The sequence below is a fragment of the Ferroacidibacillus organovorans genome (assembly GCF_001642725.1).
Lineage (GTDB): Bacteria > Bacillota > Bacilli > Alicyclobacillales > SLC66 > Ferroacidibacillus > Ferroacidibacillus organovorans.
In genome coordinates this window covers 1-57671 of the sequence record NZ_LSUQ01000007.1, presented here as the reverse complement: position 1 = coordinate 57671, position 57671 = coordinate 1, and the positions used below count along the sequence as shown (strand labels likewise).

Sequence of the window (57671 nt, the reverse complement as noted above, 5' to 3'; positions counted from 1 at the left end):
GTGCTCTTTCCTGCTCCGGCGGGACCATCAAGCGCGATTTTCACGATTTCTTCCCCCGGCCTTCCAATTGCTTTCGATAGACAAATTGAAGAATCTGGCGCTGTTCTTTATCCTTTAAATCGACGAGGCGAACCGCATAGAGCGGAATCGCGCGTCCTATTTGCTCAATCCGCACCAGATCTCCCTGCGCGTCGATCATCTGTAACCCATCTCGCGTTCGCAAGAAGAGTTTGAGCGAAACAGACGTTCCGAGGGTAAGACAAGGTTCATCCTCAAGATAAAAAGAAAGACCACCTGCACTTAAATCGTGCGTAATCGCTTTTATCGTGCGCAAACCTTCATTCTCATTCATAAGGCATGTGCATTGGATCTCCACGGAGACCCCTACGCGAACATATTCGCGCTGTTGAATTTTTTGGATCGCCTCTTCATGTGGTCTTTCAATCACAATCACGTCGTCCGCGCCATCCTCTTCGATCGCTGCGATGCGCGAAGACGCGATACAAAGTGCACCGCTTGAGGAGCGAAACTGGATCTGTAGCACCTCACCAAGACGAGTCTCCCAATCGAACTCATCTTTACTTGTTCGCGAACGAAGATAAAGCTGTGTTTCACTCTCATTAATCACCGTTGCCTGTAACCCTTTTGTACCATAAAGTTCACAATCTACAATTTGCCCAATAGACGGGTACGCCATGCCGCCCCTCCCTCACTCCACTCTATTATAGCGATTGAGAGGCATACACAAAAGAGGAGGATTGGAATTCCCCCTCCTTTTGCAAAAAATCGCGTTCTCGATTGAGCTTTCGGTTGTGAATCTACAATTTTGTCTGCTTTGCGATCGCAAGTACACGCCCATTCTGTGCATCGACATCAACGATATACGTGTTCGTGCCGCGCATTGCAAAAAAACGATACGCTAATCGCGGATCATCGCCGTGCGGCGCACAAACCACAAGTTGCGCATGGGCCGTTTTAACTCCTGCAGAAAACGCCTTTACGGCATCTTGGGCAGTGATCTTAGGCGTGAACGTACCGCGATAAGGTTCTGCCTCGAAATAAGCAGATGCGTCATAGTGGGTCACACGGCGCGCACCCTGCGCAACCGTGACGAGAATGGTCTGATTCTCCAGTGGAACCCCTTGTCGCAGTGGCGCAAACTTCGTGAAGATTTGACCGTGATATGCATCGCTCTCAACAAGTGTCACAGATGGGAACCCATGCTGCCAAAGAAACTGCTTTGCAATGGAACGACCGTCCGCGACGGAGGTGCCTGTCCCTCCTGAGAATCCTTCACGCGCCATTTCAAAAACGTAGCCGCCATGTTGGAAAACGGATACGTAAAGCGGTGAACTCTGCGGGCCACTCGGATGAAATGTCACGAGATAAAACGGATGCGCACTCCCCGTTCCATACGCCGCAACATAGGGATTCTTACCAACAGTTCCTCCGACAAATGAGGTCGCGCGTGCGATTGCCTGCTGACTCGATATGACGGAACCAACCGACGCGAGAGAAGGTTCATCGTGAACAGGATCGCGATCTGCTGCAAACGACTTGAGATAGACCGCTTGATGGGTAGCGCGCAGCGAGAATACGGTTTGGTTCATCTTCGTAAACTGCTTTGCAAGCGGAGATGCGTTCACTGCGCTCGCGCCGAATTTAACAAAGTTCGTCAACGGATAACTTCCTCTAAAACCAGAACGTTGAATCGTCCGCAGCTGCTGCTCGACGCGCGTCGCGTCTGATGCCATGGTAGATAGATCGGATCGTTCAGACGGTGTGAGCGGTGTGGCTGCTGCATGGAGATCCATCAACTGTGTGCAGCGCGTCTCAACATCGTGGAAAAATGCTGTCAACGGATGAGACTGGACACTGATTGGCAAACTGCCGCTCGCCCGCGCTGCGAGTGCAGCATGCTGTGCGGCACTGCGCAGTTCGCGATTGATCGTCAGTGTCTGCGTTGTGACTTCTGCGCGTCTTAACGCATCTTGCATCTCATCAGCGTCATAGGATACGTTGTGATAGATGGTTTGGTATCCCAGTTCCACTTGCGATACGGCCGCTGACCGCTTTGTGTGTTCATTGTATCCATACAGCGACACCGCAAATAATCCGACTGCCAAGGCCGGAATAAGCGCCCACGCATAACCGCGATGATCCATGTCGACTTCCTCCTTTCAATCAATCATTTTGCAAAGACGTGATTGCCGATACGAAGCATGATCGGTTGTGACCAAACCCACGGAGATGTGGCGGTCGCTGGATTCCAATAATAGAGAGCGCCGTGCGTTGGGTCGTAGCCGTGGATGGCGTCGAGCACCGCAGCCGTCGCCTCTGGATCTGTACCGAGTGAAGCCTGCCCGTTTGATACGGCGGTAAACGCACCTGGCTGATACAAGATGGCCGGGATGCTGTGCGGGAAAAGGCTAGAGTGTAATCGATTCATCATGACTGCCGCAACGGCAACTTGTCCGATAAACGGTTGCCCGCGCGCTTCTCCATAGACGACTTGTGACATCATTTGAATGTCGTTGGCCGAAATCCCGTTGACCCCACTGCTTGGAATCGTCACATTGGTCCCGGCGGACGGCGGTGTCAATGCTGCCGTAGAAGATGGTGCAGGTGCGGTCTGAGCCACTGTGTTGGTTGGCACAATGTGTGTGGGTGGTGGTGACGTCATGGGGGTTGGAGAAGGTGTTCCTCCTTGAATTTGAGTCGATGTCGTCCCAAAATTGGCGCGTAGGGCTGAGTGAAGCATGTTCAGCGTTTGCGCCCCGGCTAGTCCATCGATTGGCAATCCAAATTTGTTCTGAAAATCGCGAACCGCCCAATAGGTCTGCCACGTATAAATTCCATCGATCGGCCCGTTATAGTAACCGAGTCGCTTAAGATTGGCCTGAACTTCCACGACGGATGTACCACGTTCACCGGGCATGAGTGCCCATGTTTCTGCGTGGGTGTGCGCCGATGGCAGGATGCCCGCAACCATTGTAAAAACCGTCAGTGACACAACAGCGAGCCATGAACGCCTCACTCTCATCACTCCTCACAGGCGAATTGAGACTAGTGTCTGTGAAGAACGGAAAATTTATGTGGCAAATCCACAACAAAAGCCACCTCACATGAAGAAGGTGGCTTTTGTTGTGGAATTTTCATTTACTTGACTCTTACCGGAGACTTTTTAAAAGCTCCTTATACCAAGGTTTCAATGTCAAATTCTCGATCATTGTCACAAAGACAACGACGAAACCCCGTTTCCACGTGACCTCTGCCGTCTTTAACACCGCGGAGGATAAAGACTTCTCCACATTTTCTGCAGCGTATATGAATTTTCACCCTACCGCTTGAACCCATCATCTCGCTTGCATTTTCGTGCAGAGAAAGAGTATCGCTACGCATAGTGACATGCCCCCCTACAAAACCAATCCGTTCCAGTATGCGCCAGTTGGGTGGTAAATCATACCCATCCGCGCAGTTCCACCGCCTCTGCCATTCGTCGTACGCCTACCATATAGGCCGCGAGTCGCATGTCAATTTTCCGCGCAGTGGCTGTTGCATAAACCGTCTCAAAAGATCGCATCATGACTTCTTCCAAACGAGTCATGACATCCTCTTCTGTCCAATAATACCCTTGGTTATTTTGTACCCACTCAAAGTAAGAAACGATTACACCGCCTGAATTGCCGAGCACATCCGGTACTAACAGGATTCCGCGTTCCGTCAAGATTCGCGTAGCTTCATTGGTCGTCGGGCCATTCGCCGCCTCGACGACAATTTGCGCCTGAATCTTATCCGCATTTTCCTGCGTGATCTGATTCTCAATCGCTGCCGGTACAAGAATATCACAGGGTTGTTCCAAAAGTTCCTTGTTGGAAATTGTGTTTTTGAACAGCTTCGTCACAGTCCCAAATGAGTCGCGTCGCTCAAGAAGTGAAGGAATATCAAGGCCGCGTTCGTCGTACAGTGCGCCGTATGCATCTGAGATACCGATCACTTTTGCGCCTTCATCATGCATGAATTTCGCCAAATAACTTCCGGCGTTTCCAAACCCCTGCACGATTACGCGCGCGTCTTTTAAAACGAGGCCGCGAACGCGAGCCGCTTCTCGTATGCAGATCGCAACGCCACGCGCAGTCGATGTGTCCCGTCCTTGTGAACCGCCGAGAACGATCGGCTTTCCAGTAATAAATCCAGGCGAGTCAAACTCTTTAATTCGGCTGTACTCGTCCATCATCCATGCCATGACCTGAGAATTCGTCATCACATCTGGAGCCGGGATATCTTTTGAAGGCCCGACGATTTGGCTGATTGCGCGAACATAGCCGCGCGCCAGGCGTTCCTGTTCACGGAATGACATTTCACGTGGATCACAGATTACGCCGCCCTTGCCGCCACCGTAAGGTAGGTTGGCAATTCCACATTTTACGCTCATCCAAACAGATAATGCCTTGACCTCATCTTCCGTCACGTCCGGGTGAAAGCGAATACCGCCTTTTGTGGGACCCACCGAATCGTTATGTTGCGCACGATATCCAGTAAACACCTTAACTTGTCCATCATCCATGCGCACAGGAAAACGAACGGTCAGAACGCGCATCGGCTCTTTTAATAACTCATACATATCATTTCCATAGCCTAGCTTTGACAACGCATCTTTAATGACCATTTGGGTGCTCGTTAATACATTGAGATTCTCGGACAACTCTTGATGATCCACGAAAATGCCACCTCTTTTTTTCGCGAACAGGCCAATTTACATAGCGACAGTATAACAGGGTTGCGGAAAATTGGTCAAATGCTCCTACAACCCTGCCGACTCAAAGCGATTGTAAACGGCACAGTCGACGTTATGGATGTGCTCGTTGATAGGCTTGCGAAACGAGTTGATCGATCAGGGCTTCAAAAGACAGTCCGGCTGCGCGTGCAGCATCAGGCACAAGGCTCGTCGCAGTCATGCCTGGCAATGTATTCACTTCTAACAGTACAGGGCCATTTTCGCCCACCATAAAATCCACCCGTCCATAATCGCGACAGCCAAGTTCTGTGTATGCTGTCAATGCATACGTTTCAACTTGTGAAAGCAATTCTTCAGGGAGCCGAGCAGGAATGATATGCTCACTCCCATTCATACCATATTTTGATTCATAGTCATAGACTTCAGCTTTTGGAATAATTTCAATGGTGCCAAGCACGCGTGGAGGGTTCTGCGCGTCGCGCGCCGTGCCGACGACAACTACCGTCACTTCCATTCCGCGTATATAAGATTCCACGAGAATGCTATCATCGTGCGCAAACGCTTGTCTGATTCCTTGCTTCAGAAGCGATTCCGTAGTGGCAAGTGTCAGACCAAACGTGCTGCCTTCCCGATTCGGCTTCACAATCACTGGGAGTGTCAGGTGACTCAGGATATCATCCATCATGCGCTCCACTTGATCTTCCTCAGGCGCCCTGTGGGAAACATAAACACGATCATCAGCCAGTGGAATACCGAGGGGACGTAAAATGCGTTTTGTCATCACCTTGTCCATTGCGAGCGCACTGCTGAGCACTGCTGAACCGACGTATGGGATGCCAAGAATCTCGAGCGCGCCTTGGATCGCCCCATCTTCCCCCAATCTTCCATGTAAGCCTAGAAAAACCAAATCCGGTTGGTACCGTTTCAATTCGTCAAACAATGTTTGGTCGACGTCCATTCCGCATACTTCATAACCGTAAGAAGATAGCGCTTGAAGAATTGCGCGGCCGGAGTTTAGAGAAACCTCTCGCTCAGCAGACGTTCCACCGTAAATCACTGCAATTTTCATAGGGTGCATGCCTCATTTCTTCATGTGTTGCACCATCTCTATGATCGATGCGTGAGTGTGGTTACCGAATCAAAGAATCATTTTACAATTCAAAGAAAGTGCGAAGCATATCAAGCGCATGCTCTGAGACCAGTGTTCCATACTCATCTAGCATTGCGCGCGTAACATTCACCAATTCCCCGTACTCGTGAAGAATAGACCAAACCGTGTCATAAACACGTTCCGATAGCGAATCATCTGGAAAAAATACATGGTACGTTTTGCGATAGACATACAATCTGCAGTCGAGATCCTCAATTTGCGCCAATGCCTTTCCAACACGGACGACATCCTCGAAATCCGCGAACGAAAAGACAAAGGAATCGTATGGGTCGCGCTCCATCTCAGGTTCATCCGTGAGTTCAGAGAGTGATCCCGGCACAGGGAGTGATGGAACTTGTGTCACGATGATGACCACACCTTCCGAAGGCATTGTAAACGCCTCTACGGCAATCGGGCCAATCATTTCAAAACCCACTTCTGCATACGCAACTTCCATCATATCCCAAAATAATTCCTGTACCTTCTTGCCGTTTTGGAACATCTCATCCCGTTCAATGCCCCGCGACGCGAGATCTTCGTAACTGACAAAGATCCGGATCTTATTTTTTGCAATCTTTTCAACCCGCATCTCGTCTTCATCTCCTTCGCTGTCCTTGCATTCTACTGAAACGCTGTAGGGAGCAACGCAACGTCACGCGAGCATATAGACATGATACTCAACCGATCGAAAAGTTGCCACCTCAATCGTTGCGTGTTTCTGGTCGATTCATGAAAATCCAGACATCAAGGATGCCTTACACGTCTGCCGAGGAAGCGTGTTCCAGAATTTGATGAGGCAACACGACGCGAAAGGTTGAAATCGGTTCATCTAGCAATAATTTTGTCATAAAGCGCATTGCGACTGCACCATAATCGTACATCGGTTGAGCAATCGTGGTCAATTCAGGTCGCGCCATCATCGATAATTTGGTGTTGTCAAAACCGACGACCGCGATATCTTTTGGGACACTCTTTTTCTCGTCGAGGATCGCGTGGATTGCCGCGATGGCCATTTCGTCATTCGCCGCGAGTATCGCGTCGATCGGCTCCATCGTGACGTGCGTGCGCACCGCCAAAAGCGCGTCCTGATACTCTTCGCGCGCCGTGTCAATAAAGATTGGGGTAAGTTTGCGGTTTTCCATTTCCGCAACATACCCGCGCCGGCGTTCACTCGTAAGCGTCCCTTCATGATGGATCGACCCTAAAAAGGCGATCTTGTTACGTCCCTTTTTGTGAAGGTATCTCACTGCGTCAATGGATGCGCCAGAATTGTCAATGTTGACAGACGGAATGCGACCCTCAGGGTCATCTGTGCGACAAAGGACGATTGGAATTTGCGCCTCTTCAAATGTATTCACATGCTCCGTCAGCAGCGCAGGGGACATAAAAATGATTCCGTCAACCTGTTTTTCCCACATCGTTCCGATCAAATCGACTTCGCGCGCGAGAAGTCCATCCGAATTGCAAAGAATAATGTGGTAATGATACATGCGCGCCACGTCTTCAATCCCGCGTACGAGCTCTGCCATAAATGCAGCCGACACATCCGGCACGATGACACCGATGGTTTTGGTCCGTTTGCTGGCAAGCCCCCTTGCTACAGCGTTCGGACGATATGAAAGTTTTGCGATTGCATCGAGCACGCGTTTTTTTGTCTCATCTTTTACGACAGCCGTCTCATTGAGCACTCGAGAAACGGTAGCCATCGATACTCCAGCTTCGCGCGCCACGTCATAGATGGTTGCGCTCATGTAGAAATCGCCACACTCTCACTAAGGTTTTCGTACATGTCCTTCAGAAAGCGCCACTTCCCAAAATAAATGGCGAACATCGCTTTCCTTAAACTGAATGGCAACTTTGTGACCATTCGGAAAAGGATCAATCGAGAGAACAACGCCTTCTCCAAAGACTTCGTGATGGATCGGTTCTCCGCGCTTTGGCAATTGATCAGCGGTTACTGGAATTGGCGTATGAAACGCAGCCTTTCTCACGACCGTCGATCGTTTGTCATGCCGCGTCACAATCTGGCGGTCGCTCTTTACGCGCACCTGTTTCTCGCGATCCTTTGTGTGAATTGATTTTCGATTCTCATCTTTTCTCGAAAGTAATCCTGCATCGAACAAAAAAGGGGATGGCTCACGATCCGCATTTGCCGTTGACGCAGGATACACGACAAACAAGCGATCGCGTGCGCGGGTAAGCGCCACATAGAAGAGTCGACGTTCTTCTTCTAAAAGCACGCGTCTTGCTTTGCGTTCGCCTGTCAGCGCACGCGCGTGTGGAACGGCGCCGTCATAAACCCCCGCCAAGATAACATCGTCAAACTCCAACCCCTTCGCACCGTGAAATGTCATCACACGTACTTGCGCCTTAGACAACCCCTGCTCGTCCTTCTGCGAGAATCGGTCTACTTCAAGGATAAACGTTTTCAGGTCAGGTAAACCTGCAACGCGATCTTCCAACAATTGTAACGCTTGACGCGCTTCCTGAGAAGGGGTTCTCCGCGCATGCTCCAAACGTACTGTATAGGCTTCATAATGCTTTGTAAGTAAGCGAACCGCATCAAGTGGCGTTTGGACGGCCATATTTTTTACAAACGCATCAAATGCAAGCGTAGTTGGAGTTCCTGCCATATGCTGGTACAGCGCAGCCCGTCCGCCCAAAAGTCCTGCCTGTTCGCGCGCGACACGTGGTTCTAACAGTTTTAAGTAAAAGCGAAATGCTTCCTCACGAACGCGAAAATCACCACACGAGACACGAAAAAGCGCCAAATAGGACGCGACCACAGATTCTGTATACAGGTTTTTTCCTAAATCCTCAACCAGTGCGATTCCCTGTGTTCTTAGCTGCTCAGATACAAGATACAGATGGTGATGGGAACGCGCAAGGATGCCTACGGTACGCAGTGGGTCGCGTGCGTGGATTTTGGCAATCGCCGTCGCGATTACCCTGCCCTCTTCCATTGCGTTTTTTGCGCGCAATACACGCACACGTTCTCCAGTACCGCGAACCCCGCGCATCAACTTCGGTTTTCGATCTTCATTCATTTGAATCAAACGACTCGCCGTGCGAATGATCGGATCAAGTGAGCGGAAATTTTCGGAGAGCACGAGTTCACGCACATGGGGGCGTGCGTGAACGAACGTTTTCATGAGTCCTGGCTCCGCTCCACGAAATGCATAAATCGACTGGTCGTCATCCCCTACCACCATAAAACTGACCGTTTTAGACGCCAATTTTAAAAGTGAATTCCATTGAATGCGGCTCGTATCCTGAAACTCATCCACCATGATATGACGAATGCTGTCCGTACACGATGTGTAAAAAGAAGGCTGTGAATGCAGACGCTCATTCATCACCATGAGAATATCGTCAAAATCCCACACGTTATTTTCCTTTTTGTAAGATTCATACTGCTGATACACAGTTGCCGTACTCGCAGGGACGTCTCGTGTATCCAGGTGATCCTTGGCGTTTACAGGTTCAACCATTTGATTTTTCAAAACGGTGATCGCTTGCAAAATTGCAGTGACTTGATCATCGTGAAAAGGTTCGCGAAGGGATTGCAGAATAGATCGCACGACACCGCGCTGCGCATACCCTGTAAGAAGTTCGCGTCGCTCTTTCGCTTCACGCAAAAGCCATTTCAAATACAGTGCGTGAAACGTCCCAGTCTGCACGCTTTTAAGCGTCGGATGAATCTGTTGGAGACGTCGTGTGAGTTCGTCAGCGCTCTTTTTTGTAAACGTGAAAATAGAGATGGAATTTGGATCTTCGTTAAGCACGCGGACAAGATAAGCTGCGCGCAGCGTAATCACAGTCGTTTTTCCACTGCCAGGACCCGCAAAGAGAGCGAGAGCACCTGAAGGGTGTCTTATCGCCGACTTTTGCGTTTCGGTGATATCAATTCCCTTGCCCTTGAGTTCCGCAAAAAACGATTCGTCACTCACTTCGCCACGCCTCGATAAACGCTTGCACGCGCTCAATTCGTCGCTCAAGCGTTCGTTTCTCCTCAACTAAACGTCCGATCTTCTCCAAATCCTGTGCGCGAAAATGTTCGACTGCAGATCCTTCCAAGAGCTGAAGCTGGTCGTTCCATGCGCCGACAATGCGCGAGACGCGCTCCATCCGAAGGGTCATGCATGGAGCGCCTCCAGTCGATTGGACCACCGCATGACAAACGCCTGAAGTTCATCGACAAATTGACGCTCCACCTTTTTCATCTGCATCAATCGCTCAAGCCCTTCCATATCCTCATTTCTAAAAAGTCGCATGACCATCTCTGACAGTTGTGTATCGGAAACGGTGACAGCCGTTTCTTTTTCACATTCACGAAGTAAATCCAGCGATGATTGAATTCCTTTTATCAATTGTTCTTCCATCCTAAAAACATCCTCCTTACGTATTTTTTATCGCAATCATTTCTAATTTTCCGCGGCAACTTCCACACGCATAGCGCGATGTATCCAGTTTTCGCTTGCGTACGTAATTGGCGCCACACGCCGTACAGCGATATGCGTACCGCGTTGTAAGTGGTGTAACGCGGTGCGCTCTGGCATAGCGCGCACCGTCAACGCGGGAGAGTAACTCTTTAAAATCCCGATCTTGGTGTCGATATCCGCGACCAGCCAAATGAAGATGATAGTGAACCAACTCGTGGCGAATCACACGAATCAATTCTTCGATTCCAAAGCGATGTGCGTAGCTCGGATTGATCTCCACGTTGTGGGTGGAAAGGATGTATCTTCCACCTGTACTGCGCAGTCGTGCGTTAAAGCGACAATCGTGCGAAAACGGAAGATGAAAATCGCGCATGGATATCATACACACCATGGATTTCAATTCGGCGTCAGTGCGTGGAAGTCCTTCCATCAGCAATAACTCCTCAGCAATTCAATAAAAACATGGTACAATCTCAAGAAAAAGGAGGCAAGGGCTTATTTCACTCTTTGCCATTGCCGATCTCCATTTATCGTTTGGCACCAACAAACCGATGGATGTTTTTGGGGCTACGTGGGAACGGCATGCAGAACGCATTGAACGCGCATGGCGCGAACAAATCGCTGACGAGGATGTCGTTTTGATCCCCGGAGATATCTCATGGGCCATGCGTGAAAATGAGGCGCTACCCGATTTTGCATTTCTCACGTCACTCCCGGGGCGAAAAATCCTGCTCCGCGGAAACCATGACTATTGGTGGAGTACGAAACGAAAAGTAGAAAAATTAGCCGGATCTGATTTTTCTGTCTTGCAAAACAATGCAATTCCTCTTGCTTATGTCACCATCGTTGGAACGCGTGGTTGGGATTTGCCCCACTCTAAAATGACGGCAGAGGATCACACCATCTACAGACGTGAAGTGGAGCGATTGCGACTCTCTTTGGAAGCGGGGAAAAAAATGGACAAACCGCTTATCGCGATGATGCATTATCCGCCAATCACTCGTCACGTGCGCGAATCAGAGTTTAGCAAGCTGCTTGAAGCATACAATGTGAAACTCTGCGTATATGGTCATTTACACGGTAACGCCCACCAAACGCGCGTTGAAGGCATCGTCCGCAATGTCGATTACCATTTGGTCGCCGCAGACTTTTTAAAATTTTCCCCACTGCAACTCGCATTTCACTCTCCATGACAAAAGGCGCAGACGTTATTCTGCGCCTTTTGGCTTCACGCTTTGATGTGTGAATTCATCGACCCATTCCCTACTGTCTCATCATTTGAAACACTTCTGCGCGCCGATGCGAATCTTCCAAGAATGCGCCGCGGACAGCTGTCGTAAGTGTTTTTGTGCCCGGTTTGTTTACGCCGCGCATGGCCATACACATGTGCTCAGCCTCCACCATGACGGCAACGCCCAGTGGATCAAGCTGATCGACAAGTGAATCTGCTACCGTCGCAGTCAAACGTTCTTGGAGTTGTGGACGTCGCGCAGCACTTTCAACCAGTCGCGCAAGCTTTGAGAGTCCTGTAATCTTGGCACCTTGTGGGATGTAGGCAACGTGCGCTTTACCGAAAAAGGGAACAAGGTGATGCTCACACATGCTGTAAAACGTGATGTCTTTGACAAGTACAAGTTCGTTGTGATCCTCATTAAAAATCGTTTGAAGTTGTTCGCGCGGGTCTTGGTGAAGACCTGCAAATACTTCTGCGTAAAGCCTTCCAACGCGAGCGGGTGTCTCGAGCAAACCTTCACGATCTGGATTTTCGCCAACGGCCTCAAGGATCATGCGAACAGCGGCCTGAATTTTTTCCTGATCTACATGCGCCATAGTAAAATTCCTTTCTACGTCTGAATCTACTCGCCTTGCGGAGGCGGTTTGAGTGATGCGGCTGGCGGTGCTACGGGTGTCGAAGTCCCTGGAATCACCGTGCTTGTAGGGCCCGAGCTGGATGTCGTCGTACCTGAACCGGGTGTCGTCGTACCTGAACCGGGTGTCGTCGTACCTGAACCGGGTGTCGTCGTACCTGAACCGGGTGTCGTCGTGCCTGAACCGGATGTCGTCGTGCCTGAACCGGGCGTCGTCGTGCCCGAACCCGCGAATGAGGACGGAGTAATTTGCACCTCGATCTCTGGCGAAACGGCAATCTCGTGATCTGTCAACGCATTAAATGCGACCACCTGATAGGTGTGGCCCCCGAGAACGTGAATCGGATCGACATAACTCGGCGACGTCGTTTTTCCAATTGAACGATTATAATACAAATTCCGATCGCTTGGGCCGCCACGGAACACGAGATAGTATACGGAGCCGTTAAGCGGATTCCACGAAAGTGAAATTCCGTTTTGAGTTGCACTGTACGACCCTGTAAGTCCAGTCAACGTCATGAGCGGTGCTGTGCTTGACGTGTTTACCGGAGTGGTAAACGAACCTGCTGGCGTACCAGAGAGCCCCTGCGTCATGATCGCGCTAAAAAGTTCCGCCGGCAAAGCGCTTCCGCCAACCCAGTTTGGAATGTATGCTTGAAGTGAGGTATTAGGAAAGCCTTCCCAAATGGATCCCACGACATTCGGTGTAAATCCACAGAACCACAGGTCACTATCACCTGGTGAATAGGTGTATCCCGGAGGCAAGAATGCAACCGAACCCGTTTTTCCTGCCACGTGACGTCCGGCAACGCCTGCAAGGTGAGCGATTCCATTGACAACGTTATTCTGTAAAAGTCCTACGATCTGTGATGCAGTCGACGGCTTCATCACCTGAATCGGTACACTTTGCGCTTGATAAACGGTCAACCCTTGCGCGTTGACGATGCGTTCAATCGCATGTGCGGGAATTCTCTGACCATTGTTGTCAAATGATGTATAGGCTTCCGCCATCTGTAATGGGTTCGTCCCTGGATGAATATCACCGAGCGCAACATCGAGATGCAAAAAATCTTGCGGTTGAAAATGCAGTCCTGCCCGCTCAGCGAATGTCAAACCTGTTGAGATTCCGATCTGTTGCAAAAGCCAAACGGCAGGGATGTTCCATGACATCGCAAGCGCGTCGCGCATCGTCACATGTTGATTAATGGTAGGATGCGACTCCCAATCTTGCGGCTGATACCCACCGATATTGAGCGGACCGTCATACAGGAGCGAATTTGCATTGTATTTACCAGTATCGATCGCCGGGCCATACACGACCAATGGTTTGATCGACGATCCGGGTGACCGCTGTGTCTGCGTCGCGTAGTCAAAGCCTTCGTACTGATACGTTGACGGTCTGCTACTCATAATCGCGAGGAGTCCACCCGTTTTTGGATCGAGAAAGGCAGCCCCGCCCTGTGCAACATTTCCATTCATGTTTGGCGGAAAATACGCGTTGTTATTAAACTGCTGATAGGCAGCCATCTGTAACTGTGGGGAGAGATTGGTGTAGATCTTATACCCACCTTGTTGAAGCGCACGCGCACCAATGCCAATTTTATTGGCTTCTTCATACAAATAATCACGATACGACGCGTATTGTGGAGGAACGCCGTCCGCAACAGCGCCTGGATTTTTCGCCAAATCAAGCGGAGATTGAATCGCCTTGGCGTACGTCGCTTGCGAAATGAAGTGGTACTTTAGCAACTGTCCCAAAACGATGTTCCGGCGCGCCATCGCAGCATGCGGGTGTAAAAACGGATCATACTGTGTAGGCGCTTGTGGCAATCCGGCTAAGAGCGCACACTGTGGAAGATTGAGTTGCCACACATTTTTTTGAAAATAAATCTGTGCCGCATTTTCAATTCCCGGTGTCGCTCCGTTGAAATTAGCCGTGTTGAAATACATGTCGAGAATTTGATTCTTGGTGTAGTAGCGACTAAGCTCAACGCCAAGAATAATCTCTTGAATCTTGTATTTAATCGACTGGTTATCTGTGAGATAGACCATTTTCGCGAGTTGCTCCGTAATCGTGCTCGCACCCTGAAGAGACCCGCGATGAAGGATATCCTGTACAAGTGAGCGGAACGTAGAGCGCAAATCGAATCCGTGATTTTGATAGAAACGGATGTCTTCGGTTGCGATCAGCGCATCTTGTAACATTTTAGGAATCTGTGATAAATTGACGCGTCGCGTACCCGATGGATTAATCGTAAAGGCGACGTGGCCAAATCGATCGTATACGATCGTTGGGCTTGTTGCACCTTGATCAACCTTTGCAGGATTAAAGTTTGCCGTAGTCAAAACAAAGACAATTCCACCCGTCGCCAGGGCAGTAAAACCGACAGCGATGGAAGCGCTGATCAGAATTTTTTTTCTCAATGACATGCGACGTTTTTTCTTTTTTACAGGTGGGCCGGCAGGTTTGGTCGGCTTCCCATTGGATCGCAAAATCGATCACCTCGCATGTATTGTACATGTTTCTGGCGAAATTTGCGATCTTTATCCGCGCTCACGCATCGTGTAAGAGTTTAATCGCGTGCGAGAATCATAGCGTACGACAACCATCGATCGTAGGTCATCATCACCTTTTGATTTTCTTGAACGATGGCCATGATTTCTTTTGTGTAGGTTGTCGGTGTAAGCGTCGTTACGTTAGGAATTGCAAGAGGAGCGTGTAACCCGCGGATCGCGCCAGAGCGCACCATCTGAACATCGGTAAAACCTACGGTTTCGTATGCTTCTTTCCACCCTTTTAGGGTGGGGACTTGAACGGCTCCGTACAATCGCTGGAATGCGCGCCGGGCATCATCAGGAAGCGTGAAACTTGCAGCCATCTCGAGATCAATGAGCGAACCGTGCGGTGCAAGAACCCGACGCCACTCCCTTAGAAGTGGCAACAGCGGATTAAAGACGGCGACTGATTCAGCCAAAACAAGATCAAAAGAATGATCAGAAAATGGTAATAGGCCAGGTTTTATCTGATAAAAACGAACAGATACCCCTTCTCGTTTAGCGCGTTCCTGCGCACGCTCGATCATCGGTTTTCGCAAGTCTACTCCGGTAACTTGGCATCCAAAACGACGTGCCATTTCACACGAAGTTTGCCCTGTTCCACAGCCCGCCTCAAGCACACGAGAAGATGGATGAAGGGGCACTCCGCGTTTTTCAAGCTCATGAAACACGACTTCCGTCATTTGATAGCCGCCTGGGTGTGCGCTTGAAATTCCCAGATGCGCTAGAGCATCATGATAGTCCAAAGATAACACGCCTTTCACATGGTTCACTTTCATCGCATCCCTTGCGATGGATATCCTAGAGACGGTATAGTCTGTCTGACCGTAGTGCCATGCAGAAAGAAGGACACCGATCGATGCGTAAACCAACAAATGGAATCCAAGTACCTTTTCAACTTTATCTGATATGGGTTGAGCCAGCTGGCGATCTCTTCTTCTCGCCGGAAGGAATATGCATGATTGATGAAGAGCGACACTACCGCATCTACAGCGAAGCTGCACGCCACAATGTACTGCGCGCCGCAGCACTGAAATACTCGATTGATGAGTTGCTAAACGGTGTGGAATTCCGCGGTTCCATCTATCGTTTCGAAGATTTATCAAACCTTCGCGAAGCGCTCTCCTTGCGTGATGCATCGGTCGCAGCGACACTCCGAGCATTATATGAAAAACACCCTCAAAGGTTTCACTTTCTGGGGTCCAGCGTCTATACGATGTAATCTTTTTTTCGTACATCAAAAAAAGGATTGCCACGAAATTTCGGCAATCCTTTTTTCATTGCTATGGTTTTACAATGATTGGTTATTCCGTCGCAATATCCTGGTCTGTAAGTTCCGCGCCGGGACGAATCACCATGAAATGATCGTCAGGGCTTTGCATCAGCGGTTGCAGTTTTTCGGCTGCATCCTGTTGACCAGAGCGAATCAGTTCTTTTTGATAGTGACCGAGCAATTCCTGTACATCAAGAATTCCCCCAGGATGCAAATGCGTTAAGGATACTTTTGCACCTTTTGCAATCCGGCGACGAATGACTTCAGGCGTCAATCCCATTTCGAAATCGATGCGTAAATAAACAAAACCACCGGTCATTCCAGAACAAATCCACGGTCCCGGATCCCCCATGACAAGCGCCCTTCCGCCAGTCATGTATTCAAAAGCAAAACCTTTTACGTTTGCGCGGCTCGCAAGATAACCCTTACTATCATCAATTGGAGTCTCAACCTCGCCACCGATAATAAGGTCTGCGCCTGACAAGCGAATGCCGGCGCGCGCATCCGCATTTCCCTGAACGATAAACAATCCGCGTTGAGCGCCATACGCCAATCCTTTGCCGACACTTCCATTTACCCGTCGTCCGCGCTCGTTAAGCCCTTTTAAAATGATGACCTTGCCGCCAAGTGCGCCTTTACCAACGCCGTCTTGTGCACCACCTTCAACACGCAGATGAATGCCCGTGGCGTTATACGCGGCAAATCCATTGCCGGCAACCGACCCGGCGAGCAGACCTACGGATGCACGTGTCAGACCTTGCTTTCGCTCGCGAATCTCTGTGCGCACAACGGATCCAGAGAGCATGCCGCCAATGATCCGTTCGCCAGAGTTCACGTGATCCGCGCCGAATTGTAATGACTCACTTCCTGCCGCCATGGCAGTCAACGCTTGTTGTCCGAGCTGAGCCGTAATGGATTGACGGCTCACGCTACTCGGTCGAACGGCGATTTTCTTATATTGATACGTTACGGCGACATGGTGTTGAATCAAATCGTGCAGATCTACGCGGTCGTGGCATCTCGCTTGCTGCAGGTATTCTGATTTACCAACCAGAGCTTGAAGCGACGTCGCGCCAAGCTGCGCGGCAACGTGCCGCACTTCTTGAGCCAACCCGCCGAAGAAACGCTCAAGATTTGCCACAGCCAGATCGAATTCGCGCGGGACAAAAGCTTTCAATCCGTGTGCAGTTGCTTGTTCAACCGTTTCAATTTGCGTGGCGATTCCCACGTGACACGTATCTTTGTGACATGCGCGACAACTGGTGCACCCGACGGCCACCATCGCCATCGTTCCGAATCCTACTCGATTTGCGCCAAGCAACACCATTTTCACAACATCGTACCCGTTTTTCATCCCGCCGTCTGCCCAGAGTTCAACGAGCTCGCGCAATCCCGCATCCAAAAGCGCCTCGTGCGCCAACTTCACACCGATTTCAACTGGCAAACCTACATGTTTCAATGCGTGCGCGCGCGCAGCTCCTGTTCCACCGTCAAAACCACTCAGCGTAATGATGTCAGCGCCAGCTTTTGCAATGCCTACCGCAATGGTTCCAATTCCTGGAACAACAGGCACTTTGACAGATACTTTTGCGCGCGAATTTACCGTCTTTAACTCATCGATCATTTGAGCGAGATCTTCAATCGAATAAATATCGTGATTGTTCGAAGGTGAAATGAGGTCGGTTCCTTGGCGCGCATTTCTTGCGGCAGCAACCTTTACCGAGACCTTTGAACCAGGCAAATGACCGCCTTCACCAGGCTTTGCTCCCTGTCCGATTTTAATCTCCAGGAGATCCACTGAATTACACAACTCCGCGTTGACGCCGAATCGTCCAGATGCAATCTGATGTCCCCGATGTTTTGCGTATTTGCCGAGCATGTCCTTGATCTCCCCACCTTCGCCATTCAGTGAGAGCATATCAAGTCGCTTTGCCGCCTCGGCGTAGGAGCGAAATGCAATCTCGCTCTGTGAACCAAACGACATCGAACTGATCAAAAAAGGAAGAGAGTGATCGCCTACAGATAGATCGACGGTATCAGGAGATGGTTTATTCGACTGTGGAACGATGTCGAGCACATGGCGAAGAGAGATTGGCTGCTTTATCTCGAGTTCACGTAGTTTGGCCGAATATTCTTCAAACGAGAGCGTACCGCCTGCGACGTCCCCAGCCGATTTCCAGATGCGCGGCCACAATTGATAGGGACGAGCAACGGAAGCTTTGGGTTGCTTTAGCAGCAATGCGCGTTCGCGCGCAACATCCGCAAAGAAGATCAAATCTGCACCTGAGCCCGCACCAAAAAAAGTGCGAATTTCCAGAAGGTCGGCGATTGTCTCAGAAAGGCCGATTGCGCTGAACAACCGATCATACCCGCGCAATTCGTGAATGCCAAGCGTTGACAACACCTTTTCTACACCTTTGGTAAGTGCAGCGTATACGTTCTCGATCCCCTTCCACCCATCCACCTCATAGGCTGTCTCCATATAGAGGTAGGGACAGATCGCATCGGCGCCAAGTCCGGCCAGAACCATCACATCGTGCAAGTTTCGCACAGCGCCTGTGCGAACAATCACACTGGCACTCCGCCTTGCACTCAGCCCTTCAACGACGAGTTCACGCAGCACGCGATGCGTCTTAGCGACAGCAAGTGCCGGATCGATAAACGTGCCACCGTCATCAAAAGAGAATCGATCATCAAGCACAAAGAGACGAGCGCCGCGCAGCACACCTTGCTCGACTTCTTCTGCGATTCTCACAAGAGCATCTTCGATTGTTTCAGACGGCAATAGCTGCGGATAAATTTCGCACAGTGCATCATCATCCCTCATGAAGTAGCGAATGACATCTTCATAGAGTTGGGTGCCGACTTTCGTTGCGAGCGCGCGATAGCGGTCTGCTTCAGGCAAACTGTGTCCGCCCAACAACAGCGGGCTCTGCAGTTCCAGGTGCAGTAAATGTTTCGATGAACCATCGATATGTGGCCGACCGCCGAGCACGACACGCGTTGAAAAATGTTCAATCTCTCGCTCGCGATCAACAGCTGGATTGGTCACCACCGCGACGGTTTCTTTCAAATAGTCGCTCAGATTCTGACGTTCCGCTGACAAAGCGGCGAGCGGTCCATCAAATCCGAGCGAGCGAATCGGCTCCGCCCCATTCGCCGTCTGCGCCTCTAAATTGCGCACATCTTCCTGATCCCAGCCGAACACAGCCATTCGCGCTTCACGCGTTCCGTCCGTAGCGCGGTTTGGCGTCAAGTGCGTATCACCCCAAACCAGTGGTCCGTGAAACGACACGCCTTGGCCGTAGCCCTTTATCTCATGACGTTCACGCATACGGGCATGCACCAAATGCTGAGCATCTGGATACGCGTGCACAATCGTCGGTTCCCCAGGCGGCAATTCGAGATAAATCTTCTCTCCTGGCGAGAGGGGGCGCGGATCGTGAATCATTTCAGAAAGTGAAACAACGCCCTGTTCACTTGAAAAAATTAAGCTTGCGTCTGTCTCGACCATCCAAAGCGGGCGTAGTCCCATCGCATCCACAGAGAACACGGCTTCTCTCCCGTGGCGCGATACGATTCCTGCAGGTCCTTGAGCAAACGGACCGAACAGCGATCGAATATACATGTAGAGATCCTGAAGTGGTAGGCTCATTTGCTTGATTTCATGAATGATCGGCGGGAACGCAATTTCCATGGCTTCGATGAGTGAATACGAATAGTTGTGAATCAGACCTTCAAGAAAACGGTCGAGATCCTGTGAATCACTACCTCCAGAGACCGTCTCAATGTTGACCATGCGCGACTCCTCACGCAAGCGATGAATCGTGTTCAATTCACCATTGTGACCGAGCAGTGTGAAAGGTTGAACGCGCTCGCTAGACGTCGTTGTATTCGTTGAATAGCGATTGTGTCCAATCGTAATGCGACTCACAAAAGACTCGTCATTTAAATCCGTGTAATAAGCGCGAAGTGTGTCGCTATCTCCGCGAATTTTATACACCGTGGATTGAGACGATAGAGAAGCCACATGGACTCTCAGTTGCGTTTCAATCTCCTTTAATAATCGATAACAGGCAGCGTCTACTCGTTCCGCTGTAGCGGTTGCGTCGTTGTATAAAAATGCAAATTGGAGAAAGTGAATTCCTTCTTTACGCCCGCCCGGACCTAGCGCCTCTGCGTGGACGGGGTCAATGACCACCTTACAAAGTGAAAAGCCCGCAGCCTCCGCCATGAGCGGCACGTTTTGCGCGACAGTCTCAACATCAACTGCTGTACCTTCGCTCGATTTCATTTCATCCGTAAGTAAAACGTGCGCGACGGCGAATAAAGGATTTGCGACAAGCTGACGCGCGACAACGTCCCCGCCTAATTTTTTTACCCAGATCGCGCGCGGTAAATCCACCAAAATGCCTGAGCCATCGCCTTCTTCTTCCACAAAACCGGCTCTGTGCTTCATTTGATCAAGTGCGCGTAATACTCGTTCAACATTCGCGCGCGTCGGTTGTGCTCCTTTTTCTACCCAAGCGACAATCCCACACGCGTCGTGCTCTTCTCTCTCTAGAAAGGCCATGGTATCGACTCCTTTACTTGAATCTGACGAACTCCATTTGAACCATCTGATTTAGATATACAAAAGGCGAAGAAACGCCCTTTTCAGGGAACCTCTCCGCCGAGTCTTTTATACTCACGGTGTAGCATTAGCACGCTTGCACCGCTTGGTCCTGTCCCGAAACATGCATCAGGCCGGATCCCTAGGTGCACTTCCTCTGTAATTTTACTATAGCGTGCATTGCATAGGAATGCAATCCACTTTATGTTCATAACGCTACCCCGAAAGCGATTGCGCGTTCAAATTTGTCTTAAATGTGATCAATCCGAAAATCGGTCTATCCAAATTGGACTTATTATGTGACAATCCAATTTGGAAATAGAACCGATTGTTTTCACGCGAGGACTCAAACACTCTGGCGGTATCTCTTCCCCATCATTTCAGGAAGCGCATCGCGTACGACATCAATCGCGATGGCAAAACCGATTCCCTGTGAACTCTGACTTACAGCCGTGTTAATGCCAATCACTTCACCGCGCAGGCTGATCAGAGGTCCGCCAGAATTGCCGCGGTTGATTGCCGCGTCTGTCTGCAAAAGGTGTGGGTAGGAGCGATCACCAATCTGCATAGGCCTTTCTTTGGCGCTAATAATGCCAACTGTAACAGAGTGATCAAGCCCCAACGGATTGCCGACTGCCATTACCCACTCGCCAACTTGCACATCCTTTGACTTTCCAAGACGCAAAATGCGAATCGTTTTTGGAAGATCGACTTTAAGAACAGCCAAATCATGTTCATAATTTGTTCCAACAACTTGAGCGATCAGCTTTCGATCTTGATTTCGCATTTTGACGTGAACTCGTGAAGCCCCGTGAATGACGTGTTCGTTTGTTAAAATGTAGCCGCGTTCATCAAAAATAAAACCCGTACCGATGTTCATCGCACGCGGTTCTTGTTCGATAAACATGTCGAACGGCAATCCAAATGGACTGCGAATTTGCCGATTGCGCGTGCGTTCATGAGCAACTTCAATATTGACAACTGCATCCTTACACTGATCGACGATGGATACAAAATCGGGCATCCGCAGGTTGCGCGGTGTTCGTGCCCGCAGTCCTTTGGCCGCGCTTGACGCTGATCCTTTTTTTCGCTGCAAAGAAACCACCTCGAACGTTTGACTAACGTCATCCTATTCGAGGTGGATGTTTCGGTGTGGGATATATGCCTGTGTCACCAGTAAAATCGCGGAATGTCTACAGTGTGAAGGTCACTTTACTTCAACATATCCTGCTGTCCCAGGGAGTTTATCTTCGGATAAAAATCTCATTCCGCGCTCTAATTTTTTGTATAGATCACGCGGATCTCTTCCACCAATGAGTGCGCCATTGCGGAGTGCAAATGGAATGTCGGTGCACGTGCCACAAACATCTGCGCAGTCCTTCAATTCGATCTCCACGTCCGGATAATCGTGTGAAATCGCTTCAAGCACACTCTGGCTATAAAGCGCGAGGTTTTTTTTACAAAATGTGAGTTGAACCGCGAATGCCATAGACGCTATTCTCTCCTCTTACGACAGGATCGATCGCCTCTATTGTACTCTATGAAACGAGTCAGAGAAAGTCAGGCACTGACGTTTCCTTCAAGCCAGAGGTTGGTAGCGAACACCAAAGTTCCCCTTTCTCGTCCGATAAATTTGCACTAAAGGTTTGCGATATCCTCGTAAAACCTGATCATCACGCACGCACATCGCCACGTAATTCGCCACGGATCGCGAATCATAAAGCCGTGCCTCATATACCCACGTCATGCGCACCCTCCTCACACGATCCATTTTACTCTTAGGGATAGCGTACCCTTAAGGTGTGAGCTCATGTATCACAGAGTAAAAAATGCTCTTTGCCGCTTTATTTGGAGAATCACTTTATAGTGGCGTTATGATACATCAAGCGCTACGTGGTAACCGGCGAATTTTTTGACATTCAAAACACCGTCACTAAAAAGAAGGTATTGCCCACGTACGCCGATGAGATCGGATGTTACCTCTTCTTTTTCAATGTTCTTAGAGACCGCCTTGATGGTTACATCAGGTAAGACAGGGTAGTTAAACCGCTTTAATACATGTTGATCTAAGAGATAAGACTGAAACGATTCCGACACATTCCCTGCTACCTTCTCTGCCAATTGCAAAAGATCAACCTCTTCATGAACCCCTCTGACCATTTTTCTCCAGTCTGTCTTGTCAGGCATATTCTGTGCAATTTCGACTTCCATTTCTCCTGAACGCATTCGCGTCGGTGTTCGCGCAATCGCAACCGCCTGAACAGCGCCCTGATCAACCCATCTCTGCAGTTCGCGTCCCATTCGCGTGATTCCTACTTTTGCTTGGCTGCTCAAGGAGAGATACACCGTGTGCGGAATCATACAATGCGTCTGCGCGAATGACTCATCTCGGCACGTCCCCTGAGCAAAATGGCATTGATGCGGTTTTACAATGCACAAATCCGTTTCAGCAAGTGTAGTGACACATGGGAAGCAATACCCGTTTTGAAACAGTTTCTTTACGGCGCGCCCACACGCAATACAGTGCCGCTCTCCCAAAAATCGAATGTGGATGCGGCGACCAATCCAAGCGTTGACCGACGCAGTCTCTTCTCCTAATTGCAAGGAATACTGAACCTCATCGTCGTTTACGCTGTGGTTCAGTTGTTTGATGTAACCATTCATTTAAACCGCCCCTTCACAAATTTTATGAGCTACGAAATGGTCAGCCGTGAATGAAGCATACTACGTCAAAGGAGTGATCCACGTTGTTGGTCATCGCAGGATTATTGCCAGCGCTCGCATTTCTCTTTATTCTTTATCGCTTGGATCGACACCGCGAACCGCCGGGGCTTGTCTTTCGATTTTTTCTTGTCGGTGCGGTCGTCGTCTTGCCTGCCGGAATCGCAGAACGCACCCTTCTCGATCTGTACAGTCTGACGCCTGATCCACAACAAGGGTTCATTTATACAATGATCTCCGCTTTTTTTGTGGCCGGAGTCGTCGAAGAAGGACTAAAAGCGCTCTGTTTTTTGCGCCTTGTCGACCGCAAACCCTTTTTTGAGGAACCGTATGACGGAATTGTGTATGCAGGTGCGATTGGCCTCGGCTTCGCTGCCGTTGAAAACGTGCTCTATGTCACGAGTTCTGGAATTGACACCGCGTTTGTCCGCGCTTTTACGGCAGTCCCCGCGCACGCAGTGTTTGCAGTCATCATGGGCTCACGTTTTGCGCGCGCACGTTTCTTTGGCGCAAGTCGCTGGCCTGCTTTTGCCATCCCCGCGCTTTTGCATGGATTTTACGATGCGTTCGCCATGTCGCAGGGCTACGTTTGGAACCTAGCGCTCGCTTTTTACCTCATGGTCATTGTGGCGTACGCGATGCACGAACTGCGGATTGAGAAACAACGCGAGCTTCACTATCGAAGATCGTGACCGTGCGCGCCAAAAGGTTGAGGTACATCTGGCAAACCTTCAAAAAGGAAAAGCGTTCCATCTGTTGTGCGATAAATGTTCATGGCAATCGACTCATCCATCATCAGAAGCTGAAAGAGGTTCATATCCGTTTTGAAGTATGGACTCATATGTTCATCCTGCAAAGCGAGCGAAAGAACGCGATTGCGCTCAAGCAATGGAATCTCAAAGCCTGCGATGACAGGGAAATCCATGACGACGACGTCTTTTAACTGCGATTCGGGATTGAGTTTTTTTACCCACTCAAAGAGTTGTTTGGCTGGCTTTGCTTTTCGACTCGGGTCAAGAATCAGACCGTATTTCATCGCTCTCTCCTCTTTCAACGCAAAATTCCTACGCGAAACGGACATGCCGTAAGGTCATGTCCGTTTCGCGTTCCGAACCACGAGGATACGTTTCCTTGGTAAACCAACCGGATTTGAAAACGTAAACTCATGCAAAGCACTGTTGTTTCGCGCTCTCTGATCAGTATACAAGATATCACGACTCTTGGGGCACGTAAATCATCGCTCTGGGAATTATTTCTCAGAAGAAACGATTCTTGGATGTCTGACGCTTCGAGACACGTGTTTTAAGCATGCCCAACTCGCTTTAACACGTACTCTGCAAGCAATCTGGCGCCATAGCCTGTCGCTCCATGTGGACGATATCCGGCTGTTTTTTCTGACTCCATCGGGCCCGCCATGTCGATATGTGCCCACGCTTGATCGTCTGCGACAAATTGCTTTAGAAACAGTGCCGCGACAATCGCTCCACCCTGCCCTTTACCAATGTTCGAAAGATCTGCATAAACGCTCTTCAATTGCTCGCGATAACTCTCCGGGAGAGGCATTTGCCAAACATAATCGCCAGACCGAAGCCCTGCCTCTTTTACGCCTGAAACGATGTCGTCGCCGCCAAAGACTGCCGCATAGCGCGAGCCCAGCGCAGCCGCCGCAGATCCTGTGAGCGTTGCAATATCGAGCACTTCACTCGCATGTAATTCTTGTGCACGGATGAGCGCGTCCGCCAAAATAAGTCGCCCCTCTGCATCCGTATTTGCGACTTGAACAGATGTGCCGTTTCGATATTGAATCAATTCACCCGGAAGCATCGAGCCCGCGTCAGGTATGTTTTCCGTCGCCGCGATCAATCCGACAACATTGCACGGTAGATCAAGCTGGATGAGAATATCAAGCGCGCCAATCACGGCGCCTGCCCCGCCCATATCCATTCGCATATTGGAGATGTCTCGCCCCCCTTTGAGCGAAATTCCTCCTGTATCAAAGGTCACGCCTTTTCCTACGAGCGCAATCAGCGGTCGCGTGGGGTCGGTTGCATAGGTGACTTGAATAAATCGCGGGGGGTATTCACTCCCTTTTCCGACTGCGATCAGACCGTTCATCTGCTGATCGATCAGTTGCTGGCCAGCTAGTACTGTGACTTCCGCTTTGCTTCCTCTGAAATGATGTGTGACAAACTCGGCTAAGGTAGCCGGTCGCAGGCGATTGGGTGGTTCATTGACCAAATCGCGCGCAAGCATCGTTCCCCGCACAAAGGCGAGCGCGCGCGCAAGCGTTGCAACATGACGTTCATCCGCCATTAGCGTCACTGTTTTTACGAGGTGCGTGTCTTTCTTGGATTGGTAACGGTCAAAACGATACGCGCCAAGCGCCACCCCTTCGACCAGACAATGGATCTCCCGCTCTGCCTCCAAGAGATGGGGTAGTCCGATCGACACATCTTCCCACTCTTCTTTGGCAGCCGCGCGAATCGCCAGTCCTGCGGCATCGCGCAGCGTTTCTTCATCCACCGTTGAAGGATCGCCAAGCCCAACGGTGATCAGCGATGCATCACGTTCGTGAAATAAGGAGATGTTGTGGCGTGTGCTGTGACGTTTCGCGACGCCGCGAGCTGATAAAGATGAAAAGGAATTTGTATGAATCAGTTCGATATGGCAGGCCGCTGGCTGTGCGCTGTGCCCCGATAGGTGAATATTCAACTTGGCTGACTCCCTCTCGCGTTTCCCGCGCTGTACATGCCCTAGGTATAGTATACTTCAAGGTGTGGAGAAATGAGCAATTCATTTCCACTTCATTACAAAAGTCAAACTCCGGAGTGAACGACTGTGAGAAATGCCCGCACCCTCCTTGAACGCACGGTACTTTCAAAATCGATTGAAGGCGAGTTAAGAACATTTGACATTGACCTTCACGAAACTGATGCAGGATATGTGATGTATGTGTACGACCCCGAGGAAGCCTTTGAGACTGGCACATTCACATTTACCGGGTATGAATCCGCCAAAGCAGCGTTTGACGGATGTGTCGAAATTTTGATGCGAGAAGAGGTCCGAGACACCGATACGCCTTTTGACTTTGCAGAAAGAGTGCTTGAAAAAATCACACTGCAAACAGGTGTTACACCAACGTAACGCACTCATCGTCCAATTCTCTCGCCTGAAAAAGGATAGGCACGAGCTGTTCTGCCGTTTCGTTGATCTGCCAAATCGGAACGTGTCGACTGCGTAGAATGGCCAGCAGTTTGACGAGGGGAGACATTTCCAGTCGTGTTCCAACGACTAATGCAGCACTGCACGTCGAAGCGAGGCAAACCGCTTTCCAAAGATCGTAAACGGCTTCCCCCTCGAGAACGACATCTGGCCACAATGCGCCGTGACATCGCATGCACTGCCAAGTACTTGCTGTCATTTGAAAGACAGGCAAACGGTATCCGCACGTTCTGCAACGGACCGCGTGAAGGTTGCCGTGCAGTTCGATGACGTTTTTGTTTCCTGCGCGACGATCGAGTCCATCAATGTTCTGCGTGATGACATGAACACCGTGGCGGGCAAGTGTGCGATGTGCCGCGTTAGGTTCTGCGTGTAAAAATTCTGTTGTCATTTTACGATAATATCGTTCAAACTCATTTTGGTGACGTTGGGCGTGCTCAAGGCTAAACAAATGTTCGAGTCGGATGCCATAAAACTCACTCGACATCACAGGCAGTCCGCTCGCGCGACTGATGCCGGCTCCTGTAATGGCAAGAATTCGCGTTGCTTTTTTAAGGAAATCCTGAACGTGGCGAACGTTGTATTCCATTGGAGTGACTCCTTTTGCGCCTCCGTAGAGAGCCTCTAAATTGTGTCAATTTTACCGGGAATTCTTCGAAGGCTTGACGTTTCATCCCAAGGTGTAGTATTCTCACAAAAATCACAAACCTAAAACGTCGATGGAAATGAATCCACGGTTTTGTTCTCAGAGAGCTGACGGCTGGTGCAAGTCAGTGAACGTCCGTGGAGGTAGCCCTCCGGAGTGACCAGGTAAGGATGCCCCGTGTATCCAAACTGGTTCCGCACACCGCGTTATCGGTGGTACGACACACGTCGTAACAAGCCATGAATTTCATGGGAATCAGGGTGGCACCGCGGGTTGAAACTCGCCCCTCGCAATTGCGCAGGGGCGAGTTTTGCTTTGTTTTGAGATTCTTTTACGCCTTTATCATCAGAAAGAAAGGGGATTTTCAGATGTCGTTTCGCATTCTCGTAACTGACCCACTCTCCGAACAGGGGCTGGCGCAATTGTATGCCGCAAGCGATCTAGAGATTGTTCAAGAAATTGGTGTCAGCAAAGAAAAACTGGTGGAGATCATCGGTGACTTTGACGCATTACTGGTGCGCAGCCAGACAAAGGTTACAGAAGAGATCATCAAGGCAGGAAGCAACCTCCAGGTCATCGGACGGGCAGGTGTTGGCGTCGATAACATTGATGTGCGCGCTGCTACCAAAGCGGGCGTCCTTGTCATTAACGCGCCGGATGGAAACACCATTACGACGGCAGAGTTTACATTTGCGATGATGCTCGCCCTTGCTCGCCACATTCCGCAAGCGCACGCTAAATTAAAGGATGGCGTCTGGGATCGCAATCGTTTTGTCGGTGTCGAACTTCGCGGAAAGCATCTCTCGATACTTGGACTCGGCAGAATCGGAGCGGAAGTTGCAAAACGCGCACAAGCTTTCGGGATGCACGTCACTGCGTATGATCCATACCTCACACCAACGCGCGCTGAGAAATTGGGCATTAAAGCGGCCACATTAGAAGAAGCGATACGTACAGCTGATTTTCTAACGGTGCACACTCCACTGAGCAAAGAGACTCACCATTTGATCAGCGACGAACAATTTCACATGATGAAACCTGGTGTGCGAATTCTGAATTGCGCGAGAGGTGGCATCATCGACGAGGGAGCGCTCGCGCGTGCGCTTGAACAAGGCATTGTGGCGGGTGCCGCACTTGATGTCTACGAACAAGAACCAGCGGTGGGCCAACCCCTCTTGGCATTTCCGCAAGTGATATCAACGCCCCACCTCGGTGCATCGACGGAAGAGGCGCAAGTGAATGTCGCCGTGGATGTCGCGCAAGGTGTTGTCGACCTCCTTCACGGGCGCTCCTATCCGCACACGGTCAACCTACCCAGTTTAGCGCCAGAACAGCGTGCAATCCTTGAGCCCTTTTCGAATTTAGGAGAAGTGCTTGGAAGTTTTGCGGCACAGTTGTTTCGTGGCGGGGTACACCGCGTAACGATTCAATACGAAGGAGAACCAACGCAACACGCGACCGATCCGATCTCGCGTTCCACCCTTCGCGGCATTCTCAGCCGCTATTACCGAGAGGAAGTACATCTCATCAGTGTGGCACTCATCGCAGAAGAGATGGGTATTGAAGTGACGGAAACGAAGCTTCCACCCCACGGAGGTTACACCAATGTCATCCGTGTCACGCTGACAGGCGCGAATGAAGAAGTAACCGTTGCTGGTACTGTGCTCAAAGGTCACGGTATGCGGATCATCCAGATCGATCATTATCCCGTAGATATCACGCCGAGTTCTGCCATGCTTATGACCTGGCATCGCGATCGTCCTGGAATCATCGGTCGCGTGGGAAGTGTTCTCGGACTCGCCGGGATTAACATTGCATCGATGCAAGTCGGGCGTGCGATCGAAGGCGGAGAAGCGCTCATGTTGATGGCCGTCGACCGCTCTGTCTCTGATGAGAGTGTACAGGCGATACGCGACGCGGCAGACATGGAGCGGGTCGCCTATATCGAACTGCCAATTGCCTGATGAATTGAACAGAGGATGGTTTACACATTAACACTAGAATGACGTGCTGTGTCTATGCGCGTCATTCTTTTGCGAATGCGTGATGCTCATCAGGCGCATCACGGAGTGTGTTCAATTGCAATGCGTTTTGCGAACTCATAAAAGTACTGAAGGGAATTTGGATTCGCCATGGAATCCGGATTTGCTGCGCTCGTGCCATTCATACCCAATAGAATTTTTCGAATAGGCACCTCCATTTTTTTACCGCTGAGCGTGCGAGGCACGTCATGAATCACGTACATTTCATCAGGTACGTGACGCGGCGACACATCGCGTTTTAATTTTTCACGTATCTGAAGTTTTAGTTGATCCGTCAATGCACTACCTTGACGCAAGACAAGAAAGAGCGCTAAAAAGGACGGTCGTCCTAACATTTCTAGATCAATGACCAAACTATCGACCACTTCGTCGAACGCTTCGATGACTTGGTAAAGTTCACTTGTTCCCATGCGAATTCCGTTGCGGTTGATCGTTGAGTCAGAGCGCCCATAGATAACGCAGCTTCCGCGCTCTGTGATCTTTATCCAGTCTCCATGTCGCCACACGCCTGGATATTGATCAAAATAGCTCTCTTTATAGCGTTTGAACTCAGGGTCTTTAAAAAATGAAATCGGCATCGATGGCATTGGCGAAGTAATGACCAACTCCCCGACCTCATTGATGATCGATTCTCCCATTTCATTGAAGGCGTGAATATCGGCGCCAAGCGCGCGACAACTGATCTCCCCTGCGCAGATCGGCAAAAGGACCGAACCTGTGACAAACGCTGTGCACACATCCGTTCCGCCACTCGTAGAAACCACCATCACATCTTTTTTGACAGCGTCATACACGTAAACGAACAGATCAGGCGTGAGCGGTGAGCCCGTCGATCCGATCATTCGCAATGAGGATAAATCATAATGCTCGCTTGGGCGTAACCCTTGTTTTTTACACGTTGCGAGATAGGCGGCGCTCGCGCCAAAAACTGTCACTAAAGTATTCTGAGCCAATTCCCATAATGTATAGGGGTGCGGATGAACCGGGCTGCCGTCATAGAGAATGATTTCAGCGCCAACCAGCAATCCGCCGATCAAGTAGTTCCACATCATCCAGCCTGTCGTTGAATACCAAAAAAAACGATTCCCGGGATGCAGATCGACGTGGAGCTTCATTGATTTGACGTGCTCAAGGACGATCCCACCGTGACTCTGGACAATCGGTTTCGGCAATCCGGTCGTGCCCGAGGTGTAAAGAATCCACAGCGGGTGATTGAAGGGTACCTGCAGAGGTTCTAGTGCCGCGGCGCGACGAATCGCTTCACGATAAGAAACAGTATTTTTTTGGAAGTGATCGACTGAAACCGTTTCTGATCGATACGGAATAAGAATGGTGAGTTTTAACGATGGCAGTTGCTCTTGCAAAGAAGACACCATTTGCAGGCGGTCATAGTCCCTCCCCTGATAACGATACCCGTCGACTGCAATCAAAACAACCGGTTCAATTTGTGAAAACCGATCCATCACGCTTGCTGTTCCAAAGTCAGGGGAGCAACTCGACCAAATCGCTCCAAGGCTGGCCGTCGCCAAGAAGGCCACGAGCGTTTCCGCGATGTTTGGCGCGTAAGCGGCAACGCGATCTCCCTCTTTGACACCCCATTGCTTCAGATAAGATGCAAATGCGCCCACCTGCATTTTTAAATCACCGTAGGTCAAGGAATTCAGCGGTCGATTTTCGGATTGATGCCATACGGCGATTGAAGATTCATCTCGTTGATGAAAAACCTGATTCACATAATTGATCGTCGCATCTGGATAAAATTGCGCTCCTGGCATCTCTTTTGACTTCAAACAAGGCGACAGCGATTTTCGCTTCATTTGGATTTCTGCATAGTCAACGATAGAATCCCAAAACGCTTCCAGAGATTGAACTGACCATTCATGAAGTGAAACGTAATCTGAGAAATGAAGTCCGCGCGTATGCTGCAACCATTGCATATAATTAGAGATTAAAGATTGATCTTTCTCATACTGACTCGCTTCATACATTGGCGTACCTTCTATTACCTTTTCCACCCGTGTCGCCCCCCGCGATGCCACATCTTCTCAAGTGAAATTGTAAAGCGTTTTCAATGGAATGCCAAGGGCATTTTCATATCTGATCAAATTCTAAAGTAAATATAGATTCATTAAGATTCTATGCATGCTTATACTCTATATTATAATATTTTTAACTAACTTTATGTTGCAACTTACACATATGTGGAATATAGTTTACTCATGAACATACATCCTCTAGGATTAGGAGTGATAGATTTGGAAAAATTGGGGTACAAAATTCGCTTGCTGCGCCATAAGCGAGCACTCACGCAACAAGAAATTGCTTACCGTACTGGAATCTCAACACCGCATATCTCTTCCATTGAACGTGGCGAGAGACAACCTTCTCTCGAGTATGCGATCCGCATTGCCGAAGCACTCGGTGTTCCCGTCGGTTATTTTGCAGATAACGCAGAAGTTTCAACACTACCTGACGCCGAGAGTTATCAGGGTATCGTCGATATGCCAGGCTATTTGCAATCGTTCATTACACGTGAGAGTGCACAACCGTATCTTGCCATGGCCCATCGCGTCAGCCGACTCGACGAAACCGATTATAATATGATTTGTGCGATGATCGAAATTATGGCCCAAAGAAAGCGTCTCAAGAATTTTACAGATATTGAAATTTAAGATAGAGAAAGGCAGACCAATCTTTGCGAAAGGTCTGCCCTCTTGTTAAAAAACATTACCCTAATGTGGCCATGGTTCTCTGTCTCTTTGAAAACGTCACCAGCTCTTGATAACCCGTCTGTCTTGCAAATGCGATGGCCCGATCATAGTCGGCGCCTACATCCTCCGGTCTGTGGGCGTCTGAATTGATTAAAATAGGTACATTCGCCTGAAAACATGCGTGGAGCAAACCCGGAGCGGGATATAGTTTACCGACTGGTTTGCGCAATCCTGCCGTTGAAATCTCCACCACTGCATGATGTTTTGAAAATGTTTCAGCCAAACGTTTATACCAGTCATCCAAAAATGCGATGTCGTCAGGTTCGTAACCGAACACCTTAATGACGTCTGCGTGTCCTACAAAATCAAACAACTCGGTTTTGACCATACGCGTCAAGATATTGAAATACGTATTATAGGTTTCTTTCAGATCGCAGTTTTCCCAACGTTGTTTCATTTCAAGCAGATCAAAACCAAAATCGTCGAGCCAATGCACAGAACCAATCACATAGTCAAATGGATATGATTGAATAAATGCAGCGAGTGCATCTTCAGTGCCAGGAATATAATCCAGTTCTAATCCAAACTTTACCTGATGCCCGGCTCTTCGCGCCGCCATCACCATCTCCATGTACTCGTCCAAATCTTCCGTTCGCCGCTCACGCGTCCAGGGATTGTCAAACAAATGCGCCGTTTGATGAAAACGATAACCGTGTTCAGATACACCATACTCTTGAATACCACGTGTTTTGGCTACATCAAGAAACTTTTCCAGCCAGGAAACTGTATAAGGCCCGCGTTCTGTATGGGTATGATAATCCGTTAACATGATGCATACTCTCCACTCTTTTTGAGTTCTCTAGTCTACTTTCAGCGGTTTAAGCAAAAGGTGATGAATGCATCATACGATGATGTTCAATTTTAATGCAATGATCAGAAATGATTTCGACGCCATGCGCACGCGCATACGCTTCTGCTACTTGATGCACGACACCCAGTTGGAGCCATATCCGTGTAACTCCTATCGCAATCGCTTCATGTACGATCGCGGGAACTGCGTCTGCCCGACGAAAAACATCCACGAGATCAATTTTTTTAGGGATATCGCTCAATGACGCGTATGCTTTACGAGACAGAACGGAAGAAACGGTAGGATTAACAGGGAATATCTCGTACCCCTGCTGAAGTAGGTATGACGCCACCCGATAGCTGTCGCGATCTGGATTGTCGGATAGACCAACCACTGCAATGGTTCGAATCGTCGAAAAATGTGATTTCCATTTCACATCATCCATTCTAGCGCCTCCCTTACCACTGAAATTTCACACCATATTTACCGCGCTTGGTTTTGTACACATACACGTAGCGCGGCATTCGTTTTGCGTAGTGAAATCCTTCTTCACGTATTCGTGTCGCGAGGCAACCCGCCTGAAACTCAGAGGTGTAGAGTTTCCCTGTGTAGACCCAAGACACTTCACCGCCTCCTTTTCACTAAAAGTCTTTTATTCATGATTCACGAACCACTCTATGCTATTTCTAATCCGTTTCTTTTTGACACAGCGAAAAACTGATTGGTATTACGACAGAAAACGTTGTCCCTATGCCCACTTGACTCTCCACTCCGATTTCCCCGCCGTGAGCGCGAATGAGATTCTGAGTGATCGCCAGACCCAACCCTGTTCCGCCGCGTGAGCGCGTGCGCGCCTTATCTGCTTTATAAAAACGCTCAAACACAAAAGGGACATCTTCTTGTGGTATTCCTTCTCCAGTATCTCGCACACGTAAAATGAGGTGTGATTCATTCCGCGTAACTTGTAGAGAAACCCCCCCTTCTCTCGTATGGCGCAGCGCGTTATCAACGAGATTGGTCAAGACTTGCTCAATGCGATCTACATCTGCACAAACGATGATCGAGTTCAACTCGGTTTCAAGTTTAAGCGACAATCCGCGTTCAGCGTAGATGTTAAAATATTTGCGAGCCACCCTGCGCAAAACGACGAGCATATCCATGCGTTCAAAGCGCATGGAAAAGTTCCCCGATTCCAATTGCGCCAAGTCAAGTAGTTCATTCACTAAACGTCGCATGCGAAGCGACTCATCGTAGATGATTTGAGTGATCTCAGTCCGCTGATCAGGGTCATCTCCAAAGTCATCCAGAAGTGCTTCCGCATATCCTTGAAAAAGTGCAAGCGGCGTTCTCAGTTCATGTGAAACGTTTGCGATAAAATCTTTGCGCAAGCGATCGAGCCTTCGCTCTTCCGTTACATCGCGCAAGACAGTCACAGTTCCTCGCAAGACGCTCTTTCGATCTGACTGATAAAGCGGTGTCATACTGCCAATAAAGTGTCTACCGTGCCAGAAAAATTCCCGCGTCATGCGTGATCGCGATTCAAGTGTATCACGTTGCATTTGAATTAATTCTTCAGGCAGAGCGAATGGGCGTTCTTCCGCGGAGAGTGAGCGAAGATTCCTAAGCCATTGTTCCGCTGAAGGATTCAACAATGTCAATCGTCCGTCTACATCCGCCGCCACCACGGCGTCCGTCATCGCGCCAAGAATTCCACCGATCTCTTCCTTTTCTTCTGTCAGCGCGCGAACGGTTCGCTCTAATTCTCCAGCCACATGATTGAACGTATAGCCTAGTCTTCCCACTTCGTCCTGTGTCACAACACGAACGCGCGTATCAAATTTCCCACGCGCCATTTCTTCTGCAGCGTCAATCATTTCAATGAGAGGGCGCGATAAATTCTTCGATACGACAAACGCCAACCCTGTCGTAAGAACGGTGCCCAAAATAACTGCAAACATGATGAGATCTGAAATGACCTTTGCGGGATCATCCTTTGGATCCATCATTTCAGTAATGACAAGGAATGCTTCCAGCCCATGTTGTTGATTATGAATCGGCATAACGGCATAAACCACCGTATTGGGAGATGCGTGAGGCAGCAACGCAGGTACACCAGAGTCTACATAAGGGTGCCCAGTCAGAAAATCATTTCGTTCCGTTGGCGTCAAGGCGGTCAAAAAAGCGCGCGAGCGCGCGCTTTTTTGCGGCGGCGGAACTAGATCATACTGTCCGTGCAGCGCAGTCATGATGCGCGACCCAATTTCATAGGCGAGTGTTTGATTGGGTTCGCGCTTTAACAACTCACTGATTACCATGGCTTGACTTGTCAGATCGCGGCGCTGCATCGTCATGACATAGGAGTTTAAAAATTGCTCCAGATACAAAGAAAGTATGGCTAAAACCATCAAAACAAGAACAATGATGGTTAACCATAACTTTAAAACCACACTTTGACGAATCACTACTCTGACACCTCAAATTTGTATCCTACACCCCACACCGTGTGAATATGCTGAGGCACTCGCTCAGATGCCCTCCCAAGTTTTTCGCGAAGTCGTTTGACATGCGTGTCAACAGTTCGCTGATCGCCAAAAAATTGGTAATTCCACACATCTTTAAGCAATTCTTCGCGGCTAAACACTTTTTCTGGCCGCTGTGCAAGGTAAAGGAGTAATTCAAATTCCTTTGGCGTCAATTGAATCTCCTGATTTTCAACCAACACCTTGCGCGCATCAATGTTAATAACAAGTCCTGGAAACGTGAGTAGGTGTCCTGCTGCCGCTGTCGATTCGACAAGTTGCCCACCCGTCCTCCTTAGAAGCGCCTTGACGCGCATCATCAACTCGCGCGGACTAAACGGTTTTACGACATAGTCATCCGCTCCTAGCTCAAAACCGTGCACACGATTGCTTTCATCACCCGCAGCAGTCAACATGATGATCGGCGTATCTTTATATTGACGGATTTCCGAACAAACATCGCGTCCATCCATTCCGGGTAACATGAGATCAAGAATAATCAATGAATAATCCGTTTCCAGAGCTTTGGCAAGCGCTTCCGTCCCATCTTCAGCTTCATCCACAAAAAAGAAATTTCGTTCAAGGTACATCCTCACCAATCGACGGATCCGTTCTTCATCGTCCACTACAAGAATTCGCTCTTGTCCTGTGTCCACGGCCTATCCTCCCAGAAGTTCAGCCTATAAACATTAGAGTGCCTCAACACAAACGCTGCGATATACGCGTTTTATCGTGCCTATGTATAGCTTACTCTAGGAAACATATGGCTGCAAATCAAATCAGGTTAAACGCTATTTTCAAGACGTGATTGCGAAATCACTGAGAAGTGGCAAGATGGCAAAGTCGGTACAACTGTTTGACCTCGGCATCCGTCAGTTTACGCCATGTACCTGGGCGCAACGCATTTAGTGAAAGATTTCCGTAATGAGTTCTTGTCAGATCGAGCACGGGATGCCCAACCGCTTCAAACATGCGACGCACTTGTCGGTTGCGACCTTCATGAAGAGCAAGTTCAACGACGCTTGTCTTTCCATCCGTTCCGATAAGGCGCACAACAGCAGGCGCAGTCACCTTGCCGTCAAGGTCTACACCTTCGGTCAGTTGAAGAAGATCGCGCTCTGCTAGTTCACCCGCTACCGTTGCGCGATAAACCTTCTCAATCTCGTAGGAAGGATGCATTAAACGGTGCGTGAGCGCCCCGTCGTCGGTCAACAAAAGCGCGCCTTTTGTATCATAGTCAAGGCGTCCCACGGGATAGATGCGATTCGGAATCCCTGTGATTAAATCAAGCACCGTCTTGCGTCCCTGCGGATCAGACGATGTCGTGACGACACCGCGCGGTTTATAGAGTAATACATAGACAGGCAACGTATCGCGGTGAATGGATGCGCCATCTACTTCAATCGCTTGATTCGGACGCACCTGCACGCCCAATTCTGTGACGATGACACCGTCAACGCGAACGCGACCTTGGCGAATAAGATCTTCAGCCGCTCTGCGCGAAGCAACGCCCGCGTGAGCCAGCACTTTTTGTAGACGCTGCGTTTCTCTTTGCGCATCCTGCTTTACAGCGCGAGGATTTTGAGCGCCGTGACGTGTCGAAGAATGGTTCATTCGTTATGCATGCCTCCCAACTCACTTCTGAAGTAAGTATACCGCAAGAACGGAGGCAAAGGCGCTGACCAAATCAGACAACAATCCGACTTTTACGGCGTATCTCGCATTGCGTATCCCCACACTTCCAAAATAGACGGTCAAAACATAAAGCGTTGTGTCAGAACTTCCTTGCATGACGGATGCCATGCGCCCAATCAAAGAGTCCGGACCATGCGTCTTAAAAAGGTCTGTGACAACCGCAAGAGACCCGGCACCTGAGATTGGACGAAGAAGCGCCAGCGGTAGAAGCTCACTCGGGAAATGAAGGCGTACGAGCAGCGGCTGCACAGCGTGGATGAGCAGCGTAAGCGCGCCTGATGAACGGAAAATGCTCACAGCCACCATCATAGCAATCAGTTGGGGGATTAAATTGATGGATGTCCCAAATCCCTCTTTAGCGCCTTCAATGAACGTGTCAAAAAGCGGCACACGTCGCATGATTCCAATAACGAGAATCAATGCGAGCGTACTTGGCAGCATCAGGTTTGAGAGAAAGGTGAGTACATTCATGCTGCGATATCCATGGTTCTTTGCCTTTTTCGCCGCGCCCGTCTACGGTAAAAACGATCAAGAAATATGGCGGCAGACGTAGCAATCAGTGTGGCAAGCATCGTATCAACCACAATTCCTGACGGGTTTTTACTGTGAAACTCAAGCCGCAACCCAATCATCGTCGCTGGAATCAAAGTTAGACTGGCCGTGTTTAGCGCAAGCAGTGTACACATCGCATCCGATGCCGTATCCTTCTCTTGATTCAGCGATTGCAATTCGTCCATCGCCTTGAGCCCGAGTGGCGTCGCCGCATTGCCGAGTCCGAGAATGTTTGCGCTCATATTGGCGATCAGAGAACCCATTGCAGGATGGTCGACCGGAACCGATGGATAAAGCCACTTCGCAAAAGGTCGAACGACCCGCGCGACGGCTCGGATCAACCCAGACCGCTCTGCAATCTGCATCATGCCTAGCCAGAAACTAATGATGCTAATCAAACCAAACGAGACGACGACCGCATCTTTGGCTCCGTTAAAAAGTCCTTGCGTAAGTGTGTCCATGCGCCCTGTCGCTGCTGCAACGGCGATGCCAGATAGCATTAAAAAACCCCAGATAACATTCATCACGACGGATTCTCCCCTCCCAAGGACACCCGAAAACGTGAAGCGGTTTGGAATTATGAGCGATGAAACAGGCCGCGAAGCCACCCGATGAATCCAGAACCTTTCACATCATTGTCAGTCTTAAGCACGGCAGACCCAATTCGTTTGCCGTGAAACACATAATCGACCGTTCCCGCAACCTGATTTTTTAGGATAGGTGCACTGAGCGAGCGTACAGCATGCACAACGACGCGCACGTCACGCTGTTCATCCTGTTTTAATGGATAGATGGCATGACCAACCGCGCGTGCCCCAACGGTTGCGGTTACGCCGTATCGGACAGGAATCTTCACCGTTTGTGCAAAACGTTCCACAAGTGGTTTGCGCTCGAATGCTGTGAGTCCGTATCGCAAGAGACGCATTGAATCAACCCAGTCATTTCCGTCGCGCAAAACAATGAGTGCAACTTGATGACCATCTTTTGTCATGGAGGAGGCTAGACAGCGACCAGCCTTTTTCGTGTACCCCGTCTTGACACCATCCGCTTCAGACATGAATAGAAGTTTATTTTTGTTCTTCATTTTTCGATCCCATGGTTGGTTGGGCCATGGCATCGAATAATATTTCGTTCTCACAATCTCGCGAAACATAGGATTGTGAAGTGCGGCAGCCGTCAATAAAGCCATGTCATTTGCGGTTGAGTAGTGTTCAGGGTGATCTAACCCGTTGGGATTGACAAAATGACTGTGTTGCGCCCCTACCTTTCGTGCGTCCGCATTCATCATCGACGCAAACCGAGCAACCGATCCGGCAACGCCTTCTGCGATTGCAACAGCAGAGTCATTTCCGCTTCGCAACATCAAAGCGTACGTGAGATTGCGGATCGTCTGCTTTTCTCCTTCGGCGAGATAGACGGATGAACCTTCTTGACGCACTGCGTTTCGCGAAACGGTTACCGTTTGATTGAATTTTGGTGAACGCACCGCAATCCAGGCCGTAATGATTTTTGTTAAACTGGCGATTCTCATTCTGCGATCGCCTAATTTCTCGTAAAGAATTCGTCCGGAATCTACATCGATCAAGGCGGCCGTCTCAGCGCTGTTTTCCGTCCCCGGTTGAACTTGCTGCATGCGTTGAACATGCCTTTTCATCCGTTTTGCATCCGCGTGCTGATCAAATGGTGCGTTTGTAAAGACAGACGCTGACGTGCAAACAAGGATGACAAGCAGCGCAACCCGTTTACACATTACTCTATGAGTTGACTTGTCCAAGTAGACACACCTCTAACGGAAATCAACTTATCCCGAGCGCTTTGCATCATCCTTCAGTCTCCTTTACAGCGCGACTCTCGCGACGCGAAACCGCGTACGCTTCAAGCCGATCCAGCATTTGCGGCGCAAGATCGATCAACCGATCATACAACTGATTGCCAGGTTCCGCAGAAAGTAGTTTGACCTGACCATTGCCAACGATCAAAAAACCCATCGGCTGAATCGAGACGCCACCACCTGCACCGCCCCCAAACGGCTGCTGGGCGTCACTCACGACAGCCGATTCCCTTCGCGTGCGTATTTGGCTGCCTCCAGCGGCAAAGCCAAATCCGACGCGACTGACAGGAAGAATCACACTGCCGTCAGGAGTTTCTACTGGATCCCCGATGATTGTATTCACATCAACCATGGTTTTTAAGTTTTCCATTGCCGTTTGCATGAGGGATTGAATCGGATGTTCGGACACGTGAGATCCCTTCTTTCACCAGAGAGACTAAACGAACAACTACCACGATAGCTTGACCGAGTGTCACACCGACTATACAAGTGATCTCACTCTCAAGCGTTAACTGTTCATACAGAGGCGTGATTTCCAGGGTGATTTCGTTTGTGAAGCAAATCATTCTTGAAAGAATTCCTAAAATTCCACTCTTTAAAATCCAAAACCCGCCGACTGCGGTGGCCGTCTCTGCAGCGTTTGGTAGACCGACAGCCGATTCCCACGTAAAGTATGTAACGCAAAGCGGCCGTATCGCCTTTTTTAGACGAGGCAAAGTATCTTCCAGAATATCAATCATTTCTGTAACATCATGAAGTTTATCGAGAATCTCTTCATAGCCAATCGGTTTGTGCTCTTTAAAAGGAAACTTATCCGCGGGCGAGGTGGATGCCGGAACCCTGCGCTTTGATTTGCGGCGCTTGAAGGGTGGCAGTTTCAGACGGATGCCCGCAAGGACGACGCTGACACGCACATGCGTGTGACGCATTTGGAGCGCCGCGCTCACCTCAATACGAACAGGTAAAAGGAGAAGTAAAAGAATGAGTAGCAACGTAAAAAAGAACCAAAGCAAAATGGGGTCACCTACCACTGAACGGAATCTAATCTCATCCCGTCCAAAAACATCCGCGATGTTCAGGTAAGTTTGTCCAGAACGCTTGGTCCCTATTCTTCTTTCGCTATTGCTGTTTCGTCAAGTAACCCGTCCGCAATCTCTAAAGGAGGAAGTTGATCAGGTGAAGAAATCCCAAAATGATCAAGGAAAAGGCGGGTTGTCCCATACAAATAGGGTCGTCCAGGTCCCTCCGCTCTTCCCATTTCTTCGATCAGCCCGCGCGCGAGTAGCGTTCCGATTGCGCGCTCACTCTTGACACCGCGAAGCGCTTCAATCATGGTGCGCGTAAGCGGCTGACGATAAGCAATGATGGCGAGCGTTTCTAGTGCAGCCTGCGACAGACCCGGATGCGACGGTGTCTCGGCAAGGCGGGTCAGATAAGGAGAAACCGCTTTGTGTGTGACAAGTTGCCACGTATCTGCCGTCTTTATACAGGTCAGCATGCGCATGGATTGCTCTTGTAAAACAGTGAGACGATGACACAATTCAGGCACAAGCGACTCAGAAACAAGAAGTCCTTTGGCTATCGCTTTTGCGGTCAGTCCTTCCGTTCCAGCGGCAAATAGCAAACCTTCCAAAAGGTTTAACAAGCGTACTTCCTCTTCTTTTGCGAGTTCATCCCACTGCTCTTGGGTACCGATGAATAGTCCCTGTGCAAACGATTCTTCATCATTTATTTCGTCAAAAGCGTAATCCGTTCGATCCATATCTCGGAAAAGAGTCCCTCCTGTCGACAGATAACCTGCTGATTTCGAATCAATTCGAGCAACGCTAGAAAAGACGTCACGATTTCCCGGGGATGATCGATCAGCAAAAGCGACGAAAAGGTCGCAGGCGCATCCCGCAACATGCGTAAAATTCGCTTCATACGCTCCGGAATGGTTTCCCGTTCACGAACGACGCGGACATCTCGCTCCTTTGGCATGCGCGCCATCGCCTTTTCAAATGCTGTCATCAACTGCTCGGCAGATACGCCAAGGAGCGGCGGATCACTGCGCTCCGTTCGATACGCATCCAGATTCATCGGCATCCGCCCAACGGACTGTGCTCGCTCACCTTCCATTTCTTTGAGCACGCGCGCGACTTCCTTAAACGCCCTGTATTCAAGAAGTCGCTCCGTGAGTGCGCGCTCTGACGCGATCAAATCGATCTCGTCATCTTCTTCGATCAGCACCTCTTGGCGTGGCAAAAGCGCACGCGCTTTGAGAGCGACGAGAGATGCAGCCATCACCAAGAATTCACTCGCCACTTCTAGCTGTGCGTCGAGTCGATCTTTTAACACGCGTATATACTGATCTGTGATAAGCGCAATCGGAATTTGGTAAATGTCAATCTCGTGCTTTTCAATCAGATGCCAGAGCAGATCAAGAGGCCCTTCAAACGAATCGAGCGTCACATGAATGGGGTGCTGTTCCATCAGAAATTCCTGAACCACGCATTCAAAACATACTGCGTGGTCGTGCCAATCACGGATGATCCGAGCGGACTGATCAGAAAAATGAGCAGGATAATCATCCCGAATCGTTCAAAGGACGCCGTCTTTAAATACATTTTTCGCGGCATGAGGTGATGGAGAATTTGCCATCCGTCAAGCGGCGGAATCGGAATCAGATTGAAGATGGCAAGCGCGACATTCAACTGCATCATATAGAGAAAGAGATAGAACACAAACTGACCTAATCCTGTCATATAGGCAGAACTCGTCAGCATATTGAAACTGACCAAAACAATTCCGCTAATCACGGCAAGAAAAAGGTTCATGAGTGGACCTGCGAGCGCGATAAAAATGATGCCGACTCGGACATTTCCGCGAATCCTCCGCGGATCAAAAACGACAGGGCGCGCCCATCCAAATCCGGCAAAAATGACGACGATAAACCCGATGAGATCGAGGTGAACCAGTGGGTTAAGCGTCAACCGCCCTTGCCGTTTGGCCGTATCATCCCCAACGAGAAACGCAGCCAGCGCATGTCCAAACTCGTGAAAAGAGAGTCCCACGACAAACGCAATTAGAATAAAGATCATGTTGTGACTCAAGAACAACAAGCGATTCCCTCCTCTTTCCGAATCAACCGAGCGATCTGTTCGGGGCACTATCGATCGCTTTGATTCGCGCTGGCAACATCTCCCGAAACGGGCCATAGACGCTCGAGTTCTGCGCGATTTCGGCGCGGGCACGCGCGCGAAGACGCTCAATCGATGGGATGAATGTAGGCTTTTTGACGGAATAGAGCAGAAGGTTATGCTCTGAAAAAGGAAGTATGCCAACATCAATGCGAAAGGTCGGACCAACCGCACGTAAGAGTTCGTTGCAAAGCCGGCGATAGCGTGATGCGCCTGGACCAAATGTCGTCATAATCGCGTTGATGGCAAGTACGCCACCAGGGATCAGCAGATCAGCCAACCGCTTTAAAAAGGGTTCACACAGCATCCCGCTCGGCGTATCTTCTTGATAGTAGGCGTCGAGAAAGATGAGATCATAGGACGGATACAGTCGATCAAGGCAGGCGCGCGCGTCCGCTTCGATAAGTTGTACCGCGTCGCGTGACAGGCCAAAATACTGTTCTGCAACGTGAAGGACCATTCCGTCAAGCTCAATGCCCGTCATTCTTGCCTCGGGGTGCCTCCAGTGAATATGAGTGAGTGCGGTTCCTGTGCCAACACCAATCGAGAGAAAATTTTCTACTGTGGGCACCCACGCCGTATGCAAAGAGAACGCTTGTTGGTACGGGAAATAAAGACGTTTCGGTTGATTGAGTACACACGCTCCCTGCCAGCCGGCAGATGCGTCTCCAAAACGCAAAAAACGAACATTTTGCTGTTCTCCAACACACACCGTCTGATAGGATGACTCTTGACGAAACAGGATTTTCGTCAAATCAAGCGAAACTCCTCAATAAATTTGCCATCTCAATGGCGGCGACAGCCGCATCCCAGCCTTTATTGCCCGCTTTTGTTCCTGCGCGCTCAATCGCTTGCTCAATTGTGTCGGTCGTAAGCACGCCAAAGATGATGGGCACGCCTGTCGCGAGTGAAGACGATGCGACGCCTTTTGCCGTTTCTGATGCAACATAGTCAAAATGCGGTGTAGAACCGCGAATCACCGCTCCAAGCGTCACGATCGCATCATAGCGTCCTGTTTCAGCCAGCCGTTTTGCCACGAGCGAGATTTCAAACGCGCCTGGTACAAACGCCAGGTCTACATCTGCCTCCGCAACCCCGTGTCGCGTAAACGCGTCCTGAGCGCCCGCCAGTAAGCGCAGTGAGATCAAATCATTAAAGCGTCCAACCACCACCGCCATTCGCAAACCCTGTCCAACCAGGTGACCTTCAAATTGACGTCCCATTCGTAAACCTCCGTCATTACATATTAAGTAAATGGCCTAATTTTGATTTTTTCGTCGCTAAATACTGAGCGTTATGCTGACTTGCGTCCATTTGAATGGGAACGCGTTCGACAACGCTCAACCCATATCCTGAGAGTCCGCTTATTTTACGCGGATTGTTTGTGAGCAAGCGCATCTCTCGTACGCCTAAATCCTCAAGGATCTGCGCCCCAATCCCATAATCGCGCAGATCAGGCGCAAATCCAAGCTTTTGGTTTGCCTCGACCGTATCAAACCCTTGCTCTTGAAGTTCGTACGCGCGAATTTTATTGATCAGTCCAATGCCCCTACCTTCTTGTCGCATATAGAGTAGCACGCCTGAACCTTCCTGTGCGATGGTTTCAAGCGCTGCGTGTAATTGTGGCCCACAATCACACCGATGTGATCCGAAGACATCACCCGTCAAGCACTCCGAATGCACGCGCACTAGTGTCGGATGAGTGGGGGTAACATCCCCCATCACAAGGGCGACGTGCTCCTTTTGATCCAGAGCGTTTGCATACACGTAGATTTTAAAGTCGCCATACGTTGTCGGCAACAGTGCTTCCGCCTCGCGTGTGACAAGTTTTTCTACGCGCTTTCGATACGCGATGAGATCTGCGATTGTAATCATGTGCAGACTGAATTCATTTGCGAGTTGCAACAAGTCAGGAACGCGCGCCATTGTTCCATCCTGTTTTAAAACTTCGCAGATCACGCCAGCCGGCTTTGCACCACAAAGTTGTGCGAGGTCAACCGCAGCCTCTGTGTGACCTGCCCTGCGCAAAACGCCACCTTCTTTTGCAACGAGCGGAAACAGGTGACCAGGACGGCGAAAATCTTCCGGTTTGCTCCCATCCGTGAGTAGCGCTTGAACCGTTTGCGCGCGTTCAAACGCGGAAATTCCGGTGGTCGTGCTCACATGATCCACCGAGATGGTGAAGGCTGTGCCGTGCAGATCACTATTTTTCTCTACCATGGGGTGAAGGTGAAGCGCTTTTGCGTGTGACATCTCTATCGGTATACAGACGAGACCGCGGCCGTGGGTAATCATAAAATTGATGACTTCTGGCGTCGCATACTCCGCGAGCGCGACAAAATCCCCCTCATTTTCGCGATCCTCATCGTCAACCACAATAATGATTTCCCCGCGTCTAAGTGCCGCGAGCGCAGTTTCAATTGGAGAAAACATGGATCCTCCACTCCCTTGGGCTTGGCTCTTACCCGGCCACATTTTAAACGATCATCTCTAATAACCGTATTGTTGCAATTTCGCAAACGTTAAACCCGATTGTGCTTCACCTTTTTGCCCAGATAACAGCCGCTCTACATATTTTCCAAGTATGTCAACTTCAAGATTAACCGATTGACCGATCATAAAATCTTGTGCAGTCGATTCCCCTGCAGTGTGTGGAATCAAAGAGACGCGAAACGCTTCATTTGAAACATCCATGACCGTCAGACTGATCCCATCCACTGCAATCGAGCCTTTCTCAACAATATACCTCATGGTGTCTGATTCCGCTTGAATTGTGACGATGCGCGCATTCTCATCAGGTTGAATCTGGCGTATTTGAGCGACCGTGTCAACGTGTCCAGCCACAATGTGACCGCCAAATCGTCCATCCGCGCGCATGGCGCGCTCCAGATTGACGCGCGAACCAGGCTGTAGACGCTTAAGTGTCGAGCGATCTACCGTTTCAGGTACGACATCCACTGTGAAGCGATCGTCGAAGCATTTCGTAACCGTTAAACAGACGCCACTCACTGCGATGCTATCACCGATCTTCGCATCTTCAAGGACGCGCTTCGCAGTGATTGTGAGCAGGAGTGAGCGACCTTTTCGCTCGATCTGGTGAATACGCCCTACCTCTTCCACAAGTCCTGTGAACATCGTATACCTCCGTGAGCACCATGCTCATCTGTTAACACAATAAACATTATGTATACTTAAGCGCGCCTTTCGTCAACACATCGCTTCCAAAGACCTCAATCCTGGGGTTCTCAAGTGTGAACGCTGAGTGTAAGGATTGGATCGCGAGTGCTCCCAGTCCCGAAATGCCCTGTCCAAGAATGAGAGGGGCATGAAACCACCAGAGCTCTGTCGCGAGACGCTCACTTAAAAGCGCTGTCGCAATCGTAGATCCGCCTTCAATAAGGAGATGTATAAATCCTATTTCTACCAGTTTGTGAAGCGCGGTTTTCATTGTAAACGTCTCGTGAGGTCCGATGACAATCACATTGACACCGTGCGCTCGCAACTCGTGAACACGATCCATGGATGCATCCTCACTACAAAGCACATACGTTTCTGCCGCGCGATCCGAAACAAGGCGCGCATCCAGAGGTAGGCGCGCCTTGCGATCAAAGACGATGCGCGCAGGCTGCCTGAACTCTCCTCCAAGCCGCACCGTGAGCTTTGGGTCATCTGCAAGTACCGTTCCGATCCCTACACCGACGGCGTCCACCTGCGCGCGCAGGCGATGGACTGCCGCACGTGCCGCATCGCCTGTCATATATAAACTCTCACCTGATGCAGTCGCCAAAAATCCATCGAGCGTCGTCGCCAATTTCAGCGTAACATATGGAAGTCCTGTAGCTTTGACATGAAGATAGGGGCGAAGCAACTCCTCTGTTTGTTCACGCATGCATCCTACTTCAACCGAGATACCCGCTTCTCTCATGCGAGAAATACCTCGCCCAGCAACGCGCGGATCAGGGTCCTCAAGCGCGACGACAACGCGCGTAATCCCCGCTTGAATGACCGCGTCAGCACACGGAGGGGTTCTACCGACGTGCGCGCACGGTTCCAGCGTAACATAGAGTGTGGCGCCGCGCGCATGCTCCCCCGCCATTCGCAACGCGTGAACTTCGGCGTGAGGATCGCCCGCCTTGAGATGGGTCCCTAAACCGATCACTCGCCCAGCAGCGACAAGGACTGCTCCAACCTGTGGGTTGGGATGGGTTTGTCCGCGTGTCGCACGCGCGAGCATGAGTGCCAGATCCATCCAGTGGCGATCTATAGTGCTCCATTCGATCACGATGATCCTCCTGCACAGCAAACGATTTTCTCTAGTTTCCAAAGTATACAGATGAGCTTTCCCTGTTGTAAAGCGAGATCGGAATTCCCTCGCAGCAGGAATTTCGATCACAAGAAGGCGCCCACACCAAGTCGCATGGTGTTTTGGGCGCCCTTTTTAATAAGGAATGAATGGACAACTAGTAGGCTTGTGCAATCGCGCGCGGTTGACGGACGCGTCGCACAAAAGATGACACATAGGGCCACATCGGTGTAACAAAACCCACAACACCTCGAAACATCCCGAAAAAACGTGCGATGCGAGGTACCCACGCGAGGATTGTCAGCACAACATCCCCTCCTCATCACACAGTGTATGTCAAAGAGTGATCGCGTGGAGCGACGAACGCCTACAGATCAAGACTGCACACATCGCTGTATGTTTCACGGCGAATGACAAGGCGCGCCTCGCCGCGTTCAACAAACACGACAGCTGGGCGAGGGAGTCGATTGTAGTTACTTGCCATTGAGTAATTATACGCACCCGTGCATGAAACGGCGAGTAGATCTCCTGGGTGCGGTTCCGGAAGCAGCGCATCCCACAATATCATGTCTCCGCTCTCACAGCACTTTCCCGCCACAGAGACAGTCTGTTTCGATTCATCGAACATGCGATTGGCGATGCACGCCTCGTAAACCGCCCCGTACAGTGCGAGGCGCGGATTGTCTGTCATTCCTCCGTCAATCGCAATATAGTCGCGCACATTAGGGACAGATTTGCGACTGCCAACTCGGTAGATCGTAGTGCCCGCTTCTGCGACAATGCTTCGGCCTGGTTCAATCATGAGCTTGGGGAGTACAAGACCGACTCGTTCGAACGCACGTTTAGCACCTTCAATAAGCCCTTTGACAGCTTGTTCTAAAGGTGGCAAACGATCTTCTTTGGTATAGCGAATTCCGAGTCCGCCACCCATATTGAACCATTCCAGTGTGTCACAATTCACTTTTATGCGCGAATAGAGTTGAGCCATACGTTCGCTCGCGATGTGAAATCCGTCTGCCTCAAAAATTTGTGAACCGATATGCATATGAAGGCCAATGAGGATGAGATGTTCCTGTTTGAGCACAAGACTTGCCGCCTCATCTGCTTGTCCACTAAACAAATCAAATCCGAACTTGGAATCCTGCGTACCTGTCGTTATAAATTCATGCGTGTGCGCATCGACGCCCGGCGTGATTCGCAATACAACACGCATAGAAGTGTTTCGTTTGCGTAGAATCTCAACCATACGATCGATCTCGTCGAAGTTGTCAATGACAATATGGTGAATGCCAGACATAATGGCATATTCGAGTTCGTCAGATGATTTATTATTTCCGTGCATATAGATTCGTTCTGGAGGAAAATCAGCTGCCAGCGCGGTGTGCAGTTCGCCGCCAGAAACCACGTCGAGCCACATCGCTTCCTCATTTGCAAGTCGGCACATCGCTTTGCAAGAAAATGCCTTGCTGGCGTAGGCAAGAACGTACGGCACCTGAAAGGATAGTAACGACTTCCAATATGCGCGAATGCGCTCTCTAATCTGCTCTACATCATAAAGAATAAGAGGTGTTCCGTAGGTTGCTGCGAGATCATCGACGGTGCATCCGCCAATCTCAAGAACGCCTCGTTCATTGACACTGCTCGTCCCATGCAACTCCATCGTCTGTCTCTCCCGCCTGTATTTTTATGCATAAAAATCGCATCTGACCAACAATGATATCATTGCTGACCTTGATTCACAAGGTGGTGGGAACACGTACGCACGGACGCGTGCGATCGAGTTCAATGATGATTCTCAGTGCTTCCTTCGTAACCGGATAGCCTCTTCGGAAATGATCGGCACCTCGCATTTTTCCAATGTCCCCGATGCCGATGAGAATGGGCGAATGAATTTTCCGGAGAATATCAACCGTGTCGCCGAACAACACTTTTCTCTTACTGCGCAAACGATACCCATTTTTATTAACGGCCGCATCCACGATCCTGCCGTTTCGATCCACAGAAAAATCGATTTTAACACCGCGAACATAACGTGTGTCACTGGCGACTGCCAGAATCCCAATGACCACGATTCGATGATCAAAGCAAAGATCTTTTAAAACATGTTCACCCGGCCCCTGTCCGCGTGATCCGTTATCATCCACCATGACAATCACCGGATCATGCGGAGTCATAAGAATACAACGTAAAACATCTTCACCAGACAGCGGCGTTGGATGACCACCCGAACGAGAAATTACTCTTGCACCGAGTTCTTTTGCCACATATTCTAGTGTCCGCTGTGCAACGATATCCCCGTCCGTTACCAGAATGACTCTTTTTTTGTTCATCAGCTACGCCTCATTAACCGCGCGCGCGAAAAACCAGCGTTGACAAAAATCCAAAGAGGATAGCAGCTGAAATCCCTGCACTCGTCACCTCAAAAATACCCGTCACAAGACCTAGCCAACCGTAATGGCGTGTCTCTTCGATCGCTCCATGAACCAGTGAACTGCCAAAGGATGTAATAGGCACGGTCGCACCCGCCCCGGCAAAGCGAATCAGTGGATCATACCACCCAAGCCCTTCAAGAATCGCACCGGCGACGACAAAAATGACCATAACGTGCGCAGGCGTTAATTTGGTCAAATCAAACAACAACTGACCTATGGCACAAATGAGTCCACCAACGAAAAAGGCCGCTAGAAAAATTGCAAGGGTTCCCATCGAATAAACCTCCTTTGTTACCCTTCAAATGTAACCGCGTGCGCAATACACGGTATCGTGTCACCTTGCAAAACAGTGAGCGGAGAAAGCAAAGCGCCTGTTGCAATCACCAAAATTCGTTTATTCTTACCTTCTTTTAACTTTTTAAGCAAGTACGAAAGCGTCACCACTGTACAGCATCCTGGTCCACTACCGCCTGAAAACACTTCCGGTTGATTTTCGTTGTAGAGAAGAATGCCGCAGTCTGTGAATTGATGACCAGGATCAATACCTTGTTCGAGCAGCATTTGACGCGCCAGCGGATGGCCCACACGGCCGAGGTCACCTGTCGCGATCAAATCATAATCAAGAACGGAACGACCCGTAGCTTGAAGGTGGACGCGCAGTGTATCTACGGCCGCAGGCGCCATGGCAGCGCCCATCTCCCAAGGATTGGTGATTCCGAAATCAATGACGCGACCGATGGTCGCCTCTGTCAACGCCGGGCCGTCTCCCTTTGCTTCAAGTATTGCGGCGCCGGCAGCCGTTGCTGTACAATGTGCCGTCTGCGGCTTTTGACCGCCGTACTCTGTTGGATAACGAAAGGTGCGCTCCGCTGTACTGTTATGGCTGCTCGCCCCTACAAGAACCTTTTCGCTGTTTAAAGAGTCGATCAGCAGTCCACCCAGTGCAAACGACTCCATAATGGTTGCGCATGCGCTAAATACGCCTAAATGTGGTCTACTGTGCGTTCGGGCAGAAAAACTGGCGCTGATGTTTTGTGCCAAAAGATCTCCCGCGATGACATGCGACACATCCTCCATAGAATGATTCGCCTTTTTTGCAGCGAGTCGTTGCGCTCGTTCAAACATGATTCGCTCTGCTTTTTCAAAACTGTTTTCTCCAAAATACGCGTCGCGCTCCACCTCATCAAACCAAGATCCAAGTGGCCCCTCTCCCTCTTTAGCACCGACAACGGTAGCGGAGCCAGTAATGCGGGGGCGTGATGGAAATCGCCACGTTTGTTTACCTACCTGCATCGACGATGCCCTCCTCTTTGCGTTATCCGTGCAATCTGATGTACGCATATACGACAAACGAGACGACAAACGCTGCTACCACACCAAAAACGATGACGGGGCCAGCAATTTTAAACATGTTCGTCCCAACACCGACAACATATCCTTCCGTTTTGTGTTCAAGCGCCGCAGAAGCAATTGAGTTTGCAAATCCAGTGACCGGCACCGCAGTGCCCGCTCCCGCATACTGGGAGATTTTATCGTAGACACCGAATCCAGTTAAAATGACCGCCAGCAAAATCATGATTGCGACCGTTGGATTACCTGCCGTTTTTTCGGAGAAATGAAATGCGTGCACAAAAAATTCCTCGACACATTCACCAATGAAACAAACCACACCACCAACCCAGAATGCGCGTAGCACATTGCGGAGAACTGGTTTTGCAGGACGCATGGTATCGACGAGCGCTGTGTACGATTTTCTAGAAGAACCTGACGAAACACTCATGCAAGCACCCCTTACCCCTCTTTTTACATCCCGTTCATTATCGTGTCCCAAATGATCCTGATCTAGTGACGATTTATTACGTACCCTTTTCACTTTGCAATCCACGTCAAAAAACCCCACACGGCGAGTGTGAGGTACTCATGATTCGATCAGGTGAGACTCAGAATGGTTCATCCAGACTGTCTTTAATCGACTGCAATATTCTTTTCTCGAGACGCGATACTTGAACTTGCGAGATCCTTAACATGTCAGCCACTTCTGACTGTGTCTTATCGCGAAAAAAGCGCATGTAGACAATGAGCCGCTCACGTTCAGGAAGACGGGTAAGCGCGTCGTGAAGCGCCAATCGGTCAAACCACTTGTCTTGCTCCATATCTGCGATCTGATCCATCAGATAGATCGGATCTCCATCGTTTTCAAATACAGTTTCATGGATCGACGCTGGCACGCGAATGGCTTCTTGCGCCAGCACAACCTCTGCTGGAGTTAGTCCCATCGCTTCTGCCACTTCGTTGATCTGGGGCTGTCTTCCATACTGTTTCATGAGATCTTCGCGAACACGCCGAATGTGTCGAGCTGTTTCTTTGACTGAACGACTCACTTTTAACGAACTGTCATCGCGAAGAAAACGCTGAATCTCTCCAATAATCATAGGGACGGCATACGTTGAAAATTTCACGTCATACTGAAGGTCAAATTTATCGATCGCTTTGAGCAGCCCAATGCACCCGATTTGAAACAAATCGTCAGGATCATAACCACGCCCTAAAAAGCGTTGGACAACCGACCAGACAAGGCGTTGATTATTCACCACAAGCTCATCGCGCGCTGCCTCATTGCCAGCATGACTTTCCTCAATGAGCCATCGTACACGCTCATCGGACAGTTTCGGGAATTCCCGTGCCAGTCCGTGCTCCATGGATTACACCTCAAAGCGAGCCGCACCGTGAGGGGCCCGTATGATTTTTTTCATGTGCACGAGTGTTCCGCGATTGGGGGCGGACTCAATCGTCATCTCATCCATGAACGATTCCATGATCGTAAATCCCATCCCTGATCGCTCCAAATCAGGACGGGTTGTAAAGAGAGGTTGACGCGCTTCATCGATGTCTTCCATCCCTTTTCCGTGATCTTCAATGATAAGCTCCATTGTATATCCCATAATTTTACAACGCAAGTAAACATCCCCAACACGTTCAGCGTATCCATGAATGATCGCATTCGTGACCGCTTCAGATACAACCGTTTTTACCTCGGTTAGTTCTTCCATCGTCGGATTGAGTTGCGAAATGAACGCAGCCACGGCTACACGGGCAAACGATTCGTTCTCAGAGATGGCAGAGAATTGAATGGACATTTCATTTTGGGATTTCATTGCATCTCCTCCTTCAGAGCGCGTACAGCCGCGTCGCGAGTCTGATAGACATTCATGATTTTTTTTATCCCGGATATTTCAAAAAGTCGATCAACCGGTTTGGTTACGCCTGCCACACTCATCTTTCCGTTTTTTGCCGTGATTTTTTTATACCTTCCAAGGATGACCCCGAGTCCCGCGCTGTCCATAAATGTCACACCGCTCAAGTCAAGAACGAGACATGGAACTCGCATATCAAGGAGTTTTTGATCGAGCAAGTCGCGCACCGCGGCAGCTTCATGATCATCCAGTTCACCTTCAAGCGCTGCCACAAGGATTGAGCCGCGATGGGTCTGTCTAATATCGACTCGCATACATTCTCAGTCTCCCTCTGCAAACTGCTGAATCAATTTAGCGTGAGAGCTTACGTTACCGCGCAGTGGCAACGACTTCACGTCGATAATGCTGTTCGCCCTTAGACATGGAAGTTCCTGCCTGTCGACAAAACTAGTGCAGGGTCGACAAAAAACAACAGGACATCTTTATGCGATGTTTTTTTGATATTAAATGAGTCCCAACTCCTTATTCAGATTATGCTATACTCCTACTAAACAACGCCAAGAAGGACGGATTGAACATGACGAAAACTCCCATGACGCTCGGTGGTAAAATACGCGCGTTGCGACTCGCCAAAGGTATGACACAAGGTGAACTCGCAGGGCGTGAGATTACGCCTGGGCTTATCAGCCAGATTGAGTCTGATCGCGTAGCGCCGTCTGAACGCGTGATCAACCTATTGACAAAGGCGCTCGATGTCAACCCGAGTGAACTGCTTTCAGAGATTGAACTACGCCATCGGCAAACCCAGTTGCTTAGAGACGCGCGTGATTTGCTTGATCGCAGTGCGCCTCACGCCGCAAAACCATTGCTCGATCTCCTTGCGCAGGCGAGCATTTCCTATGTGACAAAAACTGAACTCGACCTAGAAATTGCACGACTCTATGAGCAATTGGGAATGTTTCCAGAAGCAGAAACGCTCTATGAACGTGTTTCTGCGCGAGCCTTGGTTCACCACGAATGGATGATCGGTGCAAGCAGCCTTAATCGCCAAGGCGAGCTTCATCTCGCGAATGGACGTTACATCCTTGCGTATCACTGTTTTTTACAAGCACTTTGGTATCTTGATCAATCCACCCAACCTGTTCCGCAGGCCGTTTTTACAACGCGCAAAAACTTGAGTATCACCGCGTATCGCCTCGGCAACACAGATCAGTCATTTGACTTTGCGCGATCCGCATTTTCAGATGTGAAAACGAGTGGATCGCGCGTGGATTGCGCAGAACTCTGCCATCTTTTGAGCGTATTGTCTATGGAGAACAAATCCGGAGAAGAAGCGCTCGCGTATGCGAGAGAAGCGATCTCGATCTACAGTTCGTTGGGGCAAACGTACGCGCTCACGGATGCGTATATGAATCTTGCCATCATTCAACGTGAACGTGGTTATTCACAGGAAGCCGTATCCCTTCTTCCGCAATTGATTACAGACTATCACAAACAAGGACGTATGGATGCGTTAAGCAACGCGTGGAGCGAGCGCGCGCAGTGCGAAATCAGCATCGCCCAGTATGAAGATGCGGCGCGCAGTGTAGAGCGAGCGCTTGCCCTATCAAAAGAAGAATCTCCTGAGCGTGCGGAAGCCTTGAGAGTACAAGGACTCTTGCTGCGCGCGACAGCGCAATATGATGTGGCATTTCTCACATTAAAAAATGCGGCTGCACGATTTGAGGCACTCCAGTTGTTAAACTCAGCCGTCGCAACTCTTGAAGTGATGAAAGACATGATTCTCCGTCAAGAAAAAGCGGACGATTTGTTCGTCGTTGACGAACTGATCGCCCGCTTCTCACTCATCTTAAAACAGCGTTTACGCGTTACTGAAATGACCGTTTTGCCCCCAGAGAAAAAACATGTTTGAATGTGCGACCGAGCATTTCAAACCAAGTCACTTTTTTAACGTCAGCGACTGCTAGCAGTGGAACCTGAAGAACTGTTTTTTGATTGATCATCACGCGAAGCGTGCCTGCGATTTGTCCTCTTGTCACAGGCGCTACAAGGGGATGAACCTCACTGACCACAGTACCAATTTCTTGACCAGTAGTGCGATTGAGTAAGACACCGACAGGGCGCGCCGAAGTTACTGCGACCGCTTGTAGCTCACCGCGTGAGACGGGAACCAGCGTGACAACCTGTCCCTTTTTGTACGCCATTTTTACGCCGTAGTGACTGAACGCATAATTCATCATGGCGGTAATCTCTGCGTTTCGCTCTTTTGCAGTCGATGCGCCAAGAATGACCGCAATCAGCCGAAAATGGTCACGCTTTGCACTCGCCGCAAGGCAATAGTGAGCTTCAGCTGTAAACCCAGTTTTGATGCCGTCCATCCCAGAGTAAAAACGAATCAGCTTATTCGTGTTGACCAACCAGAAAGGTTTACCAGAACCTTGCCGCAGGTGATCTTGATAACGACCCGTATACTGAGTAATGGATTCATGCGCCATAAGTTCTCTAGAAAGAACGGCAAGATCAAACGCAGAAGAATAGTGCCCCTTTGCCGGCAATCCGTTCGCATTGACAAAATGTGTATTTTGCAAACCGAGTTGTCTCGCCCGTTGGTTCATAAGCGATACGAAGGCACCCTCTGATCCGGCGATATGTTCCGCGACCGCCACCGCCGCATCATTTCCTGAGGCGAGCGCTATGCCCTTCATTAATTCGCTTACCGTCATGGTTTCTCCAGATTCAAGGAAAATTTGAGATCCTCCCATGCTGGCAGCATAGTCTGACGTGCGCACTTTGTCTTGAAAGTGAAGCTGTTTTCGCTCGATCGCCTCCATGACAAGAAGCATCGTCGCGACTTTTGTCACGCTAGCAATCGGTAATCGCTCGTGTTCATTTTTTGCATAAAACACCGTACCCGTCATTGCATCCATCAACACAGCCGATTTTGCATGAGGTGCGAGATCAGGCATCGGTTCTGTGCGTTGCGTAACCATAATCTCCCGGCTAGACGTACTGGCCAGCGCATTCCCCAGCGGTAGTGCGCTTAATGGAAGCACCAGACTGAAAACGATACCGATCCATTTGCGAAGCATTTCACACGCCTCCCTTTGAACCCCCAAAACGAATACTTTGGGCGCGTTCAACATCGATAGGCGTAGTGTGTGCTTCTCGAATTACTCTTATCCGAACGCGTTGATCTCGTCGAGAATGAGTGGACGTTTGGCAAATGCATGGGAAGATGTCTTCATCCACACCGCCAACTGTAAAGCTGCGCGATCGGCATCCTCTTCGGTCGCCGCGTGAATCTCAGCAAATTCATCACCGACCCGTACTTCATCCCCTGCTTTTTTAAAGAGGATAAGCCCCACACGATGATCGATCGACGATGTTTTTTCTTCTCTTCCAGCACCCAGTTGCATTGCAATCGTTCCGAGTGCACGCGCGGGAATACTCGATAGATACCCCGCAGAAGACATCGTTATCGTACGCACAACAGGCGCAGCGTGCATCTCTGGATAGATTTCATCATCCCCCCATACGCCACCTTGACTGATCACCATTTCTTTAAATTTTTTAAGAGCGGCGCCTGTTGCAAGTGCGTGACTCACACGTTTGGTTGCATCATCCAGTGTTCCACCCTCCACGAGTTGTACGAGTTTTGCTGTGAGGTACACGGACAAATCGCGTAAATCTGCAGGCCCACCACCGCGCAGAACATCGATTGACTCGCGCACTTCAAGCGCGTTCCCGATGGCTCTACCAAGTGGTTGATCCATGTCAGACAAAACGGCACATACGGAACGTCCGAGTTTTGCTCCAATCTCGACCATCGCCTTTGCGAGTGCGCGCGCATCATCAAGTGTATTCATGAACGCGCCGTCTCCAACCTTTACATCAAGAACGATGTGGCGTGCGCCGGAAGCAATTTTTTTACTCATAATGGAGGATGCGATAAGGGGAAGCGAAGCAACTGTTCCTGTCACATCGCGTAGCGCGTACATTTTTTTATCGGCAGGCGCCAGACCTTCTGACTGTCCGACGACAGCTACACCATGGGTTGAAACTTGCTCCATAAATGCGTCACGAGTGCGCTCTGTCTCAAAAGCTTGAATCGACTCTAATTTATCGATCGTCCCTCCTGTGTGGGACAACCCACGGCCCGACATTTTGGCGACATACATACCGAGCGCGGCTGCCAGCGGCGCGACGATCAGTGTCGTTTTGTCACCCACGCCCCCTGTGCTGTGTTTATCTACCGTTGGTCCGCTTATCATCGAAAGATCGAGAACATCCCCGGAGTGTGCCATTTCATGAGTAAGCCACGCCGTCTCGTCTTCATTCATGCCTGCAAAACATACAGCCATCAACCACGCCGCCATCTGGTAATCAGGAATGGTTCCATGAGTAAACCCTTCAACGATAAAAGAGATCTCTGCCTCACTCAATGCTTCAGAGTTCTTTTTCTTCTCAATTAAGTCAACCATTCTCATTGGGAATCAACTCCAGAAAGCGTATTCGTTCCGGCACGGGCGGGAACGTCAAGCCACGCCGCAAACGTCGCACCCACATCGGCAAACGTCAAACGCTCACCAACCGTATGCCCTTCGCGCATCCCTTTGTGATACATGAGAAGTGGTACCGCCTCACGGCTGTGATCGGTCGATGCAGTTGTCGGATCACAGCCGTGATCTGCTGTAATGATGAGAAGATCTTCGGTTTGCATCGCATCAAGCAGTTCTGGCAAGCGACGGTCGAACGCTTCGATCGCTCTCCCAAACCCGAGTGGGTCATTGCGGTGACCGTATAGCATGTCAAAATCGACGAGGTTTGTAAAAATCAGACATGGTGAAGCTGCACCCTGCATGATACGAAGTGTTTGATCAACACCATCCTCATTGTTCTTGGTATGAACAGCTTGGGTGATTCCGTGCCCACCATAAATATCTTCGATTTTCCCGATCGCATAGACCGGAATACGATGTTTTTCAAGGTCTGTAAGTTGTGTTTCTCCAAAATCCCGGGAAAAATCCCGTCGATTTGCAGTTCTTGTATAATTTCCGGACTCACCTGTAAACGGTCGTGCAATCACGCGGCCGACGGCATGCGGTCCTGTGAGTATGGCACGCGCAACTTCACAC

61 protein-coding genes (1 of these 61 running past the window's edge) are annotated in these 57671 nt (G+C 49.8%); 7 read left to right on the top strand and 54 right to left on the bottom strand.

Going from position 1 to position 57671, the window contains the following annotated elements; genetic code table 11:
- The 12 genes from cmk to AYW79_RS03925 all read right to left on the bottom strand — a co-directional run.
- Positions 1–44: the 5' end (the start) of a (d)CMP kinase gene (cmk, locus tag AYW79_RS03985; RefSeq protein WP_231877830.1), read on the bottom strand. It extends 637 nt beyond the left edge of the window; the window shows 44 of its 681 coding nt (coding positions 1–44); it begins with the start codon at positions 42–44; its stop codon lies beyond the left edge, outside the window.
- Complete coding sequence (locus AYW79_RS03980; protein ID WP_067561924.1) at positions 41–697, bottom strand: flagellar brake protein; 657 nt, start codon at positions 695–697, stop codon at positions 41–43. Before AYW79_RS03980 ends, cmk begins: the two co-directional genes overlap by 4 nt.
- Before the next feature lie 121 nt (positions 698–818).
- Positions 819–2165 carry a PepSY1/2 domain-containing protein gene (locus AYW79_RS03975; RefSeq protein ID WP_067561921.1) on the bottom strand — a complete coding sequence of 449 codons (1347 nt, stop codon included), beginning with the start codon at positions 2163–2165 and terminating at the stop codon, positions 819–821.
- Between the two features lie 23 nt (positions 2166–2188).
- Positions 2189–3037: a spore cortex-lytic enzyme gene (gene sleB / locus AYW79_RS03970; RefSeq protein ID WP_067561917.1), complete on the bottom strand. Its 849-nt coding sequence runs from the start codon at positions 3035–3037 to the stop codon at positions 2189–2191.
- Positions 3038–3460: 423 nt separating this feature from the next.
- The gene (locus AYW79_RS03960; protein WP_079290392.1) at positions 3461–4669 is read right to left on the bottom strand and encodes a Glu/Leu/Phe/Val family dehydrogenase; all 1209 of its coding nucleotides are present in this window, start codon (positions 4667–4669) and stop codon (positions 3461–3463) included.
- Between the two features lie 181 nt (positions 4670–4850).
- Positions 4851–5807, bottom strand: coding sequence for a D-alanine--D-alanine ligase (locus tag AYW79_RS03955; RefSeq protein ID WP_067561909.1), 957 nt, complete (start codon positions 5805–5807; stop codon positions 4851–4853).
- A gap of 82 nt (positions 5808–5889) precedes the next feature.
- Complete coding sequence (locus AYW79_RS03950) at positions 5890–6477, bottom strand: adaptor protein MecA (RefSeq protein ID WP_067561906.1); 588 nt, start codon at positions 6475–6477, stop codon at positions 5890–5892.
- A gap of 166 nt (positions 6478–6643) precedes the next feature.
- Entirely contained in the window at positions 6644–7639 is a 996-nt protein-coding gene (locus AYW79_RS03945) for a substrate-binding domain-containing protein (protein ID WP_067561903.1), read from the bottom strand.
- 21 nt (positions 7640–7660) lie between these two features.
- The gene (locus tag AYW79_RS03940) at positions 7661–9886 is read right to left on the bottom strand and encodes an ATP-dependent helicase (RefSeq protein ID WP_179123066.1); all 2226 of its coding nucleotides are present in this window, start codon (positions 9884–9886) and stop codon (positions 7661–7663) included.
- Complete coding sequence (locus AYW79_RS03935; protein WP_067561898.1) at positions 9831–10028, bottom strand: hypothetical protein; 198 nt, start codon at positions 10026–10028, stop codon at positions 9831–9833. The genes AYW79_RS03940 and AYW79_RS03935 overlap by 56 nt, the downstream gene beginning before the upstream one ends.
- Positions 10025–10270 carry a hypothetical protein gene (locus AYW79_RS03930; protein WP_067561895.1) on the bottom strand — a complete coding sequence of 82 codons (246 nt, stop codon included), beginning with the start codon at positions 10268–10270 and terminating at the stop codon, positions 10025–10027. The genes AYW79_RS03935 and AYW79_RS03930 overlap by 4 nt, the downstream gene beginning before the upstream one ends.
- A gap of 16 nt (positions 10271–10286) precedes the next feature.
- Positions 10287–10760 carry a SprT family protein gene (locus AYW79_RS03925; protein ID WP_067561892.1) on the bottom strand — a complete coding sequence of 158 codons (474 nt, stop codon included), beginning with the start codon at positions 10758–10760 and terminating at the stop codon, positions 10287–10289.
- A gap of 40 nt (positions 10761–10800) precedes the next feature.
- Between AYW79_RS03925 and AYW79_RS03920 the strand changes: the two genes are divergently transcribed.
- Positions 10801–11523: a metallophosphoesterase gene (locus AYW79_RS03920; protein WP_079290295.1), complete on the top strand. Its 723-nt coding sequence runs from the start codon at positions 10801–10803 to the stop codon at positions 11521–11523.
- Positions 11524–11593: 70 nt separating this feature from the next.
- Here the strand turns inward: AYW79_RS03920 and folE are convergent, their stop codons facing one another.
- From folE to AYW79_RS15785, 3 genes are all read right to left on the bottom strand, one after another.
- Positions 11594–12160, bottom strand: a complete 567-nt coding sequence (gene folE, locus AYW79_RS03915; RefSeq protein ID WP_067561887.1) for a GTP cyclohydrolase I FolE — start codon at positions 12158–12160, stop codon at positions 11594–11596.
- Between the two features lie 26 nt (positions 12161–12186).
- A complete protein-coding gene (locus AYW79_RS03910; protein WP_156493886.1) occupies positions 12187–14628 on the bottom strand; it encodes a transglycosylase domain-containing protein in 2442 nt (813 codons plus the stop codon).
- Between the two features lie 143 nt (positions 14629–14771).
- A complete protein-coding gene (locus AYW79_RS15785) occupies positions 14772–15527 on the bottom strand; it encodes a class I SAM-dependent methyltransferase (protein WP_197460965.1) in 756 nt (251 codons plus the stop codon).
- Between the two features lie 86 nt (positions 15528–15613).
- On the opposite strand from AYW79_RS15785, the gene AYW79_RS15780 reads away from it, so the two are divergent.
- Complete coding sequence (locus tag AYW79_RS15780; RefSeq protein ID WP_179123068.1) at positions 15614–15976, top strand: hypothetical protein; 363 nt, start codon at positions 15614–15616, stop codon at positions 15974–15976.
- Positions 15977–16058: 82 nt separating this feature from the next.
- Here the strand turns inward: AYW79_RS15780 and AYW79_RS03895 are convergent, their stop codons facing one another.
- The 4 genes from AYW79_RS03895 to AYW79_RS03880 all read right to left on the bottom strand — a co-directional run bounded on the left by AYW79_RS03895 (position 16059) and on the right by AYW79_RS03880 (position 23303).
- Complete coding sequence (locus AYW79_RS03895; protein ID WP_067561875.1) at positions 16059–20600, bottom strand: glutamate synthase-related protein; 4542 nt, start codon at positions 20598–20600, stop codon at positions 16059–16061.
- A gap of 385 nt (positions 20601–20985) precedes the next feature.
- A complete protein-coding gene (locus AYW79_RS03890) occupies positions 20986–21735 on the bottom strand; it encodes a S1C family serine protease (RefSeq protein ID WP_231877829.1) in 750 nt (249 codons plus the stop codon).
- Between the two features lie 111 nt (positions 21736–21846).
- Positions 21847–22128 carry a DUF1450 domain-containing protein gene (locus AYW79_RS03885; protein WP_067561872.1) on the bottom strand — a complete coding sequence of 94 codons (282 nt, stop codon included), beginning with the start codon at positions 22126–22128 and terminating at the stop codon, positions 21847–21849.
- A 383-nt stretch (positions 22129–22511) separates the two neighbouring features.
- Positions 22512–23303: a DUF2797 domain-containing protein gene (locus AYW79_RS03880; protein ID WP_067561870.1), complete on the bottom strand. Its 792-nt coding sequence runs from the start codon at positions 23301–23303 to the stop codon at positions 22512–22514.
- 83 nt (positions 23304–23386) lie between these two features.
- Here AYW79_RS03880 and AYW79_RS03875 point away from each other — a divergent pair, with 83 nt between their 5' ends.
- On the top strand, positions 23387–24052 hold the full coding sequence (locus tag AYW79_RS03875) for a PrsW family intramembrane metalloprotease (RefSeq protein WP_067561867.1): 666 nt from the start codon (positions 23387–23389) through the stop codon (positions 24050–24052).
- Here the strand turns inward: AYW79_RS03875 and AYW79_RS03870 are convergent.
- Entirely contained in the window at positions 24037–24396 is a 360-nt protein-coding gene (locus AYW79_RS03870) for a hypothetical protein (protein ID WP_067561864.1), read from the bottom strand. The genes AYW79_RS03875 and AYW79_RS03870 overlap by 16 nt on opposite strands.
- A 266-nt stretch (positions 24397–24662) precedes the next feature.
- Positions 24663–26072, bottom strand: coding sequence for a leucyl aminopeptidase family protein (locus AYW79_RS03865; protein WP_231877828.1), 1410 nt, complete (start codon positions 26070–26072; stop codon positions 24663–24665).
- Positions 26073–26198: 126 nt separating this feature from the next.
- Here AYW79_RS03865 and AYW79_RS03860 point away from each other — a divergent pair, with 126 nt between their 5' ends.
- Positions 26199–26504, top strand: coding sequence for a hypothetical protein (locus AYW79_RS03860; RefSeq protein ID WP_067561861.1), 306 nt, complete (start codon positions 26199–26201; stop codon positions 26502–26504).
- Here AYW79_RS03860 and AYW79_RS03855 read toward each other — a convergent pair.
- Positions 26491–27171 (bottom strand): SIR2 family NAD-dependent protein deacylase, encoded by a 681-nt coding sequence (locus AYW79_RS03855; protein WP_067561859.1) that lies wholly within the window; start codon positions 27169–27171, stop codon positions 26491–26493. The genes AYW79_RS03860 and AYW79_RS03855 overlap by 14 nt on opposite strands.
- Positions 27172–27596: 425 nt before the next feature.
- On the opposite strand from AYW79_RS03855, the gene serA reads away from it, so the two are divergent.
- Positions 27597–29192, top strand: coding sequence for a phosphoglycerate dehydrogenase (gene serA, locus AYW79_RS03850; RefSeq protein WP_067561856.1), 1596 nt, complete (start codon positions 27597–27599; stop codon positions 29190–29192).
- Positions 29193–29290: 98 nt separating this feature from the next.
- Here the strand turns inward: serA and AYW79_RS03845 are convergent, their stop codons facing one another.
- Positions 29291–31285 (bottom strand): acetoacetate--CoA ligase, encoded by a 1995-nt coding sequence (locus AYW79_RS03845; protein ID WP_197460964.1) that lies wholly within the window; start codon positions 31283–31285, stop codon positions 29291–29293.
- A gap of 240 nt (positions 31286–31525) precedes the next feature.
- Here AYW79_RS03845 and AYW79_RS03840 point away from each other — a divergent pair, with 240 nt between their 5' ends.
- Complete coding sequence (locus AYW79_RS03840; RefSeq protein WP_067953110.1) at positions 31526–31942, top strand: helix-turn-helix domain-containing protein; 417 nt, start codon at positions 31526–31528, stop codon at positions 31940–31942.
- 55 nt (positions 31943–31997) lie between these two features.
- Here AYW79_RS03840 and AYW79_RS03835 read toward each other — a convergent pair whose 3' ends face one another.
- From AYW79_RS03835 to AYW79_RS03715, 28 genes are all read right to left on the bottom strand, one after another.
- Complete coding sequence (locus tag AYW79_RS03835) at positions 31998–32810, bottom strand: histidinol-phosphatase (protein ID WP_067561849.1); 813 nt, start codon at positions 32808–32810, stop codon at positions 31998–32000.
- Positions 32811–32859: 49 nt separating this feature from the next.
- A complete protein-coding gene (locus tag AYW79_RS03830; RefSeq protein WP_067561846.1) occupies positions 32860–33276 on the bottom strand; it encodes a CoA-binding protein in 417 nt (138 codons plus the stop codon).
- 13 nt (positions 33277–33289) lie between these two features.
- Positions 33290–33454: a hypothetical protein gene (locus AYW79_RS15775; RefSeq protein WP_179123069.1), complete on the bottom strand. Its 165-nt coding sequence runs from the start codon at positions 33452–33454 to the stop codon at positions 33290–33292.
- Positions 33455–33517: 63 nt separating this feature from the next.
- The gene (locus AYW79_RS03825) at positions 33518–35293 is read right to left on the bottom strand and encodes a sensor histidine kinase (RefSeq protein WP_067561843.1); all 1776 of its coding nucleotides are present in this window, start codon (positions 35291–35293) and stop codon (positions 33518–33520) included.
- Entirely contained in the window at positions 35293–35940 is a 648-nt protein-coding gene (locus AYW79_RS03820) for a response regulator transcription factor (protein WP_067562032.1), read from the bottom strand. The genes AYW79_RS03825 and AYW79_RS03820 overlap by 1 nt, the downstream gene beginning before the upstream one ends.
- Before the next feature lie 226 nt (positions 35941–36166).
- The gene (locus AYW79_RS03815) at positions 36167–36964 is read right to left on the bottom strand and encodes a pseudouridine synthase (RefSeq protein ID WP_079290302.1); all 798 of its coding nucleotides are present in this window, start codon (positions 36962–36964) and stop codon (positions 36167–36169) included.
- A 21-nt stretch (positions 36965–36985) separates the two neighbouring features.
- Positions 36986–37516, bottom strand: coding sequence for a spore maturation protein (locus tag AYW79_RS03810; protein ID WP_067561841.1), 531 nt, complete (start codon positions 37514–37516; stop codon positions 36986–36988).
- Positions 37513–38124 (bottom strand): nucleoside recognition domain-containing protein, encoded by a 612-nt coding sequence (locus AYW79_RS03805; protein ID WP_067561838.1) that lies wholly within the window; start codon positions 38122–38124, stop codon positions 37513–37515. The genes AYW79_RS03810 and AYW79_RS03805 overlap by 4 nt, the downstream gene beginning before the upstream one ends.
- Before the next feature lie 50 nt (positions 38125–38174).
- Positions 38175–39371 carry a D-alanyl-D-alanine carboxypeptidase family protein gene (locus tag AYW79_RS03800; RefSeq protein ID WP_156481840.1) on the bottom strand — a complete coding sequence of 399 codons (1197 nt, stop codon included), beginning with the start codon at positions 39369–39371 and terminating at the stop codon, positions 38175–38177.
- 46 nt (positions 39372–39417) lie between these two features.
- Positions 39418–39837 (bottom strand): GerW family sporulation protein, encoded by a 420-nt coding sequence (ytfJ, locus tag AYW79_RS03795; protein WP_079290304.1) that lies wholly within the window; start codon positions 39835–39837, stop codon positions 39418–39420.
- Complete coding sequence (locus AYW79_RS15110; RefSeq protein WP_079290305.1) at positions 39773–40441, bottom strand: DUF2953 domain-containing protein; 669 nt, start codon at positions 40439–40441, stop codon at positions 39773–39775. Before AYW79_RS15110 ends, ytfJ begins: the two co-directional genes overlap by 65 nt.
- A gap of 92 nt (positions 40442–40533) precedes the next feature.
- Positions 40534–41190 (bottom strand): SMC-Scp complex subunit ScpB, encoded by a 657-nt coding sequence (gene scpB / locus AYW79_RS03790; protein ID WP_082864648.1) that lies wholly within the window; start codon positions 41188–41190, stop codon positions 40534–40536.
- Entirely contained in the window at positions 41157–41918 is a 762-nt protein-coding gene (locus AYW79_RS03785; protein ID WP_197467706.1) for a segregation and condensation protein A, read from the bottom strand. Before AYW79_RS03785 ends, scpB begins: the two co-directional genes overlap by 34 nt.
- Positions 41900–42529: a site-2 protease family protein gene (locus AYW79_RS03780; RefSeq protein WP_067561830.1), complete on the bottom strand. Its 630-nt coding sequence runs from the start codon at positions 42527–42529 to the stop codon at positions 41900–41902. Before AYW79_RS03780 ends, AYW79_RS03785 begins: the two co-directional genes overlap by 19 nt.
- 22 nt (positions 42530–42551) lie before the next feature.
- A complete protein-coding gene (locus AYW79_RS15770; protein WP_067561828.1) occupies positions 42552–43361 on the bottom strand; it encodes a spermidine synthase in 810 nt (269 codons plus the stop codon).
- Between the two features lies 1 nt (position 43362).
- Positions 43363–43830: a 6,7-dimethyl-8-ribityllumazine synthase gene (gene ribH, locus AYW79_RS03770; RefSeq protein ID WP_067561825.1), complete on the bottom strand. Its 468-nt coding sequence runs from the start codon at positions 43828–43830 to the stop codon at positions 43363–43365.
- Positions 43831–43846: 16 nt separating this feature from the next.
- Positions 43847–45040 carry a bifunctional 3,4-dihydroxy-2-butanone-4-phosphate synthase/GTP cyclohydrolase II gene (locus AYW79_RS03765; protein ID WP_067561822.1) on the bottom strand — a complete coding sequence of 398 codons (1194 nt, stop codon included), beginning with the start codon at positions 45038–45040 and terminating at the stop codon, positions 43847–43849.
- A gap of 57 nt (positions 45041–45097) precedes the next feature.
- Entirely contained in the window at positions 45098–45742 is a 645-nt protein-coding gene (locus AYW79_RS03760; RefSeq protein WP_067561820.1) for a riboflavin synthase, read from the bottom strand.
- 46 nt (positions 45743–45788) lie between these two features.
- A complete protein-coding gene (gene ribD / locus AYW79_RS03755) occupies positions 45789–46889 on the bottom strand; it encodes a bifunctional diaminohydroxyphosphoribosylaminopyrimidine deaminase/5-amino-6-(5-phosphoribosylamino)uracil reductase RibD (protein ID WP_143216168.1) in 1101 nt (366 codons plus the stop codon).
- A 178-nt stretch (positions 46890–47067) separates the two neighbouring features.
- Positions 47068–47217, bottom strand: a complete 150-nt coding sequence (locus AYW79_RS15765; protein ID WP_179123070.1) for a hypothetical protein — start codon at positions 47215–47217, stop codon at positions 47068–47070.
- A 60-nt stretch (positions 47218–47277) separates the two neighbouring features.
- Positions 47278–48570 (bottom strand): diaminopimelate decarboxylase, encoded by a 1293-nt coding sequence (gene lysA, locus AYW79_RS03750; RefSeq protein ID WP_067561816.1) that lies wholly within the window; start codon positions 48568–48570, stop codon positions 47278–47280.
- A gap of 76 nt (positions 48571–48646) precedes the next feature.
- On the bottom strand, positions 48647–49240 hold the full coding sequence (locus tag AYW79_RS03745) for a stage V sporulation protein AE (protein ID WP_067561812.1): 594 nt from the start codon (positions 49238–49240) through the stop codon (positions 48647–48649).
- Positions 49241–49253: 13 nt separating this feature from the next.
- A complete protein-coding gene (gene spoVAE, locus AYW79_RS03740) occupies positions 49254–49616 on the bottom strand; it encodes a stage V sporulation protein AE (protein WP_067561809.1) in 363 nt (120 codons plus the stop codon).
- A gap of 17 nt (positions 49617–49633) precedes the next feature.
- On the bottom strand, positions 49634–50635 hold the full coding sequence (gene spoVAD / locus AYW79_RS03735) for a stage V sporulation protein AD (RefSeq protein ID WP_067561806.1): 1002 nt from the start codon (positions 50633–50635) through the stop codon (positions 49634–49636).
- A gap of 22 nt (positions 50636–50657) precedes the next feature.
- Complete coding sequence (spoVAC, locus tag AYW79_RS03730; protein WP_067561803.1) at positions 50658–51122, bottom strand: stage V sporulation protein AC; 465 nt, start codon at positions 51120–51122, stop codon at positions 50658–50660.
- A 160-nt stretch (positions 51123–51282) separates the two neighbouring features.
- Complete coding sequence (gene sigF / locus AYW79_RS03725) at positions 51283–52041, bottom strand: RNA polymerase sporulation sigma factor SigF (RefSeq protein WP_067561801.1); 759 nt, start codon at positions 52039–52041, stop codon at positions 51283–51285.
- 3 nt (positions 52042–52044) lie between these two features.
- Positions 52045–52497, bottom strand: a complete 453-nt coding sequence (gene spoIIAB / locus AYW79_RS03720) for an anti-sigma F factor (RefSeq protein ID WP_067561798.1) — start codon at positions 52495–52497, stop codon at positions 52045–52047.
- Positions 52494–52850 (bottom strand): STAS domain-containing protein, encoded by a 357-nt coding sequence (locus tag AYW79_RS03715; RefSeq protein WP_067561794.1) that lies wholly within the window; start codon positions 52848–52850, stop codon positions 52494–52496. Before AYW79_RS03715 ends, spoIIAB begins: the two co-directional genes overlap by 4 nt.
- Positions 52851–53113: 263 nt before the next feature.
- Here AYW79_RS03715 and AYW79_RS03710 point away from each other — a divergent pair, with 263 nt between their 5' ends.
- The gene (locus tag AYW79_RS03710; protein ID WP_067953106.1) at positions 53114–54448 is read left to right on the top strand and encodes a helix-turn-helix domain-containing protein; all 1335 of its coding nucleotides are present in this window, start codon (positions 53114–53116) and stop codon (positions 54446–54448) included.
- Here AYW79_RS03710 and AYW79_RS03705 read toward each other — a convergent pair.
- From AYW79_RS03705 to AYW79_RS03695, 3 genes are all read right to left on the bottom strand, one after another.
- On the bottom strand, positions 54405–55625 hold the full coding sequence (locus tag AYW79_RS03705) for a D-alanyl-D-alanine carboxypeptidase family protein (RefSeq protein ID WP_067561789.1): 1221 nt from the start codon (positions 55623–55625) through the stop codon (positions 54405–54407). The genes AYW79_RS03710 and AYW79_RS03705 overlap by 44 nt on opposite strands.
- 87 nt (positions 55626–55712) lie before the next feature.
- The gene (locus tag AYW79_RS03700) at positions 55713–57023 is read right to left on the bottom strand and encodes a thymidine phosphorylase (RefSeq protein WP_067561786.1); all 1311 of its coding nucleotides are present in this window, start codon (positions 57021–57023) and stop codon (positions 55713–55715) included.
- The coding region (locus tag AYW79_RS03695; protein ID WP_156493884.1) for a phosphopentomutase at positions 57020–57671 on the bottom strand (652 nt) is incomplete at its 5' end. The genes AYW79_RS03695 and AYW79_RS03700, both read right to left, overlap by 4 nt.

Coding starts and splice junctions, on each gene's coding strand:
- AYW79_RS15780 (WP_179123068.1), top strand. CDS start 15,614: ATGCGTAAACCAACAAATGGAATCCAAGTACCTTTTCAACTTTATCTG.
- AYW79_RS03870 (WP_067561864.1), bottom strand. CDS start 24,396: ATGAAATACGGTCTGATTCTTGACCCGAGTCGAAAAGCAAAGCCAGCC.
- AYW79_RS03935 (WP_067561898.1), bottom strand. CDS start 10,028: ATGACCCTTCGGATGGAGCGCGTCTCGCGCATTGTCGGCGCATGGAAC.
- scpB (WP_082864648.1), bottom strand. CDS start 41,190: ATGGATCGAACGGATTACGCTTTTGACGAAATAAATGATGAAGAATCG.
- AYW79_RS03945 (WP_067561903.1), bottom strand. CDS start 7,639: ATGAGCGCAACCATCTATGACGTGGCGCGCGAAGCTGGAGTATCGATG.
- AYW79_RS03885 (WP_067561872.1), bottom strand. CDS start 22,128: ATGGCATTCGCGGTTCAACTCACATTTTGTAAAAAAAACCTCGCGCTT.
- AYW79_RS03810 (WP_067561841.1), bottom strand. CDS start 37,516: ATGAATGTACTCACCTTTCTCTCAAACCTGATGCTGCCAAGTACGCTC.
- AYW79_RS03715 (WP_067561794.1), bottom strand. CDS start 52,850: ATGCGAGTCGATATTAGACAGACCCATCGCGGCTCAATCCTTGTGGCA.
- AYW79_RS03910 (WP_156493886.1), bottom strand. CDS start 14,628: ATGTCATTGAGAAAAAAAATTCTGATCAGCGCTTCCATCGCTGTCGGT.
- AYW79_RS03765 (WP_067561822.1), bottom strand. CDS start 45,040: ATGTTTTCTCCAATTGAAACTGCGCTCGCGGCACTTAGACGCGGGGAA.
- lysA (WP_067561816.1), bottom strand. CDS start 48,570: ATGGAGTTGCATGGGACGAGCAGTGTCAATGAACGAGGCGTTCTTGAG.
- AYW79_RS03835 (WP_067561849.1), bottom strand. CDS start 32,810: ATGTTAACGGATTATCATACCCATACAGAACGCGGGCCTTATACAGTT.
- AYW79_RS03950 (WP_067561906.1), bottom strand. CDS start 6,477: ATGCGGGTTGAAAAGATTGCAAAAAATAAGATCCGGATCTTTGTCAGT.
- spoVAD (WP_067561806.1), bottom strand. CDS start 50,635: ATGCAGGTAGGTAAACAAACGTGGCGATTTCCATCACGCCCCCGCATT.
- AYW79_RS03855 (WP_067561859.1), bottom strand. CDS start 27,171: ATGGAATACAACGTTCGCCACGTTCAGGATTTCCTTAAAAAAGCAACG.
- sigF (WP_067561801.1), bottom strand. CDS start 52,041: ATGGAGCACGGACTGGCACGGGAATTCCCGAAACTGTCCGATGAGCGT.
- AYW79_RS03705 (WP_067561789.1), bottom strand. CDS start 55,625: ATGCTTCGCAAATGGATCGGTATCGTTTTCAGTCTGGTGCTTCCATTA.
- AYW79_RS03955 (WP_067561909.1), bottom strand. CDS start 5,807: ATGAAAATTGCAGTGATTTACGGTGGAACGTCTGCTGAGCGAGAGGTT.
- AYW79_RS03980 (WP_067561924.1), bottom strand. CDS start 697: ATGGCGTACCCGTCTATTGGGCAAATTGTAGATTGTGAACTTTATGGT.
- spoVAC (WP_067561803.1), bottom strand. CDS start 51,122: ATGAGTGTTTCGTCAGGTTCTTCTAGAAAATCGTACACAGCGCTCGTC.
- AYW79_RS03960 (WP_079290392.1), bottom strand. CDS start 4,669: ATGGTCATTAAAGATGCGTTGTCAAAGCTAGGCTATGGAAATGATATG.
- folE (WP_067561887.1), bottom strand. CDS start 12,160: ATGGCGCATGTAGATCAGGAAAAAATTCAGGCCGCTGTTCGCATGATC.
- serA (WP_067561856.1), top strand. CDS start 27,597: ATGTCGTTTCGCATTCTCGTAACTGACCCACTCTCCGAACAGGGGCTG.
- AYW79_RS03745 (WP_067561812.1), bottom strand. CDS start 49,240: ATGAACAAAAAAAGAGTCATTCTGGTAACGGACGGGGATATCGTTGCA.
- AYW79_RS03820 (WP_067562032.1), bottom strand. CDS start 35,940: ATGTACCTTGAACGAAATTTCTTTTTTGTGGATGAAGCTGAAGATGGG.
- AYW79_RS03710 (WP_067953106.1), top strand. CDS start 53,114: ATGACGAAAACTCCCATGACGCTCGGTGGTAAAATACGCGCGTTGCGA.
- spoIIAB (WP_067561798.1), bottom strand. CDS start 52,497: ATGAAATCCCAAAATGAAATGTCCATTCAATTCTCTGCCATCTCTGAG.
- AYW79_RS03895 (WP_067561875.1), bottom strand. CDS start 20,600: ATGGCCTTTCTAGAGAGAGAAGAGCACGACGCGTGTGGGATTGTCGCT.
- AYW79_RS03880 (WP_067561870.1), bottom strand. CDS start 23,303: ATGAATGGTTACATCAAACAACTGAACCACAGCGTAAACGACGATGAG.
- AYW79_RS03925 (WP_067561892.1), bottom strand. CDS start 10,760: ATGGAAGGACTTCCACGCACTGACGCCGAATTGAAATCCATGGTGTGT.
- AYW79_RS03830 (WP_067561846.1), bottom strand. CDS start 33,276: ATGGATGATGTGAAATGGAAATCACATTTTTCGACGATTCGAACCATT.
- AYW79_RS03975 (WP_067561921.1), bottom strand. CDS start 2,165: ATGGATCATCGCGGTTATGCGTGGGCGCTTATTCCGGCCTTGGCAGTC.
- AYW79_RS03815 (WP_079290302.1), bottom strand. CDS start 36,964: ATGAACCATTCTTCGACACGTCACGGCGCTCAAAATCCTCGCGCTGTA.
- AYW79_RS03700 (WP_067561786.1), bottom strand. CDS start 57,023: ATGAGAATGGTTGACTTAATTGAGAAGAAAAAGAACTCTGAAGCATTG.
- AYW79_RS03930 (WP_067561895.1), bottom strand. CDS start 10,270: ATGGAAGAACAATTGATAAAAGGAATTCAATCATCGCTGGATTTACTT.
- spoVAE (WP_067561809.1), bottom strand. CDS start 49,616: ATGGGAACCCTTGCAATTTTTCTAGCGGCCTTTTTCGTTGGTGGACTC.
- AYW79_RS03760 (WP_067561820.1), bottom strand. CDS start 45,742: ATGTTCACAGGACTTGTGGAAGAGGTAGGGCGTATTCACCAGATCGAG.
- ribH (WP_067561825.1), bottom strand. CDS start 43,830: ATGGGACGTCAATTTGAAGGTCACCTGGTTGGACAGGGTTTGCGAATG.